This is a genomic window from Streptomyces sp. NPDC006643, assembly GCF_042870175.1.
GTDB lineage: Bacteria > Actinomycetota > Actinomycetes > Streptomycetales > Streptomycetaceae > Streptomyces.
Window position 1 is genome coordinate 342,060 of sequence record NZ_JBIAHA010000002.1, and the last position, 56,617, is coordinate 398,676.

Below are 56,617 nucleotides of genomic sequence, written 5' to 3' on the forward strand. Positions count from 1 at the left end.
GCCCTCGATGTTCAGATTCTCCACGGTGCCCTCGAAGGCCTTCTTCACGCCCGCGCAGCGCTCTTCGAGCGAGACGTTGCCCTGCTCGTGGATGACGCAGAGCGCCTTCTTCCTGCCGCGCTTGTTCAGCTCCTCGCCGACGGCCTCACCGGCGATGGCCTCGTCCTGGCCGATATGGCCGAGCGCCCCGAACGGCTCGGAGAACTCGGCGCCGGAGTTGATCGTGACGACCGGGATCCCGGCGGCGGCGGCCTTGGCGAGGACGGCCTTGACCGCCTCGGGCTTGGCGAGGCTGACCACGAGTCCGTCGACGTCCTGGTCGATGTAGCTCTGGATCAGCTGGGCCTGCTCCTTGCCCTCCTTGTTGGCCGCGTAGAGGAAGTCGACGTTGTCCTTGGCCGCCGCGACCTTGGCGCCGCTCTGCACGATGTCCCAGAAGGTGTCGCCCTCGCCGGAGTGCGTGACCATGGCGATCTTCATGCGCGGGGTCTTGGCGACCGCACCGCCGCCGCCGTCGTCGGCCTTGTCCTCGGAGTCCTTGCCGCCCGAGCCGCTGCATCCGGCGACGAGGGCGAGCGCGCATGCGGTGAGCAGCGCCGCCGCCGTACGGCCCGCCGCCTTTCGGTTGGTACGCATGGTGGGTCCGCCTTCTCTCCCCGCCGCCCCGTTGCGGCTGGAGGAGTTCTAGCGGCGGGCGCGCGGCCCCGTCAATACTTTGTCCGAACATTCTTACGAAGAATTGGACGTGCGCCGCGTCGCGGAAGGGCGCCTCAGGGCCGGACGAGGAGCTGGAACTCGAAGACGTAACGCGAGGCCCGGTAGATGTGGTCCCCGAACTCGACGGCCCGGCCCGTGTCGTCGAACGTCGTGCGCTCCATCGCGAGCAGCGGCCCGCCGCTCGCCTCGCCGAGCAGCCGGGCCTCCTCGGCGTCGGCGGCGCGCGCGCCGACCGACTGGCGGGCGCTGTGCAGCGTGATGCCGACGGCGCGCATCATCCGGTAGAGGCCGGTGGATTCGAGCTGTGCGGTGTCGCAGTCGAGGAGTCCGACGGGGAGATGGTTGCGCAGCCGGGCCATCGGTTCGTCGTGGGCGTACCGGAGCCGTTCGACCAGCCGTACGTCCGCCCCTTCCGGGACGCCGAGCGCGGCGGCGATCCGTGCCGTGGCCGGTTCGACCGTGTTGCGCAGCACACGGGTGGCGGGGCGCTGGCCGGCCGCCTCCAGGTCGTCGTAGAGACTGCTCAGCTCCAGGGGGCGTCTGACCTTGCTGTGCAGGACCTGGGTGCCGACGCCCCGGCGGCGGACCAGCAGTCCCTTGTCGACCAGTGACTGGATGGCCTGGCGGACGGTGGGCCGGGAGAGCCCGAGCCGGGCGGCCAGCTCGATCTCGTTGCCCAGCAGGCTTCCCGGCGCGAGTCCGCCCTGCTCAATGGCCGCTTCGAGCTGCTGCGACAGCTGGAAGTAGAGCGGGACCGGGCTGGTGCGGTCGACACCGAGCTGGAGCGTGGCGGTCTGGGAGGCCGACCCGCTCGGCTGCTCTGGTTCCGGCTGCTTGGGCACGGTGGCGAGCGTAGCCCCGTGAGATGTGGACGGAAAGTCCTGTAGTTCGGTTGTCAGGACAAGCGGCGGACAACCGGCGGGACAACGGGCCCACCGGGCGGCGGACCGGCACGGGAGAGACACCGTCCGAACAAAGATCAACAACAGGTCTAAATGTCAGGACAAACGCTTGACATGGCGACTGGGCGAAGGCCACCTTGGGGGCCATGCGCATCGGACTCATCGGCACCGGCCGTATCGGCACCTTCCACGCTGAGGCGCTGAGCCGCCATCGCGAGGTCGGCTCCCTCGTCGTCGCCGACACGGACGCGGCACGGGCCGCGCATGTCGCCGACCGTACGGGCTCCACCGCGGCCCCCTCGGTGGACGAGGTCTTCTCCTGGGGCGTGGACGCCGTCGTCATCGCCTCCGCCACCTCGGCCCACGCCGATCTGATCAGCCGCGCCGCGCGGGCGGGGCTGCCCGCCTTCTGCGAGAAGCCGATCGCGCTGGACCTCAAGGGCACGCTGAACGCGCTGAGCGAGGTCGACTCCGCCGGGACCGTCCTGCAACTGGGCTTCATGCGCCGCTTCGACGCCGGTTACGGGGCGGCCCGCGATCTCGTACGGTCCGGGGCGCTGGGCCGGCTGCACACCGTACGCGCGATCACCTCCGACCCCGCGCCGCCGGCCCCGGAGTATCTGCCGCTGTCCGGCGGGCTCTACCGGGACTGTCTGGTCCACGACTTCGACATCATGCGCTGGGTCACCGGCCGCGAGGTGGTGGAGGTGTACGCGACGGGCTCGGACGCCGGTCCCCCGATGTTCCGCGACGCCGGGGACATCGACACGGCCGCCGCCGTCCTGACCCTGGACGACGGGACGCTCGCCACCGCCACCGCCACCCGCTGCAACGGCGCGGGATACGACGTACGGATGGAACTGGCCGGCGAGCTGGACCAGTTCGCGGTCGGCCTCGACGACCGTACGCCGATCACCTCGACCGAGCCGAAGGGGCCGCCGCGCTGCGACAACCCGTGGCCGGGGTTCCTGGAGCGGTTCGCGCCGGCGTACGAGGCGGAGCTGGACGCCTTCATCCGGGTCGTGGGCGGCGAGCTGGCGAACCCGTGCGACGGGCACGAGGCGCTGCACGCGCTGCGGATCGCGGAGGCGTGCGAACTGTCGCGGGCGGAGCACCGGCCGGTGCGGCTGGCGGAGATCCCGGGCGGCTGACCGGGCGGCTGACCGGGCGGCTGACCGGGCGGACCGTTGCCACGGCCCGCCCGGGGCCCTCGTCACCGAGTGACGCGGGCCTGCCGGGTCACGCGGGCCTACGGGGTCAGGCCGGCCTGCCGGGTCACGCGGGCTTCGGCACCGGCAGGACCGTGCCCTGCGCCACCGCGCACAGCGTCTCCGTGCCGTCGTCCGCCACCGTGAGCAGGTCGCAGCGCACCGTCGCCTGCCGACGGCCCGCGTGGACGACCGAGGCGCGGGCGACCAGGGTGCGGCCGGTGCCGGGGCGCATGTACTGGATGGAGAAGCCCGCCGTCAGCACGGCCGGGCCGAGCACCGAGCCCGCGGCGAAGGTCATGCTGTTGTCGGCCGCGTATGCCAGCACTCCCCCGTGCAGATAGCCGTTCTGCTGCTGAAGGTCCTTGCGGATGTCCAGCTCCAGCTCCGCCTCGCCGTCCCCGAAGACCATGACCCTGGTACCGAGCAGGCTGCTGAAAGGCTGGCTGTCCAGCACCTTCCGCGCCAGGACGATGTCGAACTCCTGCATGGTCTGACTCCTCCGGAATCGCCCGCGCGGCACCCCGCGCATCGAGGCCCTGTCGTACTGATCTCGCCGGACTCGCGAGCCGGGCGAGATCCGCACGACAGGCCCTATGCCTACCACCGCACCGGCAGACCCCGCACCCCACGGATCAGCATTCCGGGCAGCCAGTCCAGCGGCCCCGCGTCCGGGTCGAGGGTCAGATCGGGGCAGCGCTCGAGAAGGGTACGGATCGCGATCCGGGCCTCCAGGCGCGCGAGCGGCGCGCCGAGGCAGTGGTGGATGCCGTGCCCGAAGGCCAGATGGCCGTGGTTCTGGCCCTTGGCGCCGGTCGCCGTGGCCGTCGCCGTACGCCGGATGTCGAAGCGGTCCGGGTCCGGGTAGCGCGCCGGGTCGCGGCCGGCGGCGCCGAGGCCGACGAGCACCGCCTCGTACGCGGGGATGACCGTGTCGCCGACGGTCACGGGCTCGCTGGTGAAGCGCGCGGTGGCGTTGAGTACGGGGCCGTCGTAGCGCAGCGTCTCCTCGATCGCGCCGTCGAGCAGTCCGAAGTCCTCGCGCAGGGCGGCCAGTTGATCGGGGTGGCCGAGCAGGGCGCGTACCCCGTTGGTGATGAGGTTGACGGTCGTCTCGTGCCCGGCGACCAGCAACAGATAGGCCATGGCGCGCAGTTCGGCGGCGGAGAGCCGGTCGCCGTCCTCGGCGCGGGTGCGCAGCAGGGCGGAGAGCAGATCGTCGGCGGGGCCGGCGCAGCGCTTGTCCTCGATCAACTCGTCGAAGTAGGCGCCGAGTTCGTGGACGGCCGTGTGCTCGGACTCGGGGCCGGCCGGTGCCACGATCTCCGTCGACCAGGCGCGGAAGATGTCACGGTCGCCGGCGGGCACCCCGAGGAGTTCGCAGATGACGGTGATGGGCAACGGGTAGGACAGCGACTCGACCAGATCGCCGTGGCCGGCGGGGAGCATCGCGTCGATCAGCTCGTCGGTGAGGCGCTGGATCCGCATCCGCAGCCCGGCGACCCGGCGGGCGGTGAACTCGCGGGCGACGAGCTTGCGCAGGCGGGTGTGGTCGGGCGGGTCGACGACCAGCAGATTGGGGCCTATGACCCGCTCGTCGAGCATGCTTCCGCCCACGGTCGCGGGGGACTTGGCGAGCCGGGGGTCGGCGAGGGCGGCGCGCGCCTCGCGGTGACCGACGATGAGCCAGAGCCGGTCGCCGCGCGGGGTACGGGTCTCATGGACCGGTCCCGACTCGCGCAGTTTCGCGTAGTAGGGGTACGGATCGGCGGTGAAATCGGGTCCGTACGCACCCAGATCGACGACACTCATCACGTCAGGTTACGTCGCTCCGGCGTACGCCGGGGACCTGGACCCGACGCGGGGCGCGCCGGGCGGGCTCGTCACCCGCCGTCCGCCACCAGATCGGCGTCGTGCACCAACAGGGCGATCTGCACACGGTTGTTGAGGCCCAGCTTGGCCAGGATGCGGGACACGTGCGCCTTGACGGTCGGGACGCTCAGATACAGCGCGGCGGCGATCTCCGCGTTCGAGCTGCCGCGTCCGACGGCGAGCGCGACCTCGCGCTCGCGCTCCCCGAGCCGGGCCAGCCGGCCGGTCGCCGCGTCCTTGCGCACGCCGGTCGGCGCGCCCGCGACATGGACCATCAACTGGCGGGTGACGGCCGGGGAGAGCACCGGCTCGCCGGCCGCCACCTGCCGTACCGCCGCGACGATCTCGGCCGGGGGCGTGTCCTTCAGGACGAATCCGGCGGCGCCCGCGCGCAGCGCCCGCAGCACCTGCTCGTCGGCGTGGAACGTGGTCAGGACAAGGACTTCGGGCGCGCCGGCGCGCGCCCGCAGCCGTTCGGTGGCGGTGAGGCCGTCCATGACTGGCATCCGGATGTCCATGAGGACGACGTCGGGTGTGCGTTCGCGGACGAGCGACTCGACCTCGGAGCCGTCGGACGCCTCCCCCACGATCTCGATGCCGTCCGCGCCGCCCAGCATGAAGGTCAGTCCGGCGCGTACGAGGGGGTCGTCGTCGACGATGAGCAGCCGGACGGTGGTGGTGGTCATGCGGACCACGGTAGCCAGGCCTTGACGGCGAATCCGCCGCCCGGCGTGGGTCCGTGCTCGAACCGGCCGCCGGCCAGCGTGGCGCGCTCGGTCAGCCCGATCAGCCCCTGACCGGATCCCGGCACGTGCGGGACAGCGCCGCGCGGTGCCTCGTTGCGTACCTCGACGGTGAGGCCGTCCCCCGGGCCGCCGCTCACCAGGACGGTGGTGCCGGTGCCGGGGGCGTGTTTGCGCGCATTGGTCAGGCCCTCCTGGGCGATGCGGTAGGCGGTGCGGCCGATGGTGGACGGTACGGCCCCGGGGTCGTGGACACCGCTGTCGAGGGTGACCTCCATCCCGGCCGCGCGGGACTCGGCGATCAGGGCGTCCAGGGTGGCGAGGGTGGGCTGCGGGCGCTCGCCGTCGTCGCCGGGGGCGCGCAGCACACCGATGATCATGCGCAGGTCCTGGAGCGCCTCGTGGGCGCTGTCGCGGATCACACCGGCGGCTCTGGCCACCTCGGGAGCCGGCGCGTCGGGTCTGAACTCCAGCGCGCCGGCGTGGACGCTGAGCAGCGTCAGCCGGTGCGCCAGCACGTCGTGCATCTCGCGGGCGATGGCTTCGCGGGCCAGCCGCTGCGCCTGCTCGGCGCGGAGTGCGGCCTCGTTCTCGGCGCGTACGGCGCGTTCGCGCAGGGCGAGGACCAGCTGTCGACGGGCCCGCACGAGCATGCCCCAGGCGAGCGCGAGGAGGATGAGGAGCGCTCCGAGGATGACCGCGAAGAGATGGGAGATGGTCGGGTCGGGGCGCAGATACGCCTGGCCGGTCATGCCGGCCAGGCCGACGACCGCGACATAGGCGACGGGCTTGAACGGCCGGTGGATGGCCAGGCTGAACAGCGCCACCAGGGTGGCCCCGACCGCCGTCGGCGCCACGACCTCCACCACGACGAGGCCGAGCGCCAGCCCCACCGGCCAGCGCCGCCGCACCCACAGCGCGCAGCAGGCCGCGAGGCCGATCAGCAGGTCGGCCATGATGAGCGGCTCGCTGTTGCCCGCCTGCTCGGCGGTGTCCAGCGCGAGCATGCCGACGAAGACGGCGAAGAAGAAGACGATCAGATCGACGACCCAGTCCCGTACGGTCCGCCGCTGCCGCCGCCCGCCCCGTTTCCCGGCGGAATCGGGGTCGACGGCCCCTGCCATGGCCGAGGGCAGCAGCCAGGGGTACTCCGTACGCGTCATACGACCAATCTATGCAGGTGGGGCGCGCGATGGCGCCCGGTGGGCGAGGACGGATACCAAAGTCTCGGGGTCGTCTACTTAGGACGTGGCGCACTCGTCGCCGCGGTCGCCGTCACCGTCCGATTCCCGCCGGTGGTCGTGGCCGGGCGGCGGTTTGATCGAGGGCATCGGAAGCACCCACTCGTCGCCCGCCGTCGCGGGCGACCGATCGAAGGACGCACCACATGTCTGTTTCGGATTCCACGCCGGCCGGCCGGACCGCACTGGTCACCGGTGGCAGCCGGGGTATCGGGGCCGCGATCGCCCTGCGGCTCGCCCAGGAGGGTGTGGATGTCGCGATCACCTACGTGGCGCACGAGGCCGCCGCGCTGGACGTCGTACGGAAGATCGAGGCGACCGGGCGGCGCGGTCTCGCGCTGCGCGCCGACTCGGCGGACCCCGCGCAGGCCGTGGGCGTGGTGGAGCGGGCCGTCGACGGGCTCGGCGGGCGGCTCGACATCCTCGTGAACAACGTCGGGACAGGGCTGCTCGGTCCTCTCGACTCCTTCCCGGTGGCCGACGTCGGCCGACTGCTCGCGGTGAATGTCCAGGGCGTCTTCCTCACCACGCAGGCCGCGGCGACGCGGCTCGGGCGCGGTGGCCGGATCGTCACCGTCGGCAGTTGCATGACCCAGCGGGTGCCCGGCCCCGGCGGCACGCTCTACGCGACGAGCAAGTCCGCGCTGATCGGGCTGACGAAGGCGCTGGCGCGGGAGCTCGGCGAGCGGGGGATCACGGCGAACATCGTCCACCCGGGTCCGACCGACACGGACATGAACCCGGCCGACGGCCCGTACGCGGCGGGTCAGAGCGCGATGACGGCGCTCGGCCGGTACGGGTCCGCCGACGAGGTGGCGTCGATGGTGGCGTTCCTGGCGGGTGACGAAGCGGCGTATGTCACGGGCGCCGAGTTCGCGGTGGACGGCGGGCACGCGGCCTAGGGGGTGCGTAGGCACGGCCTGGGCGTACCTAGGGCGTGCTGTTCAACTCCCGGTGGTGGGAGGCCAGTCGGGCCGCCCCCTCGTCGGTGAGTGAGCCGAAGAGGCGCAGTCGGGAGATGCCGCCGTCCGGGAAGATGTCGAGGCGGACCTGATGGGCCGTCACGGGGCGGTCCAGGACGAAGCGGTGGTTGGTGTCGGGCTGGAGGCGGGTACGGGGCAGGATCTCGGTCCAGTCCCCGTCGTCCGTCGCCGGCCCGCCGGCCCGTACGGAAAGCGCCGCCCAGCCCGCCGAGTTGCCCTTGAGATACGCCGTGTCGATCTCGACGGCGCGGATCTCGGACTGCCCGGCCAGGGCGTAGCGGATCCAGTCGTTGCCCCGGTCACGGCGGCGGCGGGTCTCCCAGCCGTCGTCCATCTGGCGTGAACGGCCCGGCAGGATGGTGTTGGTGGCCGGTGAGTAGAAGCGGTCGGACGCGTCCTCGACCCGGCCGCCGTTCTCCAGGGCGACGAGGTCGAACGTACCGAGCGCGGCCAGCCAGACCGGATCGGGTACGACTTCGCCGTACACCCGCAGCCGCGCGATCCCGCCGTCGGGATGCTGGTTGACCCGCAGATGGGTGAAGCGGCGTCCGGCGTCGACGGTGAAGCCGTTGGCCGCGTGCCCGCCGACCGCCGTGCGCGGTACGAGAGTTGTCCAGCCCACGCCGTCGGCGAGCAGGTCGTCCGGGGACGGGGAGCCGGGCAGGGACGTGGCCTCGACGGACACGGCCTGGGGGTAGTTGCCGCGGAAGTGGGCGGTGTCGACCACGATGCCGCGTACGACGCCGGGCGCGCCCAGCCGGACCAGGGCCCAGTCGTGGTCCTCGTCGGTGGGGTGCGGTCGGGCGGCGGAGGCGCCGCGCCGGCGGCGGGTCTCCCAGCCGTCCATGATCTTGCCCTTGTGGCCGAAGCGCTCGGGGTCGAACTCGGCGGGCCCCGGCTTCAGCAGATTCTCGCGCTCGGCGAAGAACTCGTCGTTGGCGGCGACGACCCCGGCGCCGAGCCTGCGGTCGGCCAGGTCGACGAGGTGGGTGAAGGGGAGGCCCGCGGAGCGGTGGTCGGCGTACGGGTCGCCGCCGGCGTACGGGCGGGCGTCACCGGTGAAGCGGGGGATCCCGGGTGTGGGCGACGGGTTCGTGGTCACGGTCGGTCGGTCCTTTCGAGCAGTCGGCCCGAGGGCTCGGCGATGACTCCGTCGGCGACGACGCGCCGGCCGCGCAGCCAGGTCGACCTGACGACGCCGTACAGCGTGCGGCCCGCGTACGCGGTGACGCGGTTGCGGTGCTGGAGCGCGGCGGGATCGACGGTGAACGATTCGTCGGGCGCGAGCACCGCGAAGTCCGCGTCGCGGCCCGCCTCGATCGCGCCTTTCGTGTCCAGACCGGCCAGCGCGGCGGGGGCCGTCGACATCCAGCGGGCCACGTCGCCCAGCGAGTGACCGCGCCGGCGGGCCTCGGTCCAGATGGCCGGCAGTCCGAGCTGGAGCGAGGAGATGCCGCCCCAGGCGGTCGCGAAGTCGGAGGTCTTGAGGTCGGTGGTGGAGGGTGAGTGGTCGGAGACGACGCAGTCGATCGTCCCGTCGGCCAGCCCCTGCCACAGGGCGTCCTGGTTGGCGGCCTCCCGGATGGGCGGGCAGCACTTGAACTCCGTCGCGCCGTCCGGGACTTCCTCGGCGGTGAGGGTGAGGAAGTGCGGGCAGGACTCGACGGTCAGCCGCACACCGTCACGCCTGGCCTCGGCGATCATCGGCAGCGCGTCGGCGGACGACAGATGCAGGACGTGTACGCGGGCGTCCAGCCGGCGGGCGGCGGCGATCAGGCCCTTTATCGCGGTGTTCTCGGCATCGCGGGGGCGGGAGGCGAGGAAGTCGGCGTACTTCGCGCCGGTGCGGTGCGGCGCCGCGGCCAGTTCGGCCGGGTCCTCGGCGTGCACGATGAGCAGCCCGCCGAAGCCGGCGATCTCCGTGAGCGACGCGTCGAGCTGCGCGGCGTCCAGCTCGGGGAACTCCTCGACACCGGACGGCGACAGGAACGCCTTGAAGCCGAACACCCCCGCGTCATGAAGGGACTTGAGGTCCTGGACGTTGTCGGGGAGCGCGCCGCCCCAGAAACCGACGTCGATGTGCGCCTTGGGGCCCGCGACCTCCCGTTTGATCCGCAGATGGGCCGTCGTGGTCGTCGGCGGCAGGGAGTTGAGCGGCATGTCGATCAGGGTGGTGATACCGCCGGAGGCCGCCGCGCGGGTGGCGGTCCAGAAGCCCTCCCACTCGGCGCGGCCGGGGTCGTTCACATGCACATGGGTGTCGACGAGGCCGGGGAGGACCACATCGTCGCCGACGTCCTCCAGGCGGGCGCCGGGCGGGAGTTCGGAGCCGTACCCCCGCTCGTACGGGAGCACCGCCGTGATCGTGCCGCCGGTGACGGCGACCGACGCGGGGCGCGTGCCGTCGGGGGTGACGACGCGCGTCGAGCGCAGCACCAGGTCCACGTTCCGGTCCGGATCGGTCACCGGCCACCCTCACTTCCGTCATATCCACACGAACGTGTCATCGAATTCAACGAACTGTTGAAGGAGTCTTCATGCCGGACCGGGGTCCGTCAAGAGCACTCCACCCGGACCGCACCCCGTGCACTACACTGAAGTGTTTCCATCAGGCGAAAACTGACTTTCACCAGACAGAAGCCCACTCCGCCCGCCAACCGTACGGACCGATCACGCCAGGTGACCGGCGACACCCGGACAGCCACCCGGACAGACACCCCCTGACCGGCGAATACGCGGCGGCGCCGGGCGGTCCGCCGGCCCGTCCGCGGACCGGCCACCCACCGGACCGCCCGGTAAACTGCTGACTCGCCCGCCCGTCCCGCCCCGAGAGGACCGTTGTTGTGCCGACGTCCAGCGCCGCCAGCGCCACCGACGCCGCCAAGCCCGCATCCGCGAGCGGCGGCGTCCAGTCCCTCGAACGGGCCTTCGACCTTCTGGAGCGGATGGCGGACGCGGGCGGCGAGGTCGGCCTGAGCGAGCTCTCGGCCAGCAGCGGACTGCCGCTGCCGACCATCCACCGGCTGATGCGCACGCTCGTCGCCTGCGGTTATGTACGGCAGCAGTCGAACCGGCGGTACGCGCTCGGCCCGCGCCTCATCCGGCTCGGCGAGTCGGCGTCGCGACTGCTCGGCACCTGGGCGCGGCCGTATCTGGCGCGGCTGGTCGAGGAGACCGGCGAGACGGCGAACATGGCGCTGCTCGACGGCGACGAGATCGTGTATGTCGCGCAGGTGCCCTCCAAGCACTCCATGCGGATGTTCACCGAGGTCGGCCGCCGGGTGCTCCCCCACTCCACGGGCGTGGGCAAGGCGCTTCTCGCGCACACGCCGGCCGAAGAGGTACGGGCGCTGCTCGCGCGGACGGGCATGCCCGCCGCCACCGAGAAGACGATCACGACGCCGGACGGTTTCCTGGCGGCGCTCGACGTGGTGCGCGCGGCCGGTTACGCGGTGGACGACAACGAGCAGGAGGTGGGGGTCCGCTGTCTTGCGGTGCCGGTGCCCAACTCCCCCACGCCCGCGGCGATCTCCATCTCGGGGCCGGCCGGCCGGGTCACGGAGACGGCGACCGAGCGGATCGTGCCGATACTCCAGGAAGTGGCGCGGGATCTGTCCGAGGTGCTGGCGAACACCGCCGCCGCGGCCCCTCAGCAGGGTTGAGCCCGGCGGTCCAGCAGGTCCAGCGTGAACGCCCGAGCGCCGTACGCCCCAATCCCCTGGGACGTACGGCGCTCGGGCACTTCAAGGCCGTTACCCGATACCTGAAAGACCGGGTGGGCGGCCAGGCGCGCTCTAGTGCCCTAATTCTCCGAAGAGGTCGACCGCCTTCCTGACATCCATCAGGGTGGGCGCCAAGGCGCTCACCGAGCCGATCGAGCCGACGATCAGCAGCAGCGAACGACGCATCCGCAGAATCTCCGGATCGCCTCCCGCCACCATCGCGGCCATCGCGGCCAGTTCTTCCTCCGCGATCCCTCTGTCTCTGAACTCACTCGGATACGCGGCGAGTTCCCGTCTGAGACGGGCCACGGAGAACCGCAGCCCGGCCAGTCTCGGATCCTCACTCTGCTCTGTCACTCGCGTATGCCCCACGCTCCGCAACAAAGTTCTTCCCCCTCGCACGCCATGGTGCATGTGCCTTCGGCATGGTGCCCGCCCCGCCGGCGCCTCCCTTTTTCACACGCCCGGCGCCGTGAGACGCGGGACAGTAAACGCCACCGGAGCGGCCGTGCGCCACCGAACGGACAATATTCAACTTGTTGAACCGACGTATCGCCAGGTGGGCGCCGCGCAACGATCTGACGCACCGTCCGACAGCAGTCGGCGGGGAGGCGCAAAACGGCGCGCACAGGCGTGCGAGGGGGGCGTGAAGGCGCCGGTGAGGTATGCAGAACCCATGACTGACAACGATCACGGAGAGTCGCCTGTCGTCGGACTTCTGCTCGCCGCCGGCGGCGGGCGGCGCCTCGGCGGGCGGCCGAAGGCGCTGCTGCCCCACCGGGGGCGTCCGCTGGTGGAGCACGCCGTACGGTCGCTGCGCGAGGGCGGCTGCGAGCGGGTGCACGTGGTGCTCGGCGCCGCCACCGACGAGGTGCGGGCCCGCGCCGAACTGCCGGGCTGCGTACTGGTCGACAACCCGGAGTGGGCCGCCGGCATGGGCTCGTCGCTCCGGGCCGGGCTGGCGTCGCTGAAGGCCGCCCCGGCGCACGCCGCCGCGCTGGTGCTGCTGGTGGACCAGCCGGGGATCGGCCCGGCGGCGGTGGCCCGGGTACGGGCCGCGTACCGCTCCCCCGGCACCCTCGCCGCGGCGTCCTACGGAGGCGAGCGCGGCCACCCGGTGCTGTTCGGCGCGGACCATCTGGCTGGGGTCGCGGCGGATGCGACGGGCGATCAGGGGGCACGCGGCTATCTGAGGTCCCATGCGCGGGACATCGTCCTGGTCGAGTGCGGGGATGTCGCGGAGCCGTACGACATCGACACGGAGGAGGATCTGTCGCACCTTGAGTGAGGGAAGTGGCACTGCGCGACACGGTCTGTCGACCCGGAGAATCTCGACGTCAACAAACCATTGAACTTCCACCATGAGGAAACTACTATCCACAGGTCAGAAGCGCCCGACCCCCCGGAAGGCGCCCGCGACCGCAGCCCGGCGTTCCGGCACCCAGTGCCGCCGACGCCGCTCCGGCGGTCGCCGAGGGCCGCCGCCCGTCGAAGGAGTGACAGCTCATGTCCGCACCAGCGCCGTCCCCGCTGGCCGTCGTCGATGCCGAGCCCCTGCCCCGGCAGGACGAGGTCCTGAGCCCGGCGGCCCTCGCCTTCGTGGCCGAGTTGCACCGGCGTTTCACTCCCCGGCGCGACGAGCTGCTGGCCCGCAGGGGCGAGCGTCGCGCGGAGATCGCCCGTACGTCGACGCTGGACTTCCTGCCGGAGACCGCGGCCGTACGCGAGGACGACTCCTGGCGCGTCGCGCCGTCCCCGGCCGCGCTGAACGACCGCCGGGTGGAGATCACCGGGCCCACCGACCGGAAGATGACGATCAACGCGCTCAACTCCGGCGCCAAGATCTGGCTCGCGGACTTCGAGGACGCCTCCGCTCCCACCTGGGAGAACGTCATCAACGGCCAGCTCAACCTCAGGGACGCCTACGCGGGGAAGGTCGACTTCACCGACCCGGCGTCCGGCAAGTCGTACGCCCTGAAGGCCGCCGACGAACTCGCGACGGTCGTCATGCGCCCGCGCGGCTGGCATCTGGACGAGCGGCACCTTCAGTTCGAGGGCCGCGCGGTCCCCGGCGCGCTCGTCGACTTCGGGCTGTACTTCTTCCACAACGCCCAGCGGCTCATCGAGCTGGGCAAGGGCCCCTACTTCTACCTGCCGAAGACCGAGTCGTACCTCGAAGCCCGGCTGTGGAACGAGGTGTTCGTCTTCGCGCAGGAGTACCTGGGCATCCCACAGGGCACCGTCCGCGCGACCGTGCTGATCGAGACGATCACCGCGGCGTACGAGATGGACGAGATCCTGTACGAACTCCGCGACCACGCCTCCGGGTTGAACGCCGGCCGCTGGGACTATCTCTTCTCGATCGTCAAGAACTTCCGTGACGGCGGCCCCAAGTTCGTGCTGCCGGACCGCAACGCGGTCACGATGACGGCCCCGTTCATGCGCGCGTACACCGAACTCCTCGTCCGCACCTGCCACAAGCGCGGCGCGCACGCCATCGGCGGCATGGCGGCCTTCATCCCCTCCCGGCGCGACCCCGAGGTCAACAAGGTCGCCTTCGCCAAGGTCAAGGACGACAAGGACCGCGAGGCGGCGGACGGCTTCGACGGCTCCTGGGTCGCCCACCCCGACCTAGTCCCCATCGCGATGGCCTCCTTCGACGCGGTCCTCGGCGAACGCCCGAACCAGAAGGACCGCCTGCGCGAGGACGTCTCGGTGACGGCGCCCGAACTGATCGCGATCGACTCCCTCGACGCGAAGCCCACCTACCAGGGCCTGATCGGCGCGGTCCAGGTCGGCATCCGCTACATCGAGGCATGGCTGCGCGGCCTCGGCGCGGTCGCCATCTTCAACCTGATGGAGGACGCGGCGACGGCGGAGATCTCCCGCTCCCAGATCTGGCAGTGGATCAACGCGGGGGTGGTCTTCGAGAACGGCGAAACGGCCACCGCCGACCTCGCCCGCAGGATCGCGGCGGACGAACTGACCGCGATCCGCACGGAGATCGGCGAGGAGGCGTTCACAACCGGCAAGTGGCAGCAGGCCCACGACCTGCTGCTGACGGTGGCACTGGACGAGAGCTACGAGGACTTCCTGACGCTGCCGGCGTACGAGCAACTCCGGGGCTGACACGGCTGCCACGGCTGCCACCAGCGGTTGTACGACACGGCCCGCCGGCCCCGGTACTCGCGCACCGGGGGCGGCGGGCCGCGGAGTTCTTGCGAGAGCGCTCTCAGGCCGAGGAGAATCAGCGGATGGCCTTCATACGCTCCTACCGTCCCGGTGACCGGGCCGCGGTGTTCGAGATCTGTGTGCGGACCGCCGACGCCGGTGGGGACTCGCGGCATCTGTATTCGGACAGCGAGTTGGTGCCGAGCGTCTTCGCCGCGCCGTATCTGGAGTTGGAGCCGGAGTTGGCCTTCGTGCTGGACGAGGGCGAGGGGCGGGCCGTCGGGTATGTGCTGGGGGCCGAGGACACCCCGCGGTTCGTGACGGCCTTCCGGCGGGACTGGCTGCCCGTCGTGGGCGAGCGGTATCCGGCGCCGGGTGAGGGTGTGGAGCCGCGGACCCCGAGCGATGTCATGGCGGCCCTGCTGCACGATCCCGAGCGGATGGTGCTGCCCGAACTCGCGGGCCATCCGGCGCACTTGCACATCGACCTGCTGCCGCGGTGGCAGGGGCAGGGGTACGGCAGGGCGCTGATCGGCGCGCTTCTCGGGGCGCTGCGCGAGAGGGGCGTGGACGGTGTACATCTGTCGATGCTCAGCGCGAACACCGGCGCGCGCGCCTTCTACGACCGGGTGGGGTTCCACGAGATCGCGGTGCCCGGGGCGGAGGCGGACGGGGTGACGTATCTCGGGCGTCGCACGGAGGCCTGAGGGCCAGGGCTCATTCGGTGCCCGCCTGCCACTTCTCGGCGGGGAACGCGCACGGCGCCCCGGCGTCCTCGGCGGGCAGCAGGCGGACCTGGGCGGCGGGGATCTTGAAGGCCGTTTCCGTGTGCTCGTGCCACAGGGACACCTCGCCGTCGGTGACGCCGAACGACAGGAGGGGGCGGGCCGGGGCGAGTTCGCCGCCCTGGACGTTCAACTCGGCCCTGGGGACGGTCGGTTCGACGCAGATCCACTCCGGATCGACGCCGAAGTAGGACGGTGGCGGGGTACGGCCCTCGGCCGCCGACCTCACGTCCTTGACCGCGGTGCCGGCGGAGTCCAGCGCGAGGAGGAGGACCTGGGCGACGACCAGGATCTGCGCGACCACGTACAGCGGGGCGTTGAGCTCTTCGCCGGGCCGCAGATAGGTGACGTGAAGGTGCTTGGCGATGCCCCAGAGCGCGGGCACGACCAGCGCCACACTCAGAAAGCTGAGCAGCTTCAGCGCGGAGACGGCCTGCCAGATGCCGGGGATGTCCAAGTCCCCCGGGGACAGGCCCAGTTCGGTCGCGTAGATCGCGTGCAGCACCGATCCCGACGCCACGACGAACGACGCGAGCACGGTGAACGCCATGGGCGCCGCCCAGGCCAGCCACTCGCCCCAGGTCCACTGCCGCACGAGCAGCCAGATGCCGGTGACGGTGGTCAGCACCGCCGCGAGTGTCAGCATCTGCGACGGGGGCCACCCGTCGCCGCTCGGCCCCGGGCCCAGCGCGAGTGTGAGGAGCATGCCCGATGCCACGCACGTGACGAGGACACTGAGCGCACGGCCGCCGGACAGGAACATCCGGCTGCCGACGCGCAGGGCCATGGCGATGCACCCGGCGACGACGGCCGCCCACAGCCAGAGGCGGACACCGGACTGCTGGCGCGCGACCACCGCGCCGAACGCCATCGCCGCGAGCCAGCCGAAGAGGCGGTACATCCATCGCCGGCGGTCCTCCTCGCGGCGCGCGACGATATGGGCGCGTTCCTTGCCGTGCAGCGCGCGGACGTCGGTGCCGGTGCCGGCCGGGGCGCCGCCGCCCGGGAGGGTCATCCGGGAGAGACGTCTGGCCTCCGACGCCGTGCCGGTGACGAGTGTGCCCGTGTCGTGGTGGCCCCGCCGCTCCGTGTACCGGGCGCGCGCCAGGGCCAGTTGGCGACGGAGCCGCCCGGTGACGGTGAGCGGGCGGGGCGCGGGGCCGGCTGCCGGAGCGCGTGCGGGGCGGTGCGCGACCGTGTGGACCAGCCACTCGGTGAGCAGTTCGCGATCGCGCTCGACCAGTTCACAGCGGCGTACGTGCATCTCCAGTCGCGCGGCCTTCGCCAGCCGCTCCACCCGCCAGGCCGCCGCGCGCTCGGTCCGGCGGTTGCGCGCGCCGAAGAGGCGGACCTCCACGACGAACAGGCGCGAGCCCGGATCCGGGCGCAGGACGCCGGCGGATATCCCCTCGCCCCGTACCGAACGGTCGACGAGGGGCCAGCCGCGCTGCTCGAACTCCCGCTCCGCCTGCTCCCAGTCGCGTTCCCTGCCCCGTACCTCGACCAGAGCGAGCACTCTCTGGTCGTACCGCACACCCCGCACCCGAACCCCCGTCGTGTCTGTTCTCTGTTTCTGTCCGCCGCGCGTGCACCGTAGAGCATCCGGTCACACCGGTGGCGATGAGTTTCCGCCGGTGGCGCGGTCTACCCCGTATGGACACCGAAACCAATTCCGATACCGATACACGATTTCCGGACCACGGGCCCGTCTGCCGCAGTGTCGCCGGGCTGCTCGACGGCATCGACGAGAAGCACCTCACGGCGCCCACGCCGTGCCCGGACTACACGGTGCGGGAGCTGCTCGGGCATCTGGTGGGACTGACCCTCGCCTTCCGGGACGCCGGGAAGAAGGAGCTGGGGGCGACGACGGACACCGCGCCGACCGACTCCCTTCCGCAGTTGGCGGAGGACTGGCGGACGGTCCTTCCCGCGCAGTTGGACGGACTCGCGGACGCATGGCGTTCGCCCGACGCCTGGCAGGGCTTCACCCGGGCCGGCGGGGTGGATCTGCCGGGCCAGGTGGCGGGGATCATCGCGCTGAACGAGCTGGTGGTGCACGGCTGGGACCTGGCGCGCAGCACCGGGCAGGAGTACGACGTGGACCGGGCGAGCCTGGAGGCGACGCTGTCCTTCCTCGAACCGGCCGCGGCGAGCGCGGAGGCGGGCGAGGCGCCGGAGGGGCTGTTCGGCCCGCCGGTCGCCGTACCGGCCGACGCGCCGCTGCTCGACCGGGTCATCGGACTGAGCGGACGCCGGCCGGACTGGCTGCCCGGCCGGTGACGTGCCTCCCTCAGCCGGCTGTCTCCGGCCTGCCCAGCAGGGCACGTGCTTCCTTCCGGAAGCGGGCGTCGGCGCCGACCGGGTCCTGGGAGAAGCCGGGGAGGAAGACATGCGCGTCCCGCTCCGCCAGGTCGGTCCAGCGGCTGAGCTGATCAGGCGTCAGATTGCTTGCCCCGTAGGCCCGTAGGAAGTCCAGCGCCGACTGCGGATCCGCGTTCGTCTCGGCGGAGGTCAGCGCCGCGTCCGCCAGCCGGACGCGGTCCTGGCCCGCCGGGTCGACGGCGAGGAGGGCGAGTGCCGCTGCCGCCGCGTGGTCGGGGTGGGCCATTTTGCGCTCCAGGAGCGGGGCGAGCGGGCGGCCCCGCTCGCCGAGCGCGCCCGCGACCCCCGCCGCGCGGACGTTCTGCCAGCGCGTCCAGCCCCCGTCGGCCTCCTCCAGCACTCCGGCGATGATCGGCAGGGTCTCGTCCGCGCTGCCCGTGAGCAGCCACAGCGCGCGGGCTATCGCGATGTCCCCGTCGAGTCGGGGGTTGTTGCGCCTCTCCTCCGAGGCGTCGGACGCGGAGCCCGACGGCTTGCGGGCTGCGTCGCTCAGCGCGGTGCGCAGATACGGCAGCAGCGCGGGGGCGTGCGAACTGCCCAGCTCCCCGGCCAGTTTCGCCGCTTCGGCCACATCGCGCGGGCCGGAGACGAGGGTGTCGACGACCGCCCGCACCGGTGCGTCGGTCTCACCCGTGAGCCGGTACAGCGCGGAGCCGACGTCGAGCGGGCTCTGCTCGGTGAGGTCCGCGGCGCGCAGCGCCGCCGCCGCGCGGTCCCGCTCCTCCGGCGGGCAGACGGCCGGCAGGGCGCGCAGCACGACGAAGGGATACCGGTCCAGCGCCGCGATCAGATCGGGCACGGCCGCTGCCGCGCGCTGCCCCCAGCCGGCCAGCAGCAGGCCGAGATGGATGGACGCGTTCCACTCGATGCCGTCGTCCGCGAGCCGGGCCCGGACGGCGTCGAGCAGCTCCGGCACGTACGGGAACGGGTCCGGGTCGCCGTCCCGTACGGTCCCGGCCCAGCCCCCGGGCAGCGTCTTGGCGGCGGCACCGAGTGCCTGCGGGCGGGACGGCAGATCGGCGGCCAACAGCGGGGCCGCCACCGCCGGGGCCGCCGTGACCAGCGCCGCCAGCGCGCGGTCGGCCAGCTCTCCGCCCCCGGTGGCGAGGGCCGTGAGCGCGGGGACGGCGGGCGCCGCGTACTCACCGAGCTGTCTGACGACGGAGAGGGCGGCACTCGCCGACGACGGATCGCCGAGCAGGGCGGCCAGCGGTCCGGCGAGGCGGGCCGGTACGGTACGGGAGGCGTCGCAGGCGCGCTCGGCCGCCGCCACCGCCTCGCCGCGCGCGTCGGCGTCCGGATGCCGGAGTCCGGCGTCGACCAACTCGATCGCGGCCTCCCGAGCCTCGCCCGTGGCCCGGTCCAGCAGTCCCTCTACGACATAACACAGCGGCTCGTTCTGCTCCATGTCGAACCGTCCCGCGACCAGCGGTTCGGCGGGCAGCAGGGAGACCAGCGCCTCGTGATGGGCCGGCGTCCACGCCAGGTCCGCCTCGACGCAGGCAAGCAGCGCGGCCAGCCGCACCGGCGCGGCCTCCCCGGCCTCGCCGGCCCCGTCGGTTCCCCCCGCTCCGAGCATCGCCGCCCCGAGCACCGCCGTCTCGAACTCGCCCGCGCCCGACGGGTCCAGGTGGACCGACCCGGCCAGCACCTCTGCCCGCACCAGCGGGTCCGACTCCCCCTCCCAGCACCGCCGCAGCACCGGAAGCACCTGCTCCGCAGCGCCCGTCCTGGCCGCCGCCCAGACCGCCGACTGCCGTACGGAGGCGTCGGCCGACTCGATCAGCGGGAGTATCAGGGGCAGTTGGGCGGTCACGGCCGCCCGGCACGCACCCGGCGTGTCACTGCGCTCGTCCTCGCTCTCGGCGACGCAGCCGAGCAGCACCAGCATGTCGGCCGGTCTGATCCCGGCGGCGGCCAGCCGCGCGGGATACGGCACGGCATGGGCCGTGGCCTCGTACACCGACCCCTGGTGGACGATGTTCCCGTACAGCTCGTACAGCGCCTCTTCCGCCTCCTCGGCATCGTCGCTCGCCAACGCCCGTAGCTGGTCCGGGACATCGTCGGCGCTTCCGTAGGCGTGCTCCCTCTCCGCCCATGGCTGTGCGTCGAGATCGGCGAAAATCTGTGCGAGATCCATGCGGAGAATCCTGGCACGGGGCACTGACAACACGGCCCGCCCCGGGGCCTGATGATCCACTGGGTGACGCCGTCGAGTTCTTTGACACCTCATGGGTGTACGCCACCGCGAACCTTCGGTAGGAAAGCTTCCTAACAGATGACCGCAGCGAACGACTCCCCCCATGGAGGTCCGGTGCCAACCCCCCACGCACACCACCACGCACGCACCCGCACGTTCGGACTGGTTCCCCGCGTCCTGCTCGGACTCGTCCTGGTCGCGGGACCGGTGACGGCCGTCGCGTACGCCGCGCCCGGAGCCGGCACCACAAGCGTCGGCACCACAAGCGCGGACACGACCGGCGCCGTGAAGACGGCCGCCGCCCCCGGTCTGGACGAACCGGCCAAGAAGGAGATCGCGATGCAGCTGGTCTCCAGCGCCGAGAACTCCTCGCTCGACTGGAAGGGCCAGTACGGCTACATCGAGGACATCGGCGACGGCCGCGGCTACACCGCCGGCATCATCGGCTTCTGCTCCGGCACCGGCGACATGCTGGACCTGGTCGAGCTGTACACCGAGCGCGAGCCGGACAACCCGCTCGCCCGCTACCTGCCCGCGCTGCGTGCCGTCGACGGCACGGACTCGCACGAAGGACTCGACCCCGGCTACACCGACGCCTGGCAGGAGGCGGCCCAGGACCCCGCGTTCCAGACCGCGCAGAACGACGAACGCGACCGTGTCTACTTCAACCCGGCGGTCAGCAAGGGCAAGGAGGACGGCATCGGGACGCTCGGGCAGTTCGCCTACTACGACGCCATCGTCATGCACGGCGACGGGGACTCCGACGTCAGCTTCAGCGGTATCCGCCGGCGGGCGCAGGACGAGGCGCTGCCGCCGTCGCGGGGCGGGGACGAGACCGCGTACCTCAACGCCTTCCTCGACGCCCGCGTCTGGGCGATGAAGCAGGAGGAGGCGCACGAGGACACCAGCCGGGTGGACACCGCGCAGCGGGTCTTCCTCGACGCGGGCAATCTGAGCCTGGACCCGCCGCTGGACTGGAAGATGTACGGGGAGGACTTCCACATCGGCTGAGGCCTACGGCCCGTCCCGGGACAGGCCGTTACGTCGGCGTCGGCGCGGCGCGCAGCCGCCCCGGCGCCGACCGGTGGCCGCCGACCGGCGGCCGGCGGCCGGCGGTCAGTGAAGTACGGCGGCGGCCGGAGTCCGGTCCGTCCCGGTCTCCGACGAGGAACCCGCCGGCTCCGAAGTCCCTTTCCCGCCCCAGTGGTTGAATGCCAGGTTCAGCACGATCGCCACCACACACCCCGTGCTGATCCCGGAGTCGAGCACCACCAACAGGTCCTTCGGGAACGCGTGGTAGAAGGACGGCGCCGCTATGGGTATCAGGCCGATACCGACGGCGGCGGCGACTATCAGCGCGTTCTCGCCCTTCTCCAGCGCGGCGGTCGCCAGGGTCTGGATGCCGCTCGCCGCGACCGAGCCGAACAGCACGATGCCCGCGCCGCCGAGGACCGGCAGCGGGACGAGCGCGATCACCGAGGCCAGCACCGGGCACAGGCCCAGCAGGATGAGGATGCCGCCGCCCGCGGCCACGACGAAGCGGCTGCGGACCTTCGTCATGGCGACCAGCCCGATGTTCTGCGCGAACGCGCTGCACATGAAGCCGTTGAAGAGCGGGCTGATGGCGCTGCCCAGCGTGTCGGCCCGCAGTCCGCCCTCGATGACGCGCTCGTCCGCCGGCCGGTCGACGATCTTGCCGAGGGCCAGCATGTCGGCGGTCGATTCCGTCATGCAGACGAGCATCACGATGCACATGGAGATGATCGCCGCGATCTCGAACTGCGGCGCGCCGAAGTGGAACGGCGTCGGGAAGCCGACCAGACCGGCGTCCTTGATCGCGTCGAAGTCGGTCATGTTCATCGGGACCGCCACGAGGGTGCCGGCGACCAGGCCGAGCAGGATGGCGATCTGCTGGAGGAAGCCGCGCAGCACCTTCCGCAGGACCAGCACGATCAGCAGGGTGAGGCCGGCCATCCCGATGTTCTTCATGGAGCCGTAGTCGCCGGCCGTGGCATTCCCGCCCTGCGACCAGTTGAAGGCCACCGGGAGCAGCGAGACACCGATCAGGGTGATGACCGTGCCGGTGACGACGGGTGGGAAGAACCGCACCAGTTTGGAGAAGTACGGCGTGAGGACGAATCCGAGCACGCTGGCGACGATGATCGCGCCGAAGATGACGGTGATGCCCTCGGCGCCGCGCTCCCGGCCGATGGCGACCATCGGCGTCACACCGGCGAACGAGACGCCGTTGACGAACGGCAGCCGCGCGCCGATCTTCCAGAAGCCGATGGTCTGGAGCAGCGTGGCTATGCCGGCGGTGAAGAGGCTGGCGCCCATGAGGAACGCCGTGTCCCGGGCATTCAGGCCCACGGCGGGCCCGACGATCATCGGCGGCGCCACCACGCCCGCGTACATGGCGGCCACGTGCTGGAGGCCGCTGGTGAACATCTTGAAGGGGGGCAGGGTCTGGTCGACCGGATGCGTCTCCGTCTCGTCGGGAGCGGGAGCGGGAGCGGCGGCGGTTGTGTCTGCTGCGCCTGCTACGCCGGCTGTGTCTTTGCGAAACCTGGGCTTGGCTGCCACGGGTGTTCCTCCGGTCGGTTACGCGTCGGCGGTGACGCGGGTGTCAGGGAGGTGTGCGGGACGTGCGAGAGGTACGAGAGGTGTTGGGGGGGGCTGGGGGGGATGGGGGGATGCGAAACGTGAGACATGAGACGTGGGGGGGGGTGAGACCTCGGGGTCAGACGAGTGACATGCAAAGTAGCGAGCCCGTGTCACGTACACGAGTCACCGTCCCGGGTGGTGGCGCACCGTCGTGCGGTACGCCACCACCCGGACACGGCTGCCAGGAGCCCCGCTCGGGCCCACTGGCCGCCGGTCGAGGGCCGTCCCCCTCGACCGGACTTCCCGGGAGGAACCGTCAGCCCGCGGCCGTGATCCGCGCGAGGCGACGCGCCTCGATCCGCGTCGAGCGGGCGATGGCGTCCTCGTCCACCGTGGTCAGGTGGTTGTCCTCGACGACGGTCCGGCCGCCCACGAGGGAGAGTGTGACGGGCGCGGCGGCCCCGAAGACCAGCGCGACGACCGGGTCGGCGATGGAGGAGTGCGCCAGGGTGTCCAGCTTCCACAGCACCAGGTCGGCGAGCTTCCCGGTCTCGATCGAGCCGATCTGGCCCGCGCGGCCCAGGACTTGGGCGCCGCCGTAGGTACCGAGCCGCAGCGCCTGACGGGCCGTCAGGGCTGATTCCCGGTGTGCGCCCAACCGGTTGATGAGCAGCGCGTTGCGCAACTCCGTGTGCAGTTCGCCCGATTCGTTGGAGGCGGTGCCGTCCACGCCGAGGCCGACGGGGACACCCGCCTTCAGCATGTCGGGGACGCGCGCGATCCCGGCGGCCAGGCGGGCGTTGGAGGACGGGCAGTGCGCGACGCCCGTACCGGTGCGGGCGAAGGCGGCGATGTCGGAGTCGTTCATATGGACGCAGTGGGCCATCCATACGTCGGAGCCGAGCCAGCCCGTCGACTCGAAGTAGTCGGTCGGGCCCATCCCGAACAGCTCCTTGCAGAACTGCTCCTCCTCCACCGTCTCGCTGCCGTGGGTGTGCAGTCGTACGCCCTTACGGCGCGCCAACTCGGCTCCCTGGCGCATCAGTTCGGTGGAGACGGAGAACGGCGAGCACGGCGCGACGGCGATCTGCGTCATCGCGTCGAACGAGGCGTCGTGGTACCGGTCGACGGTCGCCTCGGTGGCGGCGAGCGCGTCCTCGAGCGACTCGACGGCGAAGTCCGGCGGCAGGCCGCCGTCCGACTTGCCCCGGTCCATGGAGCCGCGGGCGAGCGTGAACCGTACGCCGGTCTCCGAGGCGGCCCCGATGATCGCGCCCGACAGATCGCCGGAGCCGCGCGGGTACACGTAGTGGTGGTCCATCGCGGTGGTGACCCCGCCGCGCGCCATCATCGCGAGTGAGCCCTGGGCGGCGGCGCGCACCATCGACTCGTCGATGCGCGCCCAGGTCGGGTAGAGCGCCACCAGCCAGTCGAACAGGTTGTGATCGGTGGCGAGGCCGCGGGTGATCCACTGGTAGAAGTGGTGGTGGGTGTTGACCAGGCCGGGGGTGACCAGATGGCCGGTGCCGTCGACACGCCGTACGACGTTCGTGAGCCCGTCGGGCGCGGAGCCGGCGCCCACGGATTCGATGAGGTTGTCCGCGACGACGACGTACCCGGACGCGTACTCGGTGTCGTCCGCGTCCACAGTCGCGATGGCACAGTTCTCGATGACGATGCGCGAAGCCGCCATGGCGGGTCCTCGTTCTTCCCGTTGGGTGGACGGATCCGGGGGTCGAGCGGGGTGACGACCGGGTCCGCGGTTCTCTCGGTGCGCAGATGCCCCCGCTCTTCCCCCATGTCGCCCACTTCTCACGGAACTTGTGGATCGGTGGGACGTGACGCCGGCGCGCGCGTCGGGGTTGGGGTACGGCGAGTCGGCGCTACAGGTTGGTCATGTCGAGCGGGATCAGCGGTTCGACGCCGTCACGCAGCACGGTGGCCTCGATGAGGCCGTACGGGCGGTCGGCCGCGAAGTAGACAGCGCCGTCGGCGGTCTCGTTCTTCAGACCGAACGGTTCGAGGTCGACCAGGAAGTGGTGGTTGTTGGGCAGCGAGAACCGGATCTCGTCGATCTCGCTGCGGCTGTTGATGATCCGCGAGCCCATTTGGTAGAGCGTCTGCTGGAGCGAGAGGGAGTACGTCTCCGCGAAGGCGTGCAGCATGTGCTTGCGCGCCTGCTCGTAGGACTTCTCCCAGTTGGGCATCGGCTCGGCGTCGTCGGTCCAGTTGTAGCGCCACCGGGCGGACACGTCGGTGGCGAGTATGCGGTCGTACGCCTCGCGGAGCGTCGTGTACTTGTCCTTGACGTAGCCCCAGAACTCGGAGTTGGTCGAGTTCAGCACCGTCAGGTCCTTGAGGCCGGAGATGATCTCCCACTTCTCGCCGTCGTAGGTGATCTGCGCGACGCGCGTCTCCTGGCCCTTGCGGACGAAGGAGTGCTTGACCTCGTCGGCGCCGATGAACTTGGAGTTGGCGTCGGAGGTCGCGATGCGCTCCCAGGCGTACTCCTCGATCCGGATACGCGCCCGGTGGATCGGCTCCTGGCTGGTGACGAAGTGCCGGGCGAGATGGATGCCGAACTGCTCGGCGGACTCGATGCCGTGCTCCTTGGCGAACGCGTACACCGTGTTCTTGGTGGTGTCGGTCGGCAGGACGTTGGCGTTGGAGCCGGAGTAGTGGACCTCCGCCATGTCGCCGGAGAGGGCGACGGAGACGTTCAGGTCCTTGATGTGGTGGGTGTCGCCGTCGCGCACGATCTTGACGACGCGGTTCTCCGCTTTGCCGTACTGGTTCTGGCCGAGAATGGTCGGCATCTGCTAGCTCCCTCGGTATACGGAGTAGCCGAACGGGTTGAGCAGCAGCGGTACATGGAAGTGCTCGCCGGGGGTGACGGCGAAGGTGATCGCCACCTCCGGGAAGAACGCACCGCTGTCCCGTAGCGCGGGGGCATCCTGCTGTGCCTCGGCTTGCTGGTGGGCGTGGGTGTGGCTCTGACTCTCGGTGTCGCTCTGACTGTGGCTGTGGGTGTGACTGTGACTGTGGCTCTGGGTGTGGAAGTACGCCTCGGTCTCGAAGTCGAGACGTACATGGGTCGTTCCCTCCGGCAGCGCCGGCAGGTCCTTGCACCGCCCGTCCGCGTCGGTCGCCGACCGGCCGAGCACCACCCACGGCTCCCGGCCGCCGGCGCGGGCGGAGAGCGAGACGGCGACGGACTCGGCGGGGCGGCCGGCGCTGGTGTCCAGAATGTGGGTGGACACCGACGCGGTGGTTACCGTGCTCAAGGGATCACTCTCCTGTGTGTACGAGGCGGGTCAGCCGGATGCGGTTGATCTTGCCCAGTTCGGTGCGGACGACGGCCCGCTCCTGTTCGGGCGAGTTGCCGATCCGTATGCGGACCGCGTCCCGCATCTGCTCGCCGGTCCTGCCGGTGGCGCAGATCAGGAAGACATGTCCGAACCGGTCCTGGTAGGCCAGGTTCAGTTCGAGCAGTTCGGCCTTGAGTTCGTCGGACGCACCGGCCATGCCCCGCTGTTCGCGGGCGGAGGTCGGGTCGCCCGGCTTCGGCCGGCCGATGGGCGGGTGCCCGGCCATCGCCTCCGCCAGTGCGTCGGCGGTCAGTTCGGCCGTCGCGGTGTCACTGGCGGTGAGGAGGGCGTCGGTGGTGGCGTACGGCCGGCGGGCGAGCAGCGCGCTCCCCCATGCCGTACTGGCGCACACCTCGTGCAGTACGGCGAGCGCCGCGCTGTCGGAGGAGGTGTTGAACCGGGTGAGGCCCGGTGGCGGGTCGGTCGTCACGGGATCCTCCGTGGCTGTGCTTGACGGGCTGCGGGATAGCTAACGCCTTCACGAACATCACGTCAACACTTTGTTGAATTCTTTCGGACGGATGTCCCGCCCAGGCGCCCCGCCCGGCCGGCCCGCCCGGATGCCCCGCCCGGTTCAGCTCGTCTCCGACCGGTTCAGATAGTTGTAGACCGTGAACCGGCTGACCCCGAGCGCCCCCGCCACGGTCTCCACTCCGTGCCGTACCGCGAAGGCGCCGCGCGCCTCCAGCGAGCGCACCACCGACTGCTTGGTCCTGCGGTCGAGTTCCGACAGGGGCATGCCGTGTCTGCGCTCCAGCGCGACAAGGATGCGGTCGAGCGATTCGGAGAGCTGCGGGAGGCGTACGGCGACGACGGCCTCACCCTCCCAGCTCAGGACGACGTCGTCGGGCAGGGCCAGATCCGGCCGTACGGTCTGCGCGCCCATCGCGTCGACGAGCGGCTTCACCGCGGCGAGGAGCGGGTGGTCGGACGGTTCGGTCACGTCCCGCCCCCCGCGCTCTCCGGATTCTCCGCGCCCTGCGCACCCTCGGCACCCTCCGCGATCACATTCACCTGGAGCGATACGCGGGTGGCGCCGGCCTCCAGGGAGCGGCGGAGCAGGGCGTCGACGGCCGAGATGACGGCGTCGGCCCCACCCTCGGCGGTGTTGCCGAACGGCCCGACGTCCACGGCGTCCAGTTCGGCCGCCTGGATGACCTCGCGGGCCACCACGGCATGGCCGGGTGCCTCGTCCAGATCGAACGGCTCGGTCGTGAATTCCACTCTCAGTCGCACGCGGACAACCTACTGCGCGAAAGGCGGCGCCCTGGCCCGAAATCGGGGCCGCCCTCTTGACAGCCCTCCCGAACCACAGGCAATCTTCCGTTAAGCAGAAACTAACTTCCGCAATACGGAAGGAGCGCAGAACCTCTCATGGCCCCCTTCACGAACAAGCCCGGCTCCGAGCAGCGCTTCGATGTGAACCTGTCGATCCTCTTCACCGAGCTGCCGCTCCTGGAGCGGCCCGCGGCTGCCGCCAAGGCGGGCTTCACCGCCGTGGAGCTGTGGTGGCCCTGGATCGAGACACCCACTCCGCCGCAGGCCGAGCTGGACGCCCTGAAGAAGGCCCTCGACGACGCCGGTACCCAGCTCGTCGGACTGAACTTCTACGCCGGACAGCTGCCCGGCCCCGACCGCGGGGCGCTCTCGCTGCCCGGCGAGGAGTCGGACCGCTTCCGCGCGAACATCGACGTGGCGGCCGATTTCGCCGCCTCGGTGGGCTGCAAGGCGCTCAACGCGCTGTACGGGAACCGCGTCGACGGTGTCGACCCTCAGACGCAGGACACCCTCGCCCTGGAGAATCTGGTCCTCGCCGCCCGCGCGGCCGACCGCATCGGGGCGACCCTGCTGATCGAGGCGCTCAACAGGCCGGAGTCCCCGCACTATCCGCTGGTGAGCGCCGAGGCCGCGATCGAGGTCGTGGACCGGGTGAACGCCGCCACGGGGCTGGGCAACGCCACGTTCCTCCTCGACATCTACCACCTGTCGATGAACGGTCTGGACGCCGAGGCGCTGGCCGGTGTCATCGACACGTACGCCGAGAAGACCGGTCACGTACAGATCGCCGACAACCCCGGCCGCGGCGCGCCCGGCACCGGCACGCTTCCGCTCCAGGACCTGCTCGAACGGCTGCGCAAGGCCGGTTACGAGGGCTGGGTCGGGCTTGAGTACAAGCCCGGCGACCGCCCGAGCGGCGAGTCCTTCGCGTGGCTGCCCGCCGAGGCGCGCGCCGCGCGCTGAGACCCCCCCAGTCCCCAGTCAGGACGTACACACGCGTGCGAGAGAGGCACCCCCGATGAGCACTCTTCCCAAGGTGGCCTGGATCGGTCTCGGCATCATGGGGTCCCCCATGGCCGAGAATCTGATCAAGGCCGGATACTCCGTGACCGGCTTCACGCTGGAGCGGGAGAAGCTGGACCGGCTGGCGGCCAACGGCGGCACGGCGGCGCCCTCGATCGCCGAGGCCGTGCGGGACGCGGACGTCATCGTCACGATGGTGCCGGCCTCTCCGCAGGTCGAGGCCATCGCCTACGGCGAGGACGGCATCCTGGCGCACGCCAGGAAGGGCGCCCTGCTGATCGACATGTCGTCGATCACCCCGCAGACGTCGATCGATCTGGCCGAGGCCGGGCGGGAGAAGGGCGTCCGGGTCCTCGACGCGCCGGTGTCCGGCGGTGAGGCGGGGGCGATCGAGGCGGTTCTCTCGATCATGGTCGGCGGTGAGCAGGCCGACTTCGACCAGGCCAAGCCGGTCTTCGACGTGCTGGGCAGGACCATCGTCCTGTGCGGTCCGCACGGTGCCGGTCAGACGGTGAAGGCGGCCAACCAGCTGATCGTGGCCGTCAACATCCAGGCGTGCGCCGAGGCCGTGGTCTTCCTGGAGAAGTCCGGCGTGGACCTGAACGCCGCGCTGGACGTCCTGAACGGCGGTCTGGCCGGCTCGACCGTCCTGACCCGTAAGAAGGACAACTTCATCAACCGCGACTTCGCGCCGGGTTTCCGGATCGATCTGCACCACAAGGACATGGGCATCGTCACCGACGCCGCCCGCAACGTCGGTGCCGCCCTTCCGGTCGGCGCGGTCGTCGCGCAGCTGGTCGCGTCGCTGCGCGCCCAGGGTGACGGCGGCCTCGACCACTCGGCGCTGCTGCGCGCCGTCGAGCGGCTGTCCGGCAGCCAGGTCTGACCGAACGGCGCTCCCCCAAGCTCCGGGTTGTGGCGGCGCTGACACCTGTCCTGTCGCGCCCAGGTGCCGCCGCAACCCGGGAACCACTCCCGTCCCCTTTCTCTGTGCAACAGCCGCTCTGTGCACAGCCTCTCAGCGAACAGCTCTCCGTACGGAAGGTCCCAGCCGCCACCATGACGCAGCGTGTGCTCACGACCGAGTCAGGCGCCCCGGTCGCCGACAACCAGAACTCCGCCACCGCCGGTGCCGGCGGTCCCCTTCTCCTCCAGGACCAGCATCTGCTGGAGAAGCTCGCCCGGTTCAACCGGGAGCGCGTCCCGGAGCGGGTGGTGCACGCCCGTGGCTCGGGCGCGTACGGGTACTTCGAGGTGACCGACGATGTCACCGGCTTCACCAGCGCCGATTTCCTGGCGCAGGTGGGCCGGCGCACCGAGACGTTCCTGCGGTTCTCGACCGTCGCCGACTCGCTCGGCGGGGCGGACGCCGTGCGCGACCCGCGCGGTTTCGCGGTGAAGTTCTATACGGCGGAAGGCAATTACGACCTCGTCGGCAACAACACGCCGGTCTTCTTCATCAAGGACCCGCTGAAGTTCCCCGACTTCATCCACTCGCAGAAGCGCGACCCGTTCACGGGCCGTCAGGAACCGGACAACGTCTGGGACTTCTGGGCGCACTCCCCCGAGGCGACGCACCAGGTGACCTGGCTGATGGGCGACCGGGGCATCCCCGCCTCGTACCGGCACATGAACGGCTACGGCTCGCACACCTACCAGTGGACGAACGCCGAGGGCGAGGCCTTCTTCGTCAAGTACCACTTCAAGACCAACCAGGGTGTGCGCTCTCTGAGCGCCGAGCAGGCGGCCGAGGTCGTGGGCAGGGACTCGGGCTCGCACCAGACGGATCTGCTCCAGGCCATCGAGCGCGGGATGAATCCGTCGTGGACGCTGCACGTCCAGGTGATGCCGGCCGCCGACGCCGCCGACTACCGCTTCAACCCGTTCGACCTCACGAAGGTGTGGCCGCACAGCGACTACCCGCTGCGCCGGGTGGGCCGGCTGGTCCTCGACCGGAACCCGGACAACGTCTTCGCCGAGGTGGAGCAGGCGGCGTTCTCGCCGAACAACTTCGTTCCCGGGATCGGCCCCTCGCCGGACAAGATGCTCCAGGGCCGGCTCTTCGCGTACGCCGACGCGCAGCGCTACCGGCTCGGCGTCAACCACACCCTGCTGCCGGTGAACGCGCCCAAGGCCACCGCCGCCGCGAACTACGGCCGGGACGGGCTCATGGCCACCCGCAACGGCGCGCGCCAGGACAGGAACTACGAGCCCAACTCGTACGGCGGCCCGGCCCAGAGCGGCGCCGCGCACTCCGCGCCCCTCGCGGTGCACGGCTGGACGGGCACCCACGAGGCGCCCGCCCACAGCAAGGACGACGACTTCTGGCAGGCCGGTGAGCTGTACCGGCTGATGTCGCAGGAGGAGAAGTCCCGGCTCGTCGCGAACATCGCGGGCGGTCTCTCCCAGGTGACGCGCGACGATGTGATCGAGAAGAACATCGCCCATTTCCACGCCGCCGACACCGAGTACGGCACCCGCGTCGCGGCGGCGGTCCGCGCGATCCGCGAGGACTGAGCGGGAGCGACCGATCGTCGAGGGACCCAACAGCCGTCCCTCCCGCCGGCCCTCGTGAGGGGTGGCCGCCGGGAGGGACATCCCCGGGACCGCGGTGGCGCGCGAGCCAGTGCGGTGGTGAGGGGAGCGACGGCCGTCTTCCTGACCTGAAGGAAGGCCGGCCGGTGCTTCCCGTCGCCGTCGCCGCGGTCCCACAGCCTCTGCCGAGGCTCCTCACACGCCGTCCGGCGGTGCGAATGTCCCGTCGCGCCGGCCTCGCACCGTCGGACGGTCCTCAACTCCCCTCTTCCCAACTCTCCTCAACTCCCTTCTCCACAACTGCCTTTCACCGCAGGAGCCCGGCCGATTCCTCGGCCGGGCTCTTGTGCGACGTCACCGGTTCTGCACACTGGAGGGATGCGTCTTGTCGCGTTTCTCGTACTGACCGCCGTGGCGGTCACCGTCGCGATCGTGGGGAACGACTACTCCTGGCTGCTCGCGCCGGTCTGTGTGTTCCTCTTCCTGGGGGTCTCCCCGTTCTGGGTGAGCAAGTCCCCCAAGGCGGTACGGCGGCCGGTCACCGGTGCGGCGGCGGGAACCGCGGTGGGCGCCGCCGGCGCGGTCACGGCGGCCAGTTGGTGGGCCGAAGGCGCGCACGCGCACGGCGCCGCCAAGGGGGACACGGCGGACGCGAGCGGCGGGGACGGTGGCGGCGACGGCGGGTGCGGTGGCTGCGGAGGCTGTGGCTGCGGCTGATCTCGGACCGTACGTACGACAGTGGCCCCCCGCACCGGAGTTGTCCGGGCGAGGGGCCACACGCATGACTACAGAACCGATATGACGGAACGTCAGCTGTCCCGTCAGACCAGCGGCCTGATCTCCGTGGGTGCGTGACCGGGCTCGGTGGCCAGGTCCTCCCACTCGTTGACCTGGTCGATCCGCACACCCATCGAGATGTTGGTGACCCGCTCCAGGATGGCCTCGACCACCACCGGCACGCGGTGCTCGGCCGCCAGCTTCTTGGCCTGCTCGAAGGCCGGCAGCAGCTGGTCGGGCTCGGTGACCCGGATCGCCTTGCAGCCCAGCCCCTCGACGACCTTGACGTGGTCGACGCCGTAGACACCCAGCTCCGGTGAGTTGATGTTCTCGAACTCCAGGTTGACCTGGAAGTTGATGTCGAGATTGCGCTGCGCCTGCCGGATGAGCCCCAAGTAGGCGTTGTTCACCAGCACATGGACGTACGGGATCTTGTGTTGCGCCCCGACGGCCAGCTCTTCGAGCATGAACTGGAAGTCGTAGTCGCCGGAGAGGGCGACGACCGTGGTGTCCGGGTCTGCCTTCGCGACGCCGAGCGCGGCCGGGATCGTCCAGCCGAGCGGCCCCGCCTGGCCGCAGTTGATCCAGTGGCGCGGCTTGTAGACGTGGAGCATCTGCGCGCCGGCGATCTGCGAGAGACCGATGGTGGTGACGTACCGGGTGTCGGGACCGAAGGCGCGGTTCATCTCCTCGTACACACGCTGCGGCTTCAGTGGCACGTTGTCGAAGTGCGTCCTGCGGTGCAGGGTGCCCTTGCGCTCCAGCACCGACTCGATCCACTCCGTACGGTCGGGCAGGTCGCCCGCCGCCTTCAGCTCCCTCGCCACCTCCACGAAGAGCTTCAGCGCGTCCTTGGCGTCCGAGGCGATCCCGTAGTCCGGGGCGAAGATCTTGCCGATCTGGGTGGGCTCGATGTCGACGTGGACGAAGGTGCGGCCCTCCGTGTAGACGTCGAGCGCGCCGGTGTGGCGGTTGGCCCAGCGGTTGCCGATGCCGAGGACGAAGTCCGAGGCCAGGAACGTCTCGTTGCCGTAGCGGTGCGAGGTCTGGATGCCGACCATGCCCGCGTTGAGGTCGTGGTCGTCGGCGATGGCGCCCCAGCCCATCAGCGTCGGGACGACCGGCGTTCCGGTCAACTCGGCGAATTCCACCAGCAGTTCGGACGCGTCGGCGGTGATGACACCGCCCCCGGCGACGATCAGGGGCCGTTCGGCGGCGGTCAGCAGGGTGAGCGCCCTGGCGATCTGCGCCCGGGTCGCGGACGGCTTGTAGACCGGCAGCGGCTCGTACGTCTCGATGTCGAACTCGATCTCGGTCAGCTGTACGTCGATCGGCAGGTCGATGAGGACGGGGCCCGGCCGGCCGGAGCGCATCAGATGGAACGCCTGCTGGAAGACGCCGGGGACCTGCGCGGCCTCCAGGACCGTGGTGGCGGCCTTGGTGACGGGCGCGGCGATCGACGCGATGTCGACGGCCTGGAAGTCCTCCTTGTGGATCACCGCGACCGGGGCCTGGCCGGTGATGCACAGGATCGGGATGGAGTCACCGATCGCGGAGTACAGCCCGGTGATCATGTCGGTGCCGGCCGGGCCCGATGTGCCGACGCAGACACCGATGTTGCCGGGGTGCGTACGGGTGTAGCCCTCGGCCATGTGGGAGGCGCCCTCCACATGGCGGGCGAGCGTGTGGTCGATGCCGCCGGCCTGTTCGAGGGCCTTGTAGAAGGGGTTGATCGCCGCGCCCGGCACACCGAACGCGTCGGTGACGCCTTCGCGCTTGAGGATCTCAACTGCCGCTCGGGCAGCGGTCATACGAGGCATGGAGTGCTCCTGCTTCAGCCTGGTGGACTCGGGCTCTGTCGCGCCATCTGAGAGCGTCGATTCCGTCGATTCCTTCATTTCCACGATACGGAATTCATGTTCTGCTATGTGGAATCAATCTAAAGTGCCTTCGGTACGCCGTCAAGGGATGGCCGAAGACCCTCCCCAAGGCCCGTCCGTTGATGGACGATGGTCCGTGGAAGGGGGGTGCCGACGGTGGGAGCGAGCGTTCCTGTCCGCTGTCCCGACTGCGGGCAGGACCATCAGTTCACGGCGCCGGCCTATCCCTGCCCCTGCGGATCGGCCGTCTCGGCGCCCCTAGTCACCGGCGCGCCCGCCACCCGCGTCGGGCGCCGGTCCTGGGACGACGAGTGGGTCACCGTCGACTGCTCCGGGTGCGGACGGCGCGACCAGTGGCCGCGGCCCGAACTGTGCTGCCCGTGCGGGACGGTGCTCCGGGTGCCGGTCAGACCCGTGACGGTGGGCACGAAGCGCGACGCCGTGAACGCCGCCGCGCTCTATCTGCGCGAGATCGGCTTCCAGAACGTCGTCCGGTCCGACGGGGAGCCGGCGGCCGGCATCGATCTGCGCGGTCCCGGGCTCGTGGCCCAGGTCGACCTCGGCACCCGCCCCGCCGATCTGCGAGCCGTGGAGTGCCTGTGGCTCAACGCGCTGAGCGAGTCGGCCGTGAGCGCGTACTTCTCCCTGGCCGGTTACGCGGACGAGGCGCGCGAGCGCGCGGACGCCCTCGGCGTACCGCTCTTCGTCCTGGACCCGACGGGCGCCCCGCAACCGGTCAACGGCCCGGCGGACGAGCTGAGTCGCTCACACGCCTGACCGAATTCACGGATCGCGCGCGCAGCCGCGCGGGCATACTTTCTCCATGCGAATCCGCCCCGCGGTCCCCGCCGACCTCCCGCTTCTCCAGGACATCGAGAGGGCCGCCGGTGAACCGTTCCGCGCCGTCGGCATGGCCGCGATCGCCGACGACGACCCCCCGGCCATCGATCTCCTCGACCGCTATCTGCGCGCGGGCCACGCCTGGGTGACCGAGGACGACACGGGCCGCCCGGTCGCGTATCTCATCTACGACGAGATCGACGGCGCCGCCCATATCGAGCAGGTCTCCGTCCACCCCACGGCGGCGGGGCGCGGGGTGGGCAAGGCCCTGATCGAGCATCTGGCCGGACGGGCGGAGCGGGCCGGACTGGCCGGGCTCACGCTGACCACCTTCGCGGACGTGCCGTGGAACGCGCCGTACTACACCCGCCTCGGCTTCCGCACCCTCGCCGAGAGCGAACTCACCGACGGACTGCGGGAGATCAGACGCGCCGAGGCCGCGCACGGGCTCGACCACTGGCCCCGGGTCTGTATGCGCCGCGCCACGACGGTGGGCTGAGGCACACCGCACCGCCGGACGTCCCTCAGCTCAGGCCAGGCCAGGCCAGCTCAACTCAGGTCAGCTCAGGTCGGACTCCTCGTACTCCGCCGGGGAGCCGGCGGCCGTCCGCTCGCGCAGTTCGATACGGCGGATCTTGCCCGAGACCGTCTTGGGCAGATCCGCGAACTCGATACGGCGCACCCGCTTGTACGGGGAGAGGACCGCGCGCGAGTGGGCGAAGAGCAGCTTCGCCGTGTCCGGGCCGGGCTCCCACCCGGCCGCCAGGACGATGTACGCCTTCGGCACATTGAGGCGCAGCGCGTCGGGCGCCGGGACGACGGCGGCCTCGGCCACCGCTTCGTGCTCCAGCAGCGCGCTCTCCAGTTCGAACGGCGAGATCTTGTAGTCCGACGCCTTGAACACGTCGTCGCTGCGGCCGATGTAGGTGATGTAGCCGTCGGCGTCGCGCGCGCCGATGTCGCCCGTGCGGTAGAAACCGTCCGCCATGGCCCGCGCCGTACGCTCCGGGTCACCGTGGTAGCCCGTCATCAGCCCCACCGGGGCGTTCGAGAGGTCCAGCGAGATCTCGCCCTCGGTGGCGCCGGGGGCGCCGGTGACCGGGTCGAGCAGCTCCACCGCGTAGCCGGGGGTGGGGCGGCCCATCGATCCGGCCTTGAGCAGCTGGCCGGGCGAGTTGGCGACCTGGACGGCCGTCTCGGTCTGGCCGAAGCCGTCCCTGATCGTCGCGCCCCACTCCCTGCGTACGGTCTCGATGACCTCCGGGTTCAGCGGTTCACCGGCGGCGACGACCTCGCGCGGGCGGTGGCGCAGCTGGGTGAGGTCGGCCTGGATGAGCATCCGCCAGACGGTGGGCGGGGCGCAGAAGCTGGTCACCTCGGCGCGGTCCATCTCGGCCATGAGCCGGGCGGCGTCGAAGCGGGTGTAGTTGTGGATGAAGACGGTCGCCTCGGCGTTCCAGGGCGCGAAGAGGTTGGACCAGGCGTGCTTGGCCCAGCCCGGGGAGGAGATGTTCAGATGCACGTCGCCGGGCCTGAGCCCGATCCAGTACATCGTCGCGAGATGGCCGATGGGGTACGAGACATGGGTGTGCTCGACGAGTTTGGGGTGGGCGGTGGTGCCGGAGGTGAAGTAGAGCATCAGGGGGTCGGCGGCGCGGGTGGCCCCGTCGGGCGTGAAGTCCGCGGACTCCTGGTGGGACGCCTCGTACGCCCGCCAGCCGTCCTCGTCAACATCGGCGCCCTCGCCACCGACCACGATCCGGGTGTACTCCCCCGGCGCCTCGGCGAACTTCGCGGTGTCACCGGCCCGGACGATCACATGCCGGACCCGCCCGCGCCGGATCCGGTCGCGCAGGTCCGCAGGGCCGAGGAGCGGTGTCGCCGGGATGACGACGGCCCGCAGTTTCATCGCGGCGAGCGCCGTCTCCCACAGCTCGGTCTGATTGCCGAGCATCACGAGAACCCGGTCGCCGGCCGAAACCCCCTGGGCCCGCAGCCAGTTGGCCACCTGGTCGGAGCGGGTGGCCATGGCGGCGAAGGAGGTGACGCTCTCGGTGCCGTCCTCCTCGACGATGTGCAGCGCGGGCCGGTCGTTGCCCGCGGCGATGACGTCGAACCAGTCCAGCGCCCAGTTGAACAGCGCGGGTCGGGGCCAGACGAAGCCTTCGTACGCCGCGGTGTAGTCCTCACGGTGCCGCAGCAGGAAATCCCTGGCGGCGCGGAACTGCTCGGTCGCGTCGACTGCTCTCATGTGCCCTCCTCATCACTCGCCCGTTCACTAGCATCGTGTAACCGGTGACGTACGTCTCACCACCCCCTGACGGGGGTAAATCGAGCGCGTCCGGCCGGGGATGAGATCCGAGAGAAGGAAGTCGCTGTGATTGAGGCGATCGAGGCGGTCGAGATGCGCGCGGCGCTGCTGACGCTGCGCCGCGCCACCGGGCTGCCGGTCGCGTTCGGCGGGATGTTGCACGATACGCGCCAGGTGCGGATCGCAGAGCTGAACGGTACGGCGACGGGCGCGCTGCGGGGGCTCGCGATCTGCGTCGGGAACGGGCTGGGCGGCAAGTCGATCGCCCTCCAGCGGCCGTGCGCGGTGACGGACTACCGGCAGGCGCGGCACATCACCCACGAGTACGACGCGGCGGTCGCCGCCGAGGGGCTGCGCTCCGTGGTCGCGGTCCCCGTGATCGTGCGGCGCCGGGTGCGCGGTGTGCTGTACGGCGCGCTGCGTGATCCCGCGCCCATGGGCGAGCGGGCCTTCGACGCCGCCGTCGCCGCGGCCCGCGACGTGGAGCAGGCGCTGGTCGTACGGGACGAGGTGCAGCGGCTGCTCGCCGTGACGCGTGAGCCGGTGTACGGGCGGCCCGAGGCGTGGGAGGAGGTCCGCGAGGCGCACAGCGAGCTGCGGGCGCTCGCGCCGCGCATCGTCGACGCCGGGCTGCGGGGCGAGCTGCACGCCGTCTGCGGCCGGCTCGCGGGCGCGGGCGGCGGCGAGCCGGGCCGGCGCGACCACCGTGAGCAGCGCGCCGTGACGCTGACGCCCCGCGAGGTGGACGTGCTGTCCTGTGTGGCGGCGGGCTCGACGAACGCGGCGGCGGCGGAGCGGCTGGGCCTGCGGCCGGAGACGGTGAAGGGCTATCTGCGGGCGGCGATGCGCAAGCTGGGCGCCCACACCCGGCTGGAGGCGGTGGTGGCGGCGCGCCGGGCGGGGCTGCTGCCGTAGCCGTACCCCGGCGGGGCCCCGTCACGACGCACGTCGAGAACGCGGACGGGCACCTCCCCCCGGGCGAGCGGGGCGGGTCCGCCGGCCGGTGGCGTATGAGAGGCGTCAAATAACCGGCCCGGCCGATCAACGCCGCGTCATGACGTGCCCGGACCGCCGTCAGCCGGGCATAGCTTCCAGGTGTCAGACAGCTACGACTCCCCCGTGGAGGACACCATGGTGAGCACCACTCCCGAAGACGCGGACCCCGAAGAACCCAGGCCGGCGGCGCCGCTGTACGTACCCGTACGGCTCTGTTCCGCCGGGGGCCGGCAGTTGCGCTTCATGCGCACACCGCTCGGCGCGCGGACCGCCGTCGGCTTCACCAGCGCCCGGCGGCTCACCGCGGCGCTCGGCGCGCGACAGCCGTACATCAGACTCGCCGAGGCGTGCCTGCGGGCGCTCTCGGAGCCGCTCGGTGTCGACCTGGTGACGGTCGACCCGCAGGTCGGCCTGGAGACCTCGCCCCTCCCCCACGTGCCCACCCGCACGACGGTCAGGCCGTGTCTGCGGCACTCCGGCGATGTCGCCCTGGCGGTGAGCGCGTGAGAACCGAACCGCTGCTCGTCGTCGACGAGTTGAGCACTCCGTCGGTCTGGCCCGCGTCGGCCGTCTCCGCGCCCGGCGGCGATCTGCGTGTCGCGGGCGTCTCCCTCCTGGAGCTGGCCGAACGCCACGGCACACCCACCTATGTGCTGGACGAGGGCGAGGTACGGTCCCGCGCGCGGGCCTGGCGGCGCGCGCTGCCGGAGGCGGAGATCGTGTACGCCGCGAAGGCGTTCCTGTGCCGCGCCGTCGTGGACTGGATGGAGGAGGAGGGCCTGGGCCTCGACGTCTGCTCGGCGGGCGAGCTGGAGCTGGCGGCCACGCGGGGCTTCCCGGCCGAGCGGATCGTGCTGCACGGCAACGCCAAGTCGCCGCAGGATCTGGGCACGGCGCTGCGGCTCGGCGTCGGCAGGATCGTCATCGACTCGGGCTGCGAGATCGCCCGGCTGGCCGCGCAGGTGCCGGCGCACGACGCACAGCAGGTGATGGTCCGGGTACTGCCGGGGATCGAGGCGGGCGCCCATCCGAAGATCCGGACGGGGACCGAGGGCCAGAAGTTCGGGCTGTCGATCGCGAACGGGGACGCGGAGGACGCGGTGGCCCGGATCCTGGGCCAGCCGCAGCTCGAACTGGCCGGTCTGCACTGCCACTTGGGCTCGCAGATCACCTCGCCCGAGCCCTACGAGCGGGCCGTACGGGAGCTGGTCGCCTTCCTCGTACGCGTCCGTGACCGGTTCGGTGTCGTACTGCCCGAGCTGGATCTGGGCGGCGGCTTCGCGGCGGCGTATCTGCCGGGCGACGCGGCACCGGCGCCCGCCGTGTACGGACGGCGGATCAGCCGGGCGCTGGCCGTCGCCTGCGCCGGGGCGGACCTGCCGGTCCCCCGGCTGACGGTGGAGCCGGGCCGCTCGATCATGGCGCCCGCCGGGATCGCGCTGTACCGGGTGCTCGCCGTGAAGCGCTCGGGCGGCCGGGTCTTCGTCGCCGTGGACGGCGGCATGAGCGACAACCCGCGCCCCGCGCTGTACGGCGCCCGCTACACGGTGCGCCGGGTAGGGCGGGCCTCGACTGCGCCGATGCGGGCGGCCACGGTCGTCGGCCGGCACTGCGAGGCGGGCGACGTGCTCGCCGACGGGGTGGAGCTGCCGGAGGACGTACGGCCCGGCGACGTACTGGCGGTGCCCGCGTCGGGGGCGTACCAGGTCTCGATGGCGTCGGGCTACAACATGACGGGCCGCCCGCCGGTGGTGGCGGTCGCCGACGGCCGGTCGCGTCTGCTGGTGCGCCGCGAGACGTTCGACGACCAGCGGCGGCGCGACGTCGGGCTCTGAGAGGTCGGGGGGCCGCACCGGGCGCCGCCCTAGTCCGTGAACCGGGCGAAGTCCGCGAAGCGCACGGTGTACGTGGGGGCGGTGGCCGAGGAGAGGGAGCCGAGCAGGCGCTCGCCCTCCTCGGCCACCGCGTCGCGCTGTGCGCGCGTGAGCGGGTCGAAGGTCTGCACGGTCAGCGTCCCGTGGTCGTCGCCCTCCGTGCCGTCCTCCAGCCGCCAGATTCCGGCCAGGAATCCGTCGACGAGGAGCGTGCGATGGCCCTGGTTGCCGTTCCAGGCGCGCTTGCGGTACGCGAGGGGGACCACGCGGGTGCGGTCCGCGTGGGAGAGCAGCAGATTGTCGAACTCGGGGAGGAAGCGCGGCGGCGCCGGGATGCCGGCGTCCGGCCGGGGCGCGTCGGGGAGGTCGAACAGCTCGACACCGTTCTCGTCCCGGAACGTGACGAGCCGGTCCCGCAGCCGCTCGAAGACCGGCGCCATCCGCGTCAGCCGGCACCACGTCTGCATGTCCTTGACGGAGGCGGGCCCGAAGGCGCCGAGATAGCGCAGGACGGCGTCCTCGGGCTCGATGCCCGCCGCCCGGTCCGGGGCACCGTGCGCCCCGAACCACTTCTGTGCCGTGGTGAGCGTGACCTGCCCCCCGCGGCCCCACAGCCCGCGCGGTGTGACCTGGACGAGCGGCAGCAGGCACCGCGCGGCCACGGCGAGCGCCGCCGGGTCGCCGGTGGGCCACCGCTCGGCCAGCGCCGCCTTCAACTCCTTGAGCGGGAGGGGCTGTTGCTCGACCAGTTCCCTGCCGTAGGCGGCGAGGCGGTCCAGGTCCACCCCGAGAAGACCGGCCCGGAAGTTGCGCAACTCGCTCTCGATCAGGGGCTGGGCGAACGGGCGCAGCGCGAGACAGTCCTCGGCGGTGTGGGTGTGGATGGTGGAGCGGAGCGTGACCATCCGGCCGACCTCACGGGAGGCCATCAGCGCGGAGAGCGCTCCGGGCTCGAACCCGTCGAGCCTGGTGGCGAGTTGGACGTACGGCGGTTTCACGTTCTGCGCCTGGAGCCCGACCAGATGGGTCACGGCGTCCTTGGCGGACATCGCCGCGCGCCGCAGCAGAAGCTGTCGCGCGAGGGTGGCGCGGTTGAGCGCCCGGGTGGTGAGCACGGGGAGGTGCCGGACGCGGTCCGCCGTCTTCGAGGCCATACCGCACACCGTACTCAGACTCGCGGACAGCTTCTGTCCGCAAGCCCGAGCCGTGTCGCGTCCTGCCCTGTCATGTCATGTGGCGGCGGTGACCGTGAAGAGCGCCCCGTCCGGATCGCGCAGCGTCGCCTCGTCCACCTCCGCCGACGCGTCCGACCGCAGGACGAGCGAGCCGCCGGAGGCCAGGGCCGTCTCGACCGCCGCCGTCACGTCCCGCACGTTGAAGTGCACGTGCCAGCGCGGCCGGATCTGCGGGTCGGGCGCCGCCTGTACGGCGCCGCCACTGATCCGGGCCAGCGGCTCGTCGCCGTCGAGGAGCACCGACCGGTCCGCCTCGCGCGCCAGGCGCAGCTTGCCCTCGCCCTCCGGCTGCCAGCCGAGCGCGAGCGAGTAGAAGCGCCCGGCCGTGGCCGCGTCCCTGGTCCGCAGCTCCAGCGAGGCCGAGCCGGCTCCGCGCCCCATCGACCAGTCGGAGCGCACGGAGCCTTCCCAGATCCCGAAGACCGCGCCGTCCGGGTCGACGGCGAGCGCGGCGCGGCCGGTGTGGAAGGCGAGCGGGCCGACGCCGACCGTGCCGCCGCGCTCCCTGATCCGGGCCGCCGCCTCGTCCACGTTCGTGACGTTGAAGTACGGCGTCCAGGAGACGGCGACCTGGAGCGAGGAGGCGAGTGCGCCGATACCCCCGACGGGCAGGCCGTCGATGAGCGCCACGGAGAAGTCGTCGCCGAGTCCCGCGCGCCGGTAGGTCCAGCCGAGGACCTTGCCGTAGAAGTCCTGGGCGCCCGGCAGTTCACGTGCCAGCAGGCTCACCCAGCATGGCGCTCCGGCGACTCCCTGTGCTTTCGGCATCCCGCTCCGTTCCATTGAATTCACTGCCTTCCGCGACGACCTCGACCACGACCGCACCGGAAGGCTAGTGCCCTTACGTACACGACAGACACCTTTGAATGTATTTGAAGGTAATACAGGACGGCGGCCCGAAGGCGTCCGCGATATGATCAACCACTTAACGTGGGAGCGCTCCCAATGGTTGGATGACGGTCCCCCCGACGGAGCCCCGATGGAGGTCGCACGATGGTGGCAAGGGGACGCACGAGCCGGACCGGCCAGCCCACGCTCGAAGAGGTGGCCGCGCACGCCGGCGTGGGGCGCGGCACCGTCTCCCGTGTCATCAACAACTCCCCGCGCGTCCGGGACTCCACCAGGGAACTCGTCCAGCGGGCCATCGCCGAGCTGGGCTACATACCCAACCGGGCGGCCCGCGCGCTGGCCGGAAGCCGTACCGACGCGGTGGCGCTGGTCATCCCGGAGACCGAGAAGCGGTTCTTCGCCGAGCCGTACTTCTCGGACGTGCTGCACGGGGTCGGCACCGGACTCGCCGACACCGAGATGCAGTTGCTGCTCACGCTCGTACGGACCGAGAAGGAGCGCGCGCGCTTCCTCCAGTACGCGCGGGCCGGCCGCGTCGACGGCGTGCTGCTGGTGTCCGTGCACGGCAGCGACCCGCTGCCGGACCTGCTCGCCGAGATGGGGCTGCCGACCGTGCTGAGCGGCCGGCGCTCGGCGGACGAACCCGTGAGTTACGTCGACTCCGACAACGTCGGCGGCGCCCGCTCCGCCGTACGGCATCTCGCGGAGACCGGGCGGCGGCGGATCGGCACCGTCACCGGGCCGCTCGACATGTATGTGGCGCAGTGCCGGCTCGGCGGCTACCAGGAGGCCGTGGCGGGCGCCGGGGGTGCCGCGGACCCGTCGTGGACGGCGTACGGGGACTTCACCGAGGAGAGCGGGCGGCGGGCGATGACGGAGCTGCTGACGCGCCACCCGGACCTGGACGCGGTGTTCGCCGCGTCCGACGTGATGGCGGCGGGCGCGCTGCACTCGCTGCGGGCGGCGGGGCGGCGGGTGCCCGAGGACGTGGCCGTCGTCGGCTTCGACGACTCCCCCGTCGCACGGCACACCGATCCCGGGCTCACCTCCGTGCGGCAGCCGGTGGAGGAGATGGGGCGTGCGATGGCGCGGGTGCTGCTGGAGGGGATCGACGACCCCGGGGCGCCGTCGCAACACGTCGTACTGCCCACGGAGTTGGTGCGGCGCGCGTCGTCCTGAACACCCCCGCCGGCCGGTGTCAGCGTGAAGTCAGGTCCCGCGCGGTCGAGTTGAGATAGGTCGCGACCCAGACGAGCGGCGCGTTCCAGTTGATGGTGTTCTCCTTCGACCCCCAGGCGCTCGGCGCCGTACCGGGCCCGGCGTAGGACTTGGCGGCGGGGCGGCCGGTGGGGGTGACCGGGTCGTTGATGAGGGCGCTGTTGGGACCGCCGGAGAGCCAGCCCTTGGGGTACGGGGTCGTGGGGTACTGCCCCCAGGCGAGCCGGTCGTGCAGATCGGTCTCCCGGTGCGGGCCGTAGCCGGTGACGTAGGAGATCCGCATGGCGTTGGTGCCGAGCAGATAGTCCATGGCCCGGTGCATGGCCTTCAGATGGCGGCGGTCGTGGCCGATGTCGTACGCGGTGCCAAGCAGCATCATCCGGTTGACGACGGCGGAGTTGGAGCCCCACGGGTAGGGCTCGGCGCCGGAGATCAGCGCCGGATAGCCCTCCCGCCTCTGGGTGTCGACGAGCGCGTCGGCTGCGGCGCGCAGGTTCGCGCGCATCCGGGCGAGGTCGGCGGCGGGGAGCCGGTTGGGTACGGCGAGGAGCGAGAGGCTGCCGGCGCCGGCGACGCGGCCCCAGTCGACGGGGCCGATCTCGCCGTAGTGCGCGGAGCCGGTCACGGCTTTCCGGTAGCCGGCGGCGGCGCGGTCGGCGCGGCGCTCGGCGGTGAGGTACAGCTCGGCCGCCGCCGCGTAGCGGTCGTCGCTGTTCTGGGTGTCGGGGTAGTCGCCGCCGCCCTCGGCGTCGGTGCCGTCGTTGGCCTCGGGGTAGTCGACGTCGGGCCGGGCCTCGGCGCGCCGCCAGGCGTCCTGCGCGGACAGCCAGAGCGCGTCGGCTCGCTTCGCGTCGAACGGGCGCAGTACGCGGGCGAGTTGGGCGTTCGTACGGGCGACGGCGTAGGTGGCGTTGGTGGACGGCGGCATCGCGGAGCGGGGCATGGCGTTCTCGGCGGCGATGTCCTTGACCGGGAAGGCGCTCCAGGTGTGGTTGTGCACCTTGTGCGAGGCCAGACCGGTCCTGGGGAGCATGCCGGACATGAAGCGTGAGCCGTGGGCGACCTCGTCGAGGATGTCGGGCACGCCGTTGCCGCGCTCCGGTACGGCGAGGCTGCCGTCCCCGTACGCCGCGTGCCGGCGCTCGTAGAGGTTCAGCAGCGTCCAGGCGGAGATGGCGTGGTTGACGGGGTAGATGCCGAAGTCGCCGGCGTCGGCCCAGGAGCCCGCGACGTTCAGCCGCTGCGCCTTGGCGTCGGTCTTGCCGGTCTTGCTGCCGGTCCTGCCGGTCTTGCCGTCGGTCTTGTCGCACCAGTTCTTGTAGCAGGGGACGGAGTTGTCGCCGGGGTGCAGGGCGGCGTGCGCGTGGGCGGCGTGCTGGAGGTGTTCGGCCTTGACCGGGGTGCCCATGCGGTGGAAGTAGAAGTACTGCATGGCCTCGCGGCCGAGGTCCGGGTAGAGCGGCTTACGGGTGACGGTGAACGGCACACTCGTACCGACGCCCGTGACCGTGAGGCGGCGGACCCCCTCGCCGGTGACCCGTGAGAAGTCGGCCTGGTGGACATGGTCGCCGGACGCCTTGTCGGCGCCGACGACCCGGGTGGAGCCGGTGGCGACCGTACGTCCCTTGTCGTCCTTGAGCTGCCACGTGAGCGGCTTGGTGGCCGTCGCGACGACGGTCGCGATCTTGTCGGCGCCGGTGGCGTAGCCGATCTGGTTGACCAGGACCGGACCGGCGCCGGAGCCGTCGGGAGCGGGGCCGGGACCGGTGTCGGCGGGCACCACGGCGGCGACCAGGGCGAGCGACAGCGGGAAGAACAGGGACGTACGCACGGGTCGGCTCCTCCGGACGGCACACCTGGATCGGGTCGCGCAGAACGTAACGGACGATTCGTAATAAATACGATCGACACCCCGATAACGTGCGCCTTTCACTCACCGACGCCATCCGAGAGGCCGGTGAGGTGGCGGCGGGCGTCGTGCGCGGCGCGGTCGTGGAGCCCGGCCGGCGCGCGGCGTCAGGCGCGCAGATACGCCAGGACGGCGAGGACGCGGCGGTGGCCCTCGCCGTCCACCCGGAGGTCCAGCTTCTGGAGGATGGCGCTGACGTGCTTGTTGACCGCCGCCTCCGTCACATACAGGTGGCGTGCGATCGCCGCGTTCGCACGCCCCTCCGCCATCAGGGAGAGCACCTCGCGCTCCCTGGGGGTGAGCCGCTGGAGCGGATCCTGCTGCCGGTGCAGGAGTTGGCGTACGACCTCCGGGTCCACCACCGTCTCGCCGGCGGCGACACGGGTGACGGCGTCGACGAACTCCGTGACCGCGCTGACCCGGTCCTTGAGGAGATAGCCGACGCCGCCGTCGCTGCCGAGGTCCAACAGGCGGGCGGCGTAGGACTGTTCGACGTACTGGCTCAGGACCAGGACGGGCAGCGCGGGATGTTCGCGGCGCAGGGCGACGGCGGCGCGCAGACCGTCGTCCGAGTGGTCCGGTGGCATACGGATGTCGGTGACGACGATGTCGGGGCGGTGTGTACGGACCGCCGTGATCAGGCTGTCGGCGTCACCGACCTCGGCGGCGAGCCGGTGGCCGAACCGGGTCAGTACCCCGACCAGGCCGTCCCGCATCAGCGGGGAGTCCTCGGCGATGACGACACTCAGCGAGTCGCGCGGGTCCTGTGGGTTCAGCGGATTCAGTGGGTCGCGCGGGTTCAGCGGCATGGGATCTCCACGTGCAGCAGGGTCGGTCCGCCCGCCGGGCTGGAGATCCGCAGCCGGCCGTCGGCCGCCGCGATCCGGTCGGCGAGCCCGACCAGACCGGTCCCGGCCGTCGGGTCCGCGCCACCGACCCCGTTGTCCGTGATGCTGAGCGTCAGCATGTCGGCGTGCAGCCGGGCGTGGACCTCGGCACGGGTGGCCGCGCTGTGCTTGGTCGCGTTGGCGAGGGATTCGGCGACGACGAAGTACGCGGCGCTCTCCACGGCGGCGGGCGGCCGGTGCGGCAGCCGGATGTCGACGGTGACCGGCAGCGCCGAGCGCGCGACCAGATTGCCGACGGCCTCGGGCAGTCCGTGGTCGGTCAGCGCCTTCGGATGAACGCCCCGGCTCAGCTCGCGCAACTCGCCCACCGCCAGGGCGACTTGCTCCTGCGCGGCGTCGAGCTGCCGGGCGACGGACGAGCCCGGGTCGGCGTCGAGACGGGCCAGGCCGAGCGTGACGTTGAGCGAGACGAGCCGCTGCTGGGCGCCGTCGTGCAGATCCCGCTCGATCCGGCGGCGCTCCGCGTCGAAGGAGCCGACGAGCCGGGCGCGGGAGGCCCGTACCTCGGTGAGCTCCCGGCCGAGTTCGCCGTCGCGCGGCGCGAGGATCGCGCGGGTCATGGCGGCCCGCGCACCGGCCCAGACGGTCAGGGTGTACGGCGCGACCGGCACCAGCAGCACCGCCACGACGACCAGCGGCCAGGCGCCCGGATCGTCGATGGGTGAGGTCGCGATGAGTACGGGAACGGCGAGCGCGACGCCGAGCACGAACGCGTCCATCCACCACATCGCGGCCAACGACGCGGCGGTGAAGCCCAGTTCACGCCAGGTGGCGGGCTCCCGCAGCCGGGTGGCCAGCCAGCCGCGCAGCCCGGGTCCGTCCGGCGGGCGGTGCGGGTCGGGGAGCGGATCGGGATCCATCAGCCGCAGCCGGCGCCGCTCGACCCGGCCGACGACGATGCCGGACAGGCTCACCCCGAGCAGGATGACGGCTCCGACACCCACGACCAGGGAGACGACACCGGCGAGGGTCATCGCCAACAGGACCACCAGGACGAGCGCGCCGAAGACACCGCCGGTCAGGAGGTAGAGGAACGACCGCCAGGGCCAGGGCGAGGTGAGGAACTTCCACGGGCTCTGGGAGACGGCCCGCCAGGCTGTTGAGTGCTGCACACACCGACCGTAGCCGGGCGCCGTGACCAGGACAGTAGGACCAGCACTACCTTCGGACTCCCGCGTACGCCAATGCGCCGGGCCCCCGGCCGGCGGTGGGATACCGGCATGTGGATCAGAGGAATCAGGAAGCAGACATGCCCCACGGCGGGGCGGCTCGTGGCCGCGCTGGGTCTCGGCCTCGTGGCGGTGGCGGGCATCGCCCCCACGGCGCTCGCCGAACCGGCCGCCGCCCCCGCCGTGCCCACCGCGCCCGCCGCGCTCACGCCGGCCGCGATAGACCGCTTCATGAACGACTATCTGGACGAGACGGGGCTGCCCGGCGCCGTCGTCGCGGTGACCCGGGGCGACGACGTCGTCCACACCGCCGGATACGGGCACACCTCCGGTGGACGGACCATGACCGGGCACACCCCCGTCCCGGTGGCCTCGCTCTCCAAGTCCATGACCGCGCTGGCCGTCATGCAGCTGGTCGAGGAGGGAAAGGTCGATCTCGACCGGCCGGTCCGCGGCTATCTGCCCGAATTCACCATGGCCGACGAACGCGCCGCGCGGATCACCGTCCGGCAGTTGCTCGACCAGACGTCCGGCATGGCCGATTCGGCGTTCCCCGACCTGACGCTGCCGCAGGCGCACACGCTGAAGGAGGCGGTCGCCCGGATGCGCGGTGCGCGTCTCGCCGCCGAGCCGGGGACCCGGTGGAGCTACCACAACCCCAACTACTTCGTCGCCGCCCGGCTGGTGGAGGTCGTCGCCGGGGAGCCGTTCGCCGACCATCTCCGTACCGAGGTGTTCGCGCCGCTGGGGATGACGGACTCGCGGTCCGTCGACTCCACGACCGACATGCCCGAGGACGCGCGGGGCTATGTACGGGCCTACGGGCGGGTCGTGGAGCGCGACCACCCGCGCTGGTTCACGGCGGGCGGGCACGGGGTGGTCACCACCGCCGACGACCTCGCGCGCTGGCTGATCGCACAGAACAACGGCGGTGTCGGCGCGGACGGGCGGCGCGTCGCCTCCGCGCGGAGCGTGGACCTCACGCACACCCCGCCGAAGGGCGGGAACTACGCCATGGGGTGGTCGCTCGGCGAGGCGACCGGGGACGGCGAGCAGCCGCTCCAGCACACCGGTGAGCTGCTGACCCAGAACGCCGTCCAACTGCTGCTGCCGGAGCGGGAGATCGGTATCGCCGTCGTCAGCGACACCGGCATGATCTCCGGCGACGACAGCGCGGGGATCGCGGACGGTCTGCGGGACCTGGCGGAGGGCCGGTCCCCGGAGATCCGGAAGCCGTTCACGATGACCGCCGACTGGTTCCTGGCCGCGCTCACGCTGCTCGCGCTGGGCCTCGGCACGCTCGGCACCGTACGGGCGCCGCGCTGGGCCCGGCGGGCGGCCGGGCGCCCGCTGTGGCGCGCGGGAGCGCGGGTGCTGCCGTACGCGGGGCTGGTCGCGCTCTTCCCGCTGCTCCCGGAGCTGGTGGGGCTCCTGATGCGCCGCGAGGGCACGCTGGCGCAGGTGCTGTACGTGTGGCCGGCGCTGTACGTGTGCGCCGCGGGGGCGTCGCTGGCGGCGGCGGTGGTGCTCGTAGTACGGGCCGCCCATACGGTCCGTGCGGTCCTGGCCGCCCGCGCTCCCTAGGTCCCGTCCGGCGGATCGGGCCTAGGCCACGGAGCCGATACGGCGCGCGGGTGGCCGGTGGCCGTCGTGGTGGATCGGGGTGTGGGCGCCGGTCAGGGAGGCGCCGGTGCCGCCGCGCCGGTTCGCGACGATCTCCGCCGCGATCGACAGCGCGGTCTCCTCCGGCGTACGCGCGCCGAGGTCCAGGCCGATGGGGCTGCGCAGCCGGGCCAGCTCCAGCTCGCTGACGCCGACGTCGCGCAGCCGCTCGTTGCGGTCCAGATGGGTGCGGCGGGAGCCCATGGCGCCGACATAGGCGACGGGCAGTCCGAGGGCGAGTTCCAGCAGGGGTACGTCGAACTTGGCGTCGTGGGTCAGCACGCAGAGCACCGTACGGCCGTCGGTCTCCGTCGACGCCAGGTAGCGGTGCGGCCAGTCCACCACGATGTCGTCGGCGTCCGGGAAGCGGACGCGGGTGGCGAAGACGGGGCGGGCGTCGCAGACCGTGACGTGGTAACCGAGGAACTTCCCCACCTTGACCAGGGCGGACGCGAAGTCGATCGCCCCGAAGACGATCATGCGCGGGGCGGGCACGCTGGACTCGACCAGCAGCGTCAGCGGCTGCCCGCAGCGCGAGCCGTCCGCGCCGATCGTGACGGTGCCGGTGCGGCCCGCGTCCAGCAGCGCACGGGCCTCGCCCGCCGCCGCGCGGTCCAGCTCCGGGTGACCGCCCAGCGTCCCGTCGTACGCTCCCCCGGGGCGTACGAGGAGGGCTCGGCCCCGCAGCTCCGGAGGCCCGTCGGTGAGCCGGGCGACCGCCGCCGCCTCGCCACCGGCGGCGGCGGACAGCGCGGCGCGGAACACCTCTCTGGCGGGCGAGTCCGCGCGGACGGGGGTGACGAGGATGTCGATGGTGCCGCCGCAGGTCAGGCCCACGGCGAAGGCGTCCTCGTCGCTGTAGCCGAAGGTCTTCAGGACGGTCCGGCCGTCGTCCAGGGACTCCTGGCACAGGTCGTAGACCGCGCCCTCCACACAGCCGCCGGAGACCGAGCCGATCGCCGTGCCCTCGCTGTCGACGGCGAGCGCCGCTCCCGGCTGCCGGGGCGCGCTGCCGCCGACGGCCACGACCGTGGCGACGGCGAAGTCACGTCCCTGCTCGACCCACCGGTTCAGTTCGTCGGCGATGTCCAGCATGTCGGCCTCCTCTGGTCTCTCAGTATCGGATGTGCGGAGGGTCGCGGCGCGTCGGCGCCGGTGGGACCCGGCCGGTGTCAGCTCACGCCGAGCCAGCCCTCGATCGGGTGGAGCGCGAAGAAGACCAGGAAGACGGCGGTCAGGGCCCACATGAACGCGCCGATCTCCCGGGCCTTGCCCTGGGCGATCTTGATGGCGACGTAGGAGATGACGCCGGCGGCGACCCCGGCGGTGATCTGGTAGGTGAACGGCATGATCACGACGGTCAGGAAGACCGGGATCGCGACGGCGCGGTCGTTCCAGTCCACGTGCTTGGCGTTCTGCATCATCATCGCGCCGATGACCACCAGGGCCGCCGCCGCGACCTCGCCGGGGACGATCTGGGTGATCGGGCTGAAGAAGAGGCACGCGGCGAAGAAGAGGCCGGTGACGACGGAGGCGAAGCCCGTACGGGCGCCCTCGCCGACGCCGGTCGCGGACTCCACGAACACGGTCTGGCCGGAGCCGCCCGCGACGCCGCCGATGACGCCGCCCGCGCCGTCGATGAACAGGGCCTTCGACAGGCCCGGCATCCGGCCCTTGTCATCGGCGAGCTTCGCCTCCGTACCGACGCCGATGATGGTGGCCATGGCGTCGAAGAAGCCGGCCAGGACGAGGGTGAAGACGATCATGCCGACGGTCATCGCGCCGACCTCGCCCCAGCCGCCGAACTCGACGTCGCCGAAGAGCGAGAAGTCCGGCATGGAGACGGCGCTGCCGGTCAGCTCGGGCGGTCCGCTCGCCCACGCCTTGGCGCCGATGACGCCGGTGGCGTTCAGTACGGCGGCGACGACCGTACCGGCGACGATGCCGATCAGGATCGCGCCGGGCACATCGCGTGCCTGGAGCATGAAGATCAGCAGGAGGGTGACGGCGAAGATCAGGACGGGCCAGCCGGCCAGTTCGCCGGCCGGGCCCAGGGTGACGGGTCCGCCGCCCTGCGAGGCGTGCACGAAGCCCGCCTTGACCAGTCCGATCAGCGCGATGAACGTGCCGATGCCCATGGTGATCGCGTGCTTGAGCGCGAGCGGGATCGCGTTCATGATCATCTCCCGCAGGCCGGTGACGACCAGCAGCATGATCACGACGCCGTACATCACACACATGCCCATGGCCTGCGGCCACGTCATGTTCGGCGCGACCTGCGTGGAGATGACGCCGGAGACGGAGAGCCCGGCGGCGAGCGCCAGCGGGACCTTGCCGACGAAGCCCATCAGCAGCGTGGTGACGGCCGCCGCGACGACGGTGGCGGTGATCAGCGCGGGCTGGCTGAGCACATTGCCCGCGACGTCCTTGCCGCCCAGGATGAGCGGGTTGAGCAGCAGGATGTACGCCATGGCCATGAAGGTCGTGACGCCGCCACGCACTTCACGCGCGACGGTGGATCCCCGCTGGGATATGTGGAAATACCGGTCGAGCCAGGACCTTCCGGCCGGGGGACGCGAGCCTGGGCCGGCGTCCTCGGCGGTTGTCCCGGGCTCCACGGACTGCTGGGTCATGGTGCCTACTCCCAAGGTTCACAGGGGCACCCGCGTGGTGACTTCAGATGCGGGATTTGGGATGGTGCGTGGGCTGCACGACCCGGGGGACGGCCCGAGGCGAACTGGGTTTCCTGTACTGATGTGGTGGTGCCTCGCCGCCGCGAGCGGTGCGGCGGCCGTGGGCCCCGGGCGGGTACGGAATCGCACCGCCCGGAGCGTGCCGGTCAGGTGCCGGTGAGATGTTCCGGCCGTACCGGTGTCCTGTTCAGCTCCAGACCTGTCGCGGCACGGATCGCCGCGAGTACGGCGGGGGTCGACGACAGGGTGGGTGCCTCGCCGATGCCACGCAGCCCGTACGGCGCGTGCTCGTCGGCCAGTTCGAGTACGTCGACGGGGATCGTCGGCGTGTCGAGGATGGTGGGGATCAGATAGTCCGTGAAGGACGGGTTGCGCACCTTCGCGGTCTTCGGGTCGACGATGATCTCCTCCATGACCGCCACGCCCAGGCCCTGGGTGGTGCCACCCTGGATCTGGCCGAGGACGGACAGCGGGTTGAGCGCCTTGCCGACGTCCTGGGCGACGGCCAGCTCGATCACCTTGACCAGGCCCAGCTCCGTGTCGACCTCGACCACCGCGCGGTGCGCGGCGAACGAGTACTGGACATGGCCGTTGCCCTGCCCCGTACGCAGGTCGAACGCCTCGGTGGGGCGGTGGCGCCATTCGAGTTCGAGGTCGACCGACTCGCCTTCCAGGACGTCGGCCAGATCGGCCAGCACCTCGCCGCCGTCGGTGACGACCTTGCCGCTCTCCAGCAGCAGTTCGGCCGTGGCCCAGGCGGGGTGGTACGTGCCGAACTTGGCGCGGCCGATCTCCAGGACCTTCTCGCGCACGTGCTCGCAGGTGTTCTTGACCGCGCCGCCCGTGACATACGTCTGACGGGACGCGGAGGTCGAACCGGCGGACCCCACCCGGGTGTCGGCCGGCTGGATCGTCACCTGCGCGACGCCCAGTTCGGTGCGGGCGATCTGCGCGTGGACGGTGACGCCGCCCTGGCCGACCTCCGCCATCGCGGTGTGCACCGTGGCGACCGGCTCGCCGCCCACGACCTCCATCCGCACCCGGGCGGTGGAGTAGTCGTCGAAGCCCTCGGAGAAGCCGACGTTCTTGATGCCGACCGCGTATCCCACGCCCCGTACGACGCCCTCGCCGTGCGTGGTGTTGGAGAGCCCGCCGGGCAGCGCCCGTACGTCGGCATCCTCGCCCGCCGTGAGCCACTGCTGCTCCGGCGGCAGCGGACGCGCCTTGACGCGGCGCAGCAGTTCGGCGACGGGCGCGGGCGAGTCGACGCGCTGGCCGGTGGGCAGCAGGGTGCCCTGCTCCATGGCGTTGAGGCGCCGGAACTCCACCGGGTCCATGTCCAGCTTCGCGGCGAGCTTGTCCATCTGCGCCTCGTAGGCGAAGCACGCCTGTACGGCTCCGAAGCCGCGCATCGCGCCGCACGGCGGGTTGTTGGTGTAGAGCGCCAGAGCCTCGATGTCGACGTCCTCGACGACATAGGGGCCGACGGAGAGCGACGAGGCGTTGCCGACGACGGCCGGGGAGGCGGAGGCGTACGCGCCGCCGTCCAGCACGATCCGGCACTTGAGATGGGTGAGCTTGCCGTCCTTGGTGGCCCCGTGCTCGTACCAGAGCTTCGCGGGGTGGCGGTGGACATGGCCGAAGAAGGACTCGAAGCGGTTGTAGACGATCTTGACGGGTTTGCCGGTGCGCAGCGCGAGGAGGCAGGCGTGGATCTGCATCGACAGGTCCTCACGGCCGCCGAAGGCGCCGCCGACCCCGGAGAGCGTCATCCGGACCTTGTCCTCGGGCAGGCCGAGGACGGGCGCGATCTGGCGCAGGTCCGAGTGCAGCCACTGCGTGGCGACGTACAGATCGACGCCGCCGTCCTCGTCCGGCACGGCGAGGCCGGACTCCGGGCCGAGGAACGCCTGGTCCTGCATGCCGAAGACGTACTCGCCGGAGACGATCACGTCCGCGCGCCTCGCGGCCCCGTCGGCGTCGCCGCGCACGATGGGCTGGCGGTGCACGATGTTGGGGTGCGGTACGTGCCCGGCGTGGTGGTCGTCGCGGTTCTCGTGGATCAGCGGCGCGCCGTCGGCGGTCGCGGACGCCTCGTCCGTGACGACCGGCAGGTCGGCGTAGTCGATCCGGATCTTCGCGGCGGCGCGGCGGGCGGTCTCGGGGTGGTCGGCGGCGACGAGCGCGACCGGCTCGCCGTGGTGGCGGACCTTGCCGTGGGCGAGGACGGGCGTGTCCTGGAACTCCAGGCCGTAGCGCGTCACTTCGGTCGGCAGGTCGTCGTAGGTGAGGACCGCGTGGACGCCCGGGGTGGCCAGCGCCTCGGCCGTGTCGATGGACCGGATCTCGGCGTGGGCGACGGTGCTGCGCAGGGTGTGGCCCCAGAGCATGTCCTCGTGCCACATGTCGGAGGAGTACGCGAACTCGCCGGTGACCTTGAGGGTGCCGTCGGGGCGGAGTGTGGACTCGCCGACGCCGCCCTTGGTCGGGGAGCCCTGGGTGACATCGGTCGGGGTGCCGGCGGGGGTTCGTTTCGCCATGGTCAGACCGCCTCTCCCTGGCGGGCCGCGGCGAGGCGGACCGCGTCGAGGATCTTCTCGTAGCCGGTGCAGCGGCAGAGGTTGCCGGACAGGGCCTCGCGGATGTCCGCGTCGGACGGCGAGGGGTTGCGCTCCAGCATCTCGTCGGCGGTGACCAGCAGTCCGGGGGTGCAGAAGCCGCACTGGACGGCGCCGGCGTCGATGAACGCCTGCTGCATGGGCGAGAGTTGGGCGCCCTCGCCGGTCTGGGAGTCGGTTCCGCCGGTGCCCTTGGCCTGCCACTGGCGGGCCTGCTGGATGCTCGTACCGCAGCCGCCCGCGGCGCCTGAGGTGTCCGAGGTGCCCAGGGCGCAGCCGGCGCCGGGATGCGCGTCGGCGCGGTGCTTCGCGTAGTCGGCCAGGCCTTCGACGGTGACCACCTCGCGGCCCTCGACCTGGCCTGCCGCGACGAGGCAGGCGCAGACGGGCACGCCGTCGAGGCGGACCGTACAGGAGCCGCATTCGCCCTGCTCGCAGGCGTTCTTGGAGCCGGGCAGGCCCATGCGCTCACGCAGGACGTAGAGAAGGGACTCGCCTTCCCAGACATCGTCGGCCTCCTGCGGACGGCCGTTGACGCGGAAGTTCACGCGCATCGTTATGCAGCTCCTTCAAGCGTGGTGCCGCCGGACCGGTACTGCTCCCAGGTCCAGCCGAGGGTGCGGCGGGCCATGATGCCCACCGCGTGGCGGCGGTACTTCGCGGTGCCGCGTACGTCGTCGATCGGGTTGCAGGCGCCGGACGCGAGGTCGGCGAACTGCTTGGCGACCGACGGGGTGATGACCTTGCCGTTGTCCCAGAAGCCGCCCTCCTCCAGCGCCGCGTTGAGGAAGTCCTCGGCGGCGCGGGCCCGCAGCGGGGTGGGCGCGGCGGAGCCGATGCCGGTCTTCACGGTGCGCGAGTCGGGGTGCAGGGCGATGCCGAACGCGCAGACCGCGATGACCATCGCGTTGCGCGTGCCGACCTTGGAGAACTGCTGCGGCCCGGCCGCCTTCTTGATGAGGACGGCCTTGATCAGCTCGTCCGGGGCCACTGCGTTGCGCTTCACGCCCGTGTAGAAGTCCTCGACGGGGATGCGGCGGACGCCGCGTACCGACTCCACCTCCACCTCGGCGCCCGCCGACAGCAGCGCGGGGTGCGCGTCCCCGGCGGGCGAGGCCGCGCCGAGATTGCCGCCGACGGAGCCGCGGTTGCGGATCTGGGGCGAGCCGACGGTGTGCGAGGCGAGCGCGAGTCCGGGCAGCTCGGTCCGCAGGTGTTCCATGATCTGGGTGTACGGGACGGAGGCGCCGAGCCGGACGTGCTCCTCGCCGACCGACCAGTCGCGCAGTTCGCCGATGCGGTTCAGGTCCATGAGGTACTCGGGCCGCCGGTGGTCGAAGTTGATCTCGACCATGACGTCGGTGCCTCCCGCGATGGGGACGGCGGTGGGGTGCTCGGCCTTGGCGGCGAGCGCCTCCTCCCAGCCGGCGGGGCGAAGGAAGTCCATGAGTGGCTCTCTTCATTCGTGATCGGTGGTCGTGATCGGTGTGGTGATCGGTCGTTCACGCGATCGGTCGTTCACGGGAGCCCGGGGACGGCCGGAGTCTCGACTGCTGGTGTTGTGCTGGTCTTTTTCTCATGCGGATATTCACTAGCTGTTAACGCTGTGTGGCCCAAGTACACCGGGACGTGCTCCGTCCGGTGCAGTCACCGAAACCATGAAGGAGTTGGCTGGGCGCCTTCCAGGTCTTGTAGATTCGAACAAAAGGCGGCGCGGCGGACGCGCGCGGAAGACGGCTCATCCGGGACGAGAGAAGAGATCGGCGGCGACGAGATGCGGCTGCGCGCACTGCTGGAGACCGACGCGCTGGGCCTGCGGCTGCTCGGCGGCCAGGACGAGCTGGACCGCACCGTACGCGGTGTGATGACCACCGACCTGCGGGACCCGAGCCGCTATCTGTCGGGCGGCGAGCTGGTCCTGACGGGGCTCGCCTGGCGGCGTACGCCCGAGGACTCCGAGCCTTTCGTACGGCTCCTCGCCGGGGCCGGTGTCGCCGGGCTCGCGGCCGGCGAGGCCGAGCTGGGCGCGATCCCGGACGACCTGGTCAAGGCGTGCGCGCGGCACCGGCTGCCGCTGTTCGCGGTCCACGAGACGGTCGCGTTCGCGTCGATCACCGAGTACGTGGTGCGGCAGGTGTCCGGCGAGCGGGCCGGGGATCTGGCGGCCGTCGTCGACCGGCACCGCAGGCTGATGACGTCGGGCCCGGCGGGCGGCGGGCCTGAGGTCGTACTGGATCTGCTCGGCACGGACCTCGACATGCGCGCCTGGGTGCTGTCGCCCACCGGGCGGCGGATCGCCGGCGCGGGTCAGCCGCTGTCCACCGGGGCGGGCGCGGCGCTGGCGGCTGAGCATCTGGCGGCGACGCGCGGCGGGCGGCGGGCGCCGCACCGGGTGGCGCTGGGCGGGACGACGTACTCGCTGTTCCCGGTACGCGTTCCCGGCCGCGCCGTGCCGCCGGGCGGCGTGGCCGGGGACGTACGGGAGCGTGCCCTGTCCGACTGGCTGCTGGCCGTGGAGGCGGACGCCGGTGAGTGGGGCGGGCCCCGGCTCGATCTGCTCCAGGGCGTCACCCAGCTGATCGCGGTCGAACGGGACCGGCGGGACGCGGCGCGTACGGTACGGCGCCGGCTCGCCGAAGAGATCCTGGAACTCGTCCAGACGGGCGCCCCGCCCGCCGAGATCGCGGCGCGGCTGCGGGTCGCGGCGCCGGTGCTGCTGCCCGGCCAGGGGGCGGCGCCGCACTGGCAGATCGTGGTGGCGCGGGTCGACTGGGACGGCGACGAGGCCGAGTCGGGTGCGGTCGCCCAGTCCGTGCTGGAGGAGATCCTGGTCGATCCGGCGGCGACGGGCATGGAGTCGGGCGACCGGATCGCGGTGGCGCACACGGGCGGCGAGGCGGTCGCGCTGGTGCCGATGCCGGCGCCGGCCGACCCTGACGACGAG

Annotated in this window: 50 protein-coding genes (2 of these 50 only partly in view); 20 read left to right on the forward strand and 30 right to left on the reverse strand. The window is 71.6% G+C overall.

Annotated features, from left to right (window positions below; genetic code table 11):
• Both ACFYNU_RS04080 and ACFYNU_RS04085 read right to left on the reverse strand, forming a co-directional pair.
• On the reverse strand, positions 1-636 hold the 5' portion of the coding sequence (locus ACFYNU_RS04080; RefSeq protein WP_356584781.1) for a substrate-binding domain-containing protein. It extends 384 nt beyond the left edge of the window; only the first 636 of its 1,020 coding nucleotides appear in the window; its start codon is at positions 634-636; its stop codon lies off the left edge, out of view.
• A 134-nt stretch (positions 637-770) separates the two neighbouring features.
• Positions 771-1,559 (reverse strand): GntR family transcriptional regulator, encoded by a 789-nt coding sequence (locus tag ACFYNU_RS04085; RefSeq protein ID WP_388765028.1) that lies wholly within the window; start codon positions 1,557-1,559, stop codon positions 771-773.
• 206 nt (positions 1,560-1,765) lie between these two features.
• Between ACFYNU_RS04085 and ACFYNU_RS04090 the strand changes: the two genes are divergently transcribed.
• Positions 1,766-2,770 (forward strand): Gfo/Idh/MocA family oxidoreductase, encoded by a 1,005-nt coding sequence (locus ACFYNU_RS04090; protein ID WP_356584780.1) that lies wholly within the window; start codon positions 1,766-1,768, stop codon positions 2,768-2,770.
• A gap of 124 nt (positions 2,771-2,894) precedes the next feature.
• Here the strand turns inward: ACFYNU_RS04090 and ACFYNU_RS04095 are convergent, their stop codons facing one another.
• From ACFYNU_RS04095 to ACFYNU_RS04110, 4 genes are all read right to left on the reverse strand, one after another.
• Complete coding sequence (locus ACFYNU_RS04095) at positions 2,895-3,317, reverse strand: PaaI family thioesterase (protein ID WP_356584779.1); 423 nt, start codon at positions 3,315-3,317, stop codon at positions 2,895-2,897.
• A 110-nt stretch (positions 3,318-3,427) separates the two neighbouring features.
• A complete protein-coding gene (locus ACFYNU_RS04100; protein WP_356584778.1) occupies positions 3,428-4,639 on the reverse strand; it encodes a cytochrome P450 in 1,212 nt (403 codons plus the stop codon).
• 71 nt (positions 4,640-4,710) lie between these two features.
• A complete protein-coding gene (locus ACFYNU_RS04105) occupies positions 4,711-5,385 on the reverse strand; it encodes a response regulator transcription factor (RefSeq protein ID WP_356584777.1) in 675 nt (224 codons plus the stop codon).
• A complete protein-coding gene (locus ACFYNU_RS04110; RefSeq protein ID WP_356584776.1) occupies positions 5,382-6,605 on the reverse strand; it encodes a histidine kinase in 1,224 nt (407 codons plus the stop codon). The genes ACFYNU_RS04105 and ACFYNU_RS04110 overlap by 4 nt, the downstream gene beginning before the upstream one ends.
• A 224-nt stretch (positions 6,606-6,829) precedes the next feature.
• On the opposite strand from ACFYNU_RS04110, the gene ACFYNU_RS04115 reads away from it, so the two are divergent.
• Positions 6,830-7,585, forward strand: coding sequence for an SDR family oxidoreductase (locus tag ACFYNU_RS04115; protein ID WP_356584775.1), 756 nt, complete (start codon positions 6,830-6,832; stop codon positions 7,583-7,585).
• A gap of 28 nt (positions 7,586-7,613) precedes the next feature.
• On the opposite strand, the gene alc is transcribed toward ACFYNU_RS04115, so the two are convergent.
• Positions 7,614-8,768 carry an allantoicase gene (alc, locus tag ACFYNU_RS04120; RefSeq protein ID WP_356584774.1) on the reverse strand — a complete coding sequence of 385 codons (1,155 nt, stop codon included), beginning with the start codon at positions 8,766-8,768 and terminating at the stop codon, positions 7,614-7,616.
• Positions 8,765-10,132, reverse strand: coding sequence for an allantoinase AllB (gene allB, locus ACFYNU_RS04125; protein WP_356584773.1), 1,368 nt, complete (start codon positions 10,130-10,132; stop codon positions 8,765-8,767). Before allB ends, alc begins: the two co-directional genes overlap by 4 nt.
• A 377-nt stretch (positions 10,133-10,509) precedes the next feature.
• On the opposite strand from allB, the gene ACFYNU_RS04130 reads away from it, so the two are divergent.
• Positions 10,510-11,328: an IclR family transcriptional regulator gene (locus ACFYNU_RS04130; RefSeq protein ID WP_356584772.1), complete on the forward strand. Its 819-nt coding sequence runs from the start codon at positions 10,510-10,512 to the stop codon at positions 11,326-11,328.
• 132 nt (positions 11,329-11,460) lie between these two features.
• Here the strand turns inward: ACFYNU_RS04130 and ACFYNU_RS04135 are convergent, their stop codons facing one another.
• Positions 11,461-11,772 carry a DUF5955 family protein gene (locus tag ACFYNU_RS04135; RefSeq protein ID WP_356584771.1) on the reverse strand — a complete coding sequence of 104 codons (312 nt, stop codon included), beginning with the start codon at positions 11,770-11,772 and terminating at the stop codon, positions 11,461-11,463.
• 292 nt (positions 11,773-12,064) lie between these two features.
• On the opposite strand from ACFYNU_RS04135, the gene ACFYNU_RS04140 reads away from it, so the two are divergent.
• From ACFYNU_RS04140 to ACFYNU_RS04150, 3 genes are all read left to right on the forward strand, one after another.
• Complete coding sequence (locus ACFYNU_RS04140; protein WP_356584770.1) at positions 12,065-12,676, forward strand: nucleotidyltransferase family protein; 612 nt, start codon at positions 12,065-12,067, stop codon at positions 12,674-12,676.
• Between the two features lie 218 nt (positions 12,677-12,894).
• Positions 12,895-14,517, forward strand: coding sequence for a malate synthase A (gene aceB, locus ACFYNU_RS04145; RefSeq protein WP_356584769.1), 1,623 nt, complete (start codon positions 12,895-12,897; stop codon positions 14,515-14,517).
• Between the two features lie 125 nt (positions 14,518-14,642).
• Positions 14,643-15,266 carry a GNAT family N-acetyltransferase gene (locus ACFYNU_RS04150; protein ID WP_356584768.1) on the forward strand — a complete coding sequence of 208 codons (624 nt, stop codon included), beginning with the start codon at positions 14,643-14,645 and terminating at the stop codon, positions 15,264-15,266.
• 10 nt (positions 15,267-15,276) lie between these two features.
• Here ACFYNU_RS04150 and ACFYNU_RS04155 read toward each other — a convergent pair whose 3' ends face one another.
• A complete protein-coding gene (locus ACFYNU_RS04155; RefSeq protein WP_356584767.1) occupies positions 15,277-16,860 on the reverse strand; it encodes an NnrS multi-domain protein in 1,584 nt (527 codons plus the stop codon).
• A gap of 137 nt (positions 16,861-16,997) precedes the next feature.
• Between ACFYNU_RS04155 and ACFYNU_RS04160 the strand changes: the two genes are divergently transcribed.
• Positions 16,998-17,624, forward strand: a complete 627-nt coding sequence (locus tag ACFYNU_RS04160) for a TIGR03086 family metal-binding protein (protein ID WP_356584766.1) — start codon at positions 16,998-17,000, stop codon at positions 17,622-17,624.
• A 10-nt stretch (positions 17,625-17,634) separates the two neighbouring features.
• On the opposite strand, the gene ACFYNU_RS04165 is transcribed toward ACFYNU_RS04160, so the two are convergent.
• Positions 17,635-19,866, reverse strand: coding sequence for a hypothetical protein (locus ACFYNU_RS04165; RefSeq protein WP_356584765.1), 2,232 nt, complete (start codon positions 19,864-19,866; stop codon positions 17,635-17,637).
• A 174-nt stretch (positions 19,867-20,040) separates the two neighbouring features.
• Between ACFYNU_RS04165 and ACFYNU_RS04170 the strand changes: the two genes are divergently transcribed.
• Positions 20,041-20,937: a chitosanase gene (locus ACFYNU_RS04170; protein ID WP_388765039.1), complete on the forward strand. Its 897-nt coding sequence runs from the start codon at positions 20,041-20,043 to the stop codon at positions 20,935-20,937.
• A 105-nt stretch (positions 20,938-21,042) separates the two neighbouring features.
• Here the strand turns inward: ACFYNU_RS04170 and ACFYNU_RS04175 are convergent, their stop codons facing one another.
• The 7 genes from ACFYNU_RS04175 to ACFYNU_RS04205 form a co-directional block, all read right to left on the reverse strand.
• Positions 21,043-22,509, reverse strand: coding sequence for a nucleobase:cation symporter-2 family protein (locus ACFYNU_RS04175; RefSeq protein WP_388765042.1), 1,467 nt, complete (start codon positions 22,507-22,509; stop codon positions 21,043-21,045).
• Between the two features lie 337 nt (positions 22,510-22,846).
• A complete protein-coding gene (locus ACFYNU_RS04180; RefSeq protein ID WP_356584764.1) occupies positions 22,847-24,223 on the reverse strand; it encodes an 8-oxoguanine deaminase in 1,377 nt (458 codons plus the stop codon).
• A 190-nt stretch (positions 24,224-24,413) separates the two neighbouring features.
• Positions 24,414-25,346 (reverse strand): factor-independent urate hydroxylase, encoded by a 933-nt coding sequence (pucL, locus tag ACFYNU_RS04185; protein WP_356584763.1) that lies wholly within the window; start codon positions 25,344-25,346, stop codon positions 24,414-24,416.
• 3 nt (positions 25,347-25,349) lie between these two features.
• Positions 25,350-25,814 (reverse strand): hydroxyisourate hydrolase, encoded by a 465-nt coding sequence (locus ACFYNU_RS04190; RefSeq protein WP_356584762.1) that lies wholly within the window; start codon positions 25,812-25,814, stop codon positions 25,350-25,352.
• Between the two features lie 4 nt (positions 25,815-25,818).
• Positions 25,819-26,328, reverse strand: a complete 510-nt coding sequence (gene uraD / locus ACFYNU_RS04195) for a 2-oxo-4-hydroxy-4-carboxy-5-ureidoimidazoline decarboxylase (protein ID WP_356584761.1) — start codon at positions 26,326-26,328, stop codon at positions 25,819-25,821.
• Positions 26,329-26,472: 144 nt separating this feature from the next.
• Positions 26,473-26,841, reverse strand: coding sequence for a helix-turn-helix domain-containing protein (locus ACFYNU_RS04200; RefSeq protein ID WP_356584760.1), 369 nt, complete (start codon positions 26,839-26,841; stop codon positions 26,473-26,475).
• A complete protein-coding gene (locus ACFYNU_RS04205; RefSeq protein ID WP_356584759.1) occupies positions 26,838-27,134 on the reverse strand; it encodes a hypothetical protein in 297 nt (98 codons plus the stop codon). The genes ACFYNU_RS04200 and ACFYNU_RS04205 overlap by 4 nt, the downstream gene beginning before the upstream one ends.
• Before the next feature lie 138 nt (positions 27,135-27,272).
• Here ACFYNU_RS04205 and ACFYNU_RS04210 point away from each other — a divergent pair, with 138 nt between their 5' ends.
• The 4 genes from ACFYNU_RS04210 to ACFYNU_RS04225 all read left to right on the forward strand — a co-directional run bounded on the left by ACFYNU_RS04210 (position 27,273) and on the right by ACFYNU_RS04225 (position 31,451).
• Complete coding sequence (locus tag ACFYNU_RS04210; RefSeq protein WP_356584758.1) at positions 27,273-28,139, forward strand: TIM barrel protein; 867 nt, start codon at positions 27,273-27,275, stop codon at positions 28,137-28,139.
• A 55-nt stretch (positions 28,140-28,194) separates the two neighbouring features.
• A complete protein-coding gene (locus tag ACFYNU_RS04215) occupies positions 28,195-29,085 on the forward strand; it encodes a 2-hydroxy-3-oxopropionate reductase (protein ID WP_356584757.1) in 891 nt (296 codons plus the stop codon).
• 173 nt (positions 29,086-29,258) lie between these two features.
• Complete coding sequence (locus ACFYNU_RS04220) at positions 29,259-30,716, forward strand: catalase (protein ID WP_356584756.1); 1,458 nt, start codon at positions 29,259-29,261, stop codon at positions 30,714-30,716.
• 396 nt (positions 30,717-31,112) lie between these two features.
• The gene (locus tag ACFYNU_RS04225) at positions 31,113-31,451 is read left to right on the forward strand and encodes a hypothetical protein (protein WP_356584755.1); all 339 of its coding nucleotides are present in this window, start codon (positions 31,113-31,115) and stop codon (positions 31,449-31,451) included.
• Positions 31,452-31,555: 104 nt separating this feature from the next.
• Here ACFYNU_RS04225 and gcl read toward each other — a convergent pair whose 3' ends face one another.
• Positions 31,556-33,331 (reverse strand): glyoxylate carboligase, encoded by a 1,776-nt coding sequence (gene gcl, locus ACFYNU_RS04230; protein WP_356584754.1) that lies wholly within the window; start codon positions 33,329-33,331, stop codon positions 31,556-31,558.
• A gap of 189 nt (positions 33,332-33,520) precedes the next feature.
• Between gcl and ACFYNU_RS04235 the strand changes: the two genes are divergently transcribed.
• Positions 33,521-34,168: a hypothetical protein gene (locus ACFYNU_RS04235; protein ID WP_356584753.1), complete on the forward strand. Its 648-nt coding sequence runs from the start codon at positions 33,521-33,523 to the stop codon at positions 34,166-34,168.
• A 46-nt stretch (positions 34,169-34,214) separates the two neighbouring features.
• The gene (locus tag ACFYNU_RS04240) at positions 34,215-34,730 is read left to right on the forward strand and encodes a GNAT family N-acetyltransferase (protein ID WP_356584752.1); all 516 of its coding nucleotides are present in this window, start codon (positions 34,215-34,217) and stop codon (positions 34,728-34,730) included.
• Between the two features lie 60 nt (positions 34,731-34,790).
• Here the strand turns inward: ACFYNU_RS04240 and ACFYNU_RS04245 are convergent, their stop codons facing one another.
• On the reverse strand, positions 34,791-36,482 hold the full coding sequence (locus ACFYNU_RS04245) for an AMP-binding protein (RefSeq protein WP_356584751.1): 1,692 nt from the start codon (positions 36,480-36,482) through the stop codon (positions 34,791-34,793).
• Positions 36,483-36,635: 153 nt separating this feature from the next.
• On the opposite strand from ACFYNU_RS04245, the gene ACFYNU_RS04250 reads away from it, so the two are divergent.
• The 3 genes from ACFYNU_RS04250 to lysA all read left to right on the forward strand — a co-directional run bounded on the left by ACFYNU_RS04250 (position 36,636) and on the right by lysA (position 39,373).
• Positions 36,636-37,457 (forward strand): response regulator transcription factor, encoded by an 822-nt coding sequence (locus ACFYNU_RS04250; protein WP_388765139.1) that lies wholly within the window; start codon positions 36,636-36,638, stop codon positions 37,455-37,457.
• Positions 37,458-37,673: 216 nt separating this feature from the next.
• The gene (locus ACFYNU_RS04255; RefSeq protein ID WP_356584889.1) at positions 37,674-38,045 is read left to right on the forward strand and encodes an SAV_915 family protein; all 372 of its coding nucleotides are present in this window, start codon (positions 37,674-37,676) and stop codon (positions 38,043-38,045) included.
• Positions 38,042-39,373 (forward strand): diaminopimelate decarboxylase, encoded by a 1,332-nt coding sequence (gene lysA, locus ACFYNU_RS04260; protein ID WP_356584749.1) that lies wholly within the window; start codon positions 38,042-38,044, stop codon positions 39,371-39,373. The genes ACFYNU_RS04255 and lysA overlap by 4 nt, the downstream gene beginning before the upstream one ends.
• A 29-nt stretch (positions 39,374-39,402) precedes the next feature.
• Here the strand turns inward: lysA and ACFYNU_RS04265 are convergent, their stop codons facing one another.
• Both ACFYNU_RS04265 and ACFYNU_RS04270 read right to left on the reverse strand, forming a co-directional pair.
• Complete coding sequence (locus ACFYNU_RS04265) at positions 39,403-40,566, reverse strand: winged helix DNA-binding domain-containing protein (RefSeq protein WP_356584748.1); 1,164 nt, start codon at positions 40,564-40,566, stop codon at positions 39,403-39,405.
• Between the two features lie 75 nt (positions 40,567-40,641).
• Positions 40,642-41,376, reverse strand: a complete 735-nt coding sequence (locus ACFYNU_RS04270) for a VOC family protein (protein WP_356584747.1) — start codon at positions 41,374-41,376, stop codon at positions 40,642-40,644.
• A gap of 264 nt (positions 41,377-41,640) precedes the next feature.
• On the opposite strand from ACFYNU_RS04270, the gene ACFYNU_RS04275 reads away from it, so the two are divergent.
• Positions 41,641-42,675 carry a LacI family DNA-binding transcriptional regulator gene (locus ACFYNU_RS04275; RefSeq protein WP_356584746.1) on the forward strand — a complete coding sequence of 345 codons (1,035 nt, stop codon included), beginning with the start codon at positions 41,641-41,643 and terminating at the stop codon, positions 42,673-42,675.
• A 19-nt stretch (positions 42,676-42,694) separates the two neighbouring features.
• Here ACFYNU_RS04275 and ACFYNU_RS04280 read toward each other — a convergent pair whose 3' ends face one another.
• The 3 genes from ACFYNU_RS04280 to ACFYNU_RS04290 all read right to left on the reverse strand — a co-directional run bounded on the left by ACFYNU_RS04280 (position 42,695) and on the right by ACFYNU_RS04290 (position 46,643).
• A complete protein-coding gene (locus tag ACFYNU_RS04280) occupies positions 42,695-44,545 on the reverse strand; it encodes a glycoside hydrolase family 9 protein (RefSeq protein WP_356584745.1) in 1,851 nt (616 codons plus the stop codon).
• 185 nt (positions 44,546-44,730) lie between these two features.
• Complete coding sequence (locus ACFYNU_RS04285; RefSeq protein WP_356584744.1) at positions 44,731-45,432, reverse strand: response regulator transcription factor; 702 nt, start codon at positions 45,430-45,432, stop codon at positions 44,731-44,733.
• Positions 45,423-46,643 (reverse strand): sensor domain-containing protein, encoded by a 1,221-nt coding sequence (locus ACFYNU_RS04290; protein ID WP_356584743.1) that lies wholly within the window; start codon positions 46,641-46,643, stop codon positions 45,423-45,425. The genes ACFYNU_RS04285 and ACFYNU_RS04290 overlap by 10 nt, the downstream gene beginning before the upstream one ends.
• Positions 46,644-46,751: 108 nt before the next feature.
• Here ACFYNU_RS04290 and ACFYNU_RS04295 point away from each other — a divergent pair, with 108 nt between their 5' ends.
• On the forward strand, positions 46,752-48,284 hold the full coding sequence (locus ACFYNU_RS04295; protein WP_356584742.1) for a serine hydrolase domain-containing protein: 1,533 nt from the start codon (positions 46,752-46,754) through the stop codon (positions 48,282-48,284).
• 21 nt (positions 48,285-48,305) lie between these two features.
• On the opposite strand, the gene ACFYNU_RS04300 is transcribed toward ACFYNU_RS04295, so the two are convergent.
• From ACFYNU_RS04300 to ACFYNU_RS04320, 5 genes are all read right to left on the reverse strand, one after another.
• A complete protein-coding gene (locus ACFYNU_RS04300) occupies positions 48,306-49,457 on the reverse strand; it encodes an XdhC/CoxI family protein (protein WP_356584741.1) in 1,152 nt (383 codons plus the stop codon).
• Positions 49,458-49,534: 77 nt separating this feature from the next.
• Positions 49,535-50,995: an NCS2 family permease gene (locus ACFYNU_RS04305; RefSeq protein ID WP_356584740.1), complete on the reverse strand. Its 1,461-nt coding sequence runs from the start codon at positions 50,993-50,995 to the stop codon at positions 49,535-49,537.
• A gap of 206 nt (positions 50,996-51,201) precedes the next feature.
• Complete coding sequence (locus ACFYNU_RS04310) at positions 51,202-53,595, reverse strand: molybdopterin cofactor-binding domain-containing protein (RefSeq protein ID WP_356584739.1); 2,394 nt, start codon at positions 53,593-53,595, stop codon at positions 51,202-51,204.
• 2 nt (positions 53,596-53,597) lie between these two features.
• Positions 53,598-54,227: a (2Fe-2S)-binding protein gene (locus ACFYNU_RS04315; RefSeq protein ID WP_356584738.1), complete on the reverse strand. Its 630-nt coding sequence runs from the start codon at positions 54,225-54,227 to the stop codon at positions 53,598-53,600.
• A 2-nt stretch (positions 54,228-54,229) separates the two neighbouring features.
• Positions 54,230-55,120: a xanthine dehydrogenase family protein subunit M gene (locus ACFYNU_RS04320; protein WP_356584737.1), complete on the reverse strand. Its 891-nt coding sequence runs from the start codon at positions 55,118-55,120 to the stop codon at positions 54,230-54,232.
• 327 nt (positions 55,121-55,447) lie between these two features.
• Here ACFYNU_RS04320 and ACFYNU_RS04325 point away from each other — a divergent pair, with 327 nt between their 5' ends.
• On the forward strand, positions 55,448-56,617 hold the 5' portion of the coding sequence (locus tag ACFYNU_RS04325) for a PucR family transcriptional regulator ligand-binding domain-containing protein (RefSeq protein ID WP_356584736.1). Its footprint extends 579 nt past the window's final position; 1,170 of the gene's 1,749 nt are visible here — the first part of the coding sequence; the start codon lies at positions 55,448-55,450; the stop codon falls past the right edge of the window.

What these genes read in the sequence shown, in the direction of transcription:
- ACFYNU_RS04235 (WP_356584753.1), top strand. Translation starts at nt 33,521, where the DNA reads ATGGTCCGTGGAAGGGGGGTGCCGACGGTGGGAGCGAGCGTTCCTGTC.
- ACFYNU_RS04210 (WP_356584758.1), top strand. Translation starts at nt 27,273, where the DNA reads ATGGCCCCCTTCACGAACAAGCCCGGCTCCGAGCAGCGCTTCGATGTG.
- pucL (WP_356584763.1), bottom strand. Translation starts at nt 25,346, where the DNA reads ATGCCGACCATTCTCGGCCAGAACCAGTACGGCAAAGCGGAGAACCGC.
- ACFYNU_RS04160 (WP_356584766.1), top strand. Translation starts at nt 16,998, where the DNA reads ATGGACACCGAAACCAATTCCGATACCGATACACGATTTCCGGACCAC.
- ACFYNU_RS04240 (WP_356584752.1), top strand. Translation starts at nt 34,215, where the DNA reads ATGCGAATCCGCCCCGCGGTCCCCGCCGACCTCCCGCTTCTCCAGGAC.
- ACFYNU_RS04275 (WP_356584746.1), top strand. Translation starts at nt 41,641, where the DNA reads ATGGTGGCAAGGGGACGCACGAGCCGGACCGGCCAGCCCACGCTCGAA.
- ACFYNU_RS04295 (WP_356584742.1), top strand. Translation starts at nt 46,752, where the DNA reads ATGTGGATCAGAGGAATCAGGAAGCAGACATGCCCCACGGCGGGGCGG.
- ACFYNU_RS04320 (WP_356584737.1), bottom strand. Translation starts at nt 55,120, where the DNA reads ATGGACTTCCTTCGCCCCGCCGGCTGGGAGGAGGCGCTCGCCGCCAAG.
- ACFYNU_RS04180 (WP_356584764.1), bottom strand. Translation starts at nt 24,223, where the DNA reads ATGGCGGCTTCGCGCATCGTCATCGAGAACTGTGCCATCGCGACTGTG.
- ACFYNU_RS04250 (WP_388765139.1), top strand. Translation starts at nt 36,636, where the DNA reads ATGCGCGCGGCGCTGCTGACGCTGCGCCGCGCCACCGGGCTGCCGGTC.
- gcl (WP_356584754.1), bottom strand. Translation starts at nt 33,331, where the DNA reads ATGCCTCGTATGACCGCTGCCCGAGCGGCAGTTGAGATCCTCAAGCGC.
- ACFYNU_RS04105 (WP_356584777.1), bottom strand. Translation starts at nt 5,385, where the DNA reads ATGACCACCACCACCGTCCGGCTGCTCATCGTCGACGACGACCCCCTC.
- ACFYNU_RS04225 (WP_356584755.1), top strand. Translation starts at nt 31,113, where the DNA reads ATGCGTCTTGTCGCGTTTCTCGTACTGACCGCCGTGGCGGTCACCGTC.
- ACFYNU_RS04220 (WP_356584756.1), top strand. Translation starts at nt 29,259, where the DNA reads ATGACGCAGCGTGTGCTCACGACCGAGTCAGGCGCCCCGGTCGCCGAC.
- ACFYNU_RS04245 (WP_356584751.1), bottom strand. Translation starts at nt 36,482, where the DNA reads ATGAGAGCAGTCGACGCGACCGAGCAGTTCCGCGCCGCCAGGGATTTC.
- ACFYNU_RS04095 (WP_356584779.1), bottom strand. Translation starts at nt 3,317, where the DNA reads ATGCAGGAGTTCGACATCGTCCTGGCGCGGAAGGTGCTGGACAGCCAG.
- ACFYNU_RS04115 (WP_356584775.1), top strand. Translation starts at nt 6,830, where the DNA reads ATGTCTGTTTCGGATTCCACGCCGGCCGGCCGGACCGCACTGGTCACC.
- ACFYNU_RS04305 (WP_356584740.1), bottom strand. Translation starts at nt 50,995, where the DNA reads ATGACCCAGCAGTCCGTGGAGCCCGGGACAACCGCCGAGGACGCCGGC.
- aceB (WP_356584769.1), top strand. Translation starts at nt 12,895, where the DNA reads ATGTCCGCACCAGCGCCGTCCCCGCTGGCCGTCGTCGATGCCGAGCCC.
- ACFYNU_RS04150 (WP_356584768.1), top strand. Translation starts at nt 14,643, where the DNA reads ATGGCCTTCATACGCTCCTACCGTCCCGGTGACCGGGCCGCGGTGTTC.
- ACFYNU_RS04090 (WP_356584780.1), top strand. Translation starts at nt 1,766, where the DNA reads ATGCGCATCGGACTCATCGGCACCGGCCGTATCGGCACCTTCCACGCT.
- ACFYNU_RS04255 (WP_356584889.1), top strand. Translation starts at nt 37,674, where the DNA reads ATGGTGAGCACCACTCCCGAAGACGCGGACCCCGAAGAACCCAGGCCG.
- ACFYNU_RS04165 (WP_356584765.1), bottom strand. Translation starts at nt 19,866, where the DNA reads ATGGATCTCGCACAGATTTTCGCCGATCTCGACGCACAGCCATGGGCG.
- ACFYNU_RS04300 (WP_356584741.1), bottom strand. Translation starts at nt 49,457, where the DNA reads ATGCTGGACATCGCCGACGAACTGAACCGGTGGGTCGAGCAGGGACGT.
- ACFYNU_RS04310 (WP_356584739.1), bottom strand. Translation starts at nt 53,595, where the DNA reads ATGGCGAAACGAACCCCCGCCGGCACCCCGACCGATGTCACCCAGGGC.
- ACFYNU_RS04110 (WP_356584776.1), bottom strand. Translation starts at nt 6,605, where the DNA reads ATGACGCGTACGGAGTACCCCTGGCTGCTGCCCTCGGCCATGGCAGGG.
- ACFYNU_RS04100 (WP_356584778.1), bottom strand. Translation starts at nt 4,639, where the DNA reads ATGAGTGTCGTCGATCTGGGTGCGTACGGACCCGATTTCACCGCCGAT.
- ACFYNU_RS04265 (WP_356584748.1), bottom strand. Translation starts at nt 40,566, where the DNA reads ATGGCCTCGAAGACGGCGGACCGCGTCCGGCACCTCCCCGTGCTCACC.
- ACFYNU_RS04285 (WP_356584744.1), bottom strand. Translation starts at nt 45,432, where the DNA reads ATGCCGCTGAACCCGCGCGACCCACTGAATCCGCTGAACCCACAGGAC.
- ACFYNU_RS04215 (WP_356584757.1), top strand. Translation starts at nt 28,195, where the DNA reads ATGAGCACTCTTCCCAAGGTGGCCTGGATCGGTCTCGGCATCATGGGG.
- ACFYNU_RS04315 (WP_356584738.1), bottom strand. Translation starts at nt 54,227, where the DNA reads ATGCGCGTGAACTTCCGCGTCAACGGCCGTCCGCAGGAGGCCGACGAT.
- ACFYNU_RS04140 (WP_356584770.1), top strand. Translation starts at nt 12,065, where the DNA reads ATGACTGACAACGATCACGGAGAGTCGCCTGTCGTCGGACTTCTGCTC.